Source organism: Pseudoalteromonas piscicida (genome assembly GCF_002744175.1).
GTDB lineage: Bacteria > Pseudomonadota > Gammaproteobacteria > Enterobacterales > Alteromonadaceae > Pseudoalteromonas > Pseudoalteromonas piscicida_B.
On record NZ_NKHF01000009.1, the window covers coordinates 1 to 57,671 of the forward strand.

Genomic DNA, 57,671 nt, shown 5'->3' on the forward strand with positions numbered 1-57,671 from the left:
AAGGCACTGAGTTAAGTCAGCTAGAAATGAATAAATGAAAGGGGCAAAACGCCCCTTAAAAAACTAACAACTATGTAAAACTGTATATTTAACCTGACCCCGCATAACAACTTGCTCTTTAGCAGCTCTTATCCCCTACTACTGCGTTAAATTTGCTTGTAATAGGCCAGCTATTGAGACACAAACTTGCCTTATACTAAGAAACAACTTCTGCTTAGAGTGATAGTACGTTTTTACCTTAGGTACTTTAGTTGATTAACCAACTTCTTATTACCTTAAGTTCAGGTTATTTAGTGAATGACTCACCAAGGCTGAATTGACAATTATCCCTTACCAAAATCACATTTAACACGATAATTGTCTTTAAAGTACTCTTCCATTTCATGTACATAACTAATCCACATTGCATTAACCTTTTGATATGACTCTAGAGTAAAAGCTTCACTCTCATAGGTATACAGTAACGTAACCATTGGGCAATGATAGTAAAGCATTGAACCTTTGAGCATATGAAATAAAAAGCTTAACGCAGTGTCTTTGAAAGCGTATAAGTAGCGTTGCTGTCTACGTAAAATATCCGCCGCCTCGTGACGAGTGGTATATGGCAAACTAGCAAGCTCAATCAGGTGATTGCAAATTTCGGTAAACTTTTCACTGAAGATGACGCTATCATTAACCTCGCTGATAGCAATGCTAGAGAATTGCGCTTTGAACGCTTCAATTACTTTGTTTTTATCTTCTTTATTCGCTATGGGCAGAGAAAGTAAATCTTTTCGATGAACGGGTACGCACCCCTTAATCATAGCACCTGCACCAACGTTGTAGATTGTATTATTTTTATAATGAGAAGTCAGCCTCTCTAGCTGTCCATGAGCAGTTAAGAACAAATCATTCGTTTCAACGACCCCTCCAAAGTTTCCGGGAAGTGTATAACCGTGAAGCGGTATACTTAGATAACCAGCTTCACGCTCATCTTCATTACAACTTTTATAGATGCTATCTTTACTATGATGCCTGCCTTCAGGTGCCCTGCCATTGTCAACACCGAAAAGGTATACGGACTTGAACCCTGCACTTAAAATAAACGAAAGGCCAGTATTGGCAACCACTGGATTACAAAAAGGCAGTAAAGGCAACTCCTTACGATGTAAAGCAATACTCAGGTAATTTAAAAATGCAGTTCCTGCCTCGTTGCCCTTAAGCGCAATTCCCGCCCACTTGTACCTATCTAAGTTATCAGGATATAAAGTGTTAATCCCTAGCAAATTAACGTTTTTATAATAGCCTTCAGGTACAATGTTGCCAAATATCTCGTAGTTTTGATATGGCCGCTCGACTAAAACATGAAAATCCGCCTTTATTCCTTTTTTATGTAAAGATGCTATCGCAGTGCCTGCTGCGACTATGATCGCTCTATCTTGGTTTTCTCTTATAAAATCTTCAGCTTCATCCAGTGATGGACCATTACCGATGAGAAAAACCGGAATATTAGTATCTTTACAAGAGGGCGATAAAGACAATAGAAAATTAGCTTTTTTCTCCAATAAATGCACACTATGAGAAAAGCCAGTTATTGCGTCGTTGAAGAAACCATGACCATACTGAAATTTAAAGTAATCGTGCACCCACTTTGATATTATTTTATTTGTCTCTGCTTGGGGCGTATGTTGGTAGCAGAAACTTCTGACTAAAGAAAACGCGCCGATATCTTGAGAAATGGCTTCCAAATCATCTATTATTGTTGTTTCGTCTGCCCCAAGTAGTAAGAATAAGCAATCTCCAGCTTCATCGATTTTATGAATAATCTCAAACCAGTCTATACAGAATAAACTGGCAAAAAACTGTTCCAAATCCGGCTCGATAATAAATAGATAATTAAATGATTTTTTTTCTAGTAAAATAGGCAGATGATAACCAAGTCCAACACCAAACATAATTGCCGAGGGGAATACATCTGGCAATTCTTTAATTTTCTTTTGCTCTGCCGCTTTTATTAACTTCATCTCCTTTGTCAGCTCAGACATATATCTTATATGTATCCGTCCATCTTCCTGAGCTGGATAGTGAGAGTAGTCTGTTAAAGTTGTATAAGGAGCTTTGAGACGGTCATCAACTTGTCCACGGGCTTGTTGAATGGGGTCTTCTGAATATAAAGGAACAGTAAAACCCTTAGGTATGAAGTTACCATGACCTGATTTTGTCACATGAATACAAAAATCTTCGCGAGTTTCAAAATTGCTAATTAGCTCAAAGATATCTGGGTAAAACTTTTTAAACGCTGCAAGATTTTTTTCAAAGCGTTCGTTTGCTTCATGTGCAAATTTCTGCTCTCTTTCTTCGTGTGCTTTTACATCACTAAGCTTTTGTTCTAATTCGTCAATTTGATTTTCAATATTATTTGGCGGGATGGTCATTTAAAACCTATTTTAACTGAGTATATAAACCGACTTTCTTCTTATTTTTCATCAAAGTTGAAAGTTCTTTCTTAATCTTATCTTGTTTATCTTGCAGTGAATTTGTCAACTCCTCGTAGCGGGTGACAATTGAATCAAGTTGAACATATTGATCAGATTCAATACTCACCGAATCACAAAATATCTTCTCAAGGCTCTGACGAAAAGCGTTTAACTGCGCAGCCAAGACCTCATACTCACCGTTGTGCACCATATGTTCAATTTCTAATAATTGAGATTCAAGTGCATCTAAATCAGCTTGCATGAGCGCTGCTTTCTTTGAATGTCTGATTACGAACATCAACAGGGATTGCGTCCCAGGCCGATTTGATTTCTTTCAATAAGTTCATAACTTCATCAACGATTTGAGGGTCATTTTTAACAGACGAATCGATCAACCGGTCAATCATATATGAATATAATGCATATAGATTTTCAGTTACTTCTCCGCCTACTTCAAAATCCAAACACCCTCTTAACGCCTCTATAATCGCAGACGCGCGAGACAGATGTTCACTTTTTGCTTCTAGCTGCTTCTTTTCAATAGCAACTTTAGCTAAAACCATTTTCTCAACCGCACCAGCCATAAGCATCTGGATTATTTCATAGCGATCAGCACCCGCTACACGCGTTTTTATAGCTTCTTTTTGATAATTTTTTACTCGAGCATTATACATATTACTTGCCTCTCTATTTACTTCGATTTCGTAAAGCCAGGTAGATTAGCTAACTGAGCTCCTAAGTAAGATTGGGTCGATTTCATTTGAGCAATCAAAACATCAAGACCAGCATACTGCTCTCTTAATCGAGACTCTAACGATTCCATACGATAATTATGGTTCTCTTTATCGTCTTCTAAATCACCCAATTGCTCATTTAAGGTATTCTCACGCTGCTTCATGATGCCGCCAGAATTCGTGTAGCCTTCAAGAAGCGACTCTAACTGCTTACCAACACCGTTTTCTCCAGCAAAAGCCTTGCCAATATCATCAAAATTTTCATCCATTGCTTCATTTAAACTACGAACTAGGGTTGATTTTTCCATATAGCCGTCATCGTCAAGCCCGATCCCAATATCAAAAATACTCGTAAACGGCCCAGCATTGGTCAACTCTGTAGAAAGTGCACTCAACAGCTGAGATTCGAAAGTCCTAATCGTAGAGTCTCCATTAAGGGCCTCTTCTTTTCGGGTTTGAAATTTCAACTGTCCAATCATTTTATTGTAATTTGCAATAAACTCATCCACCAGTTTAGACACACTCTCCCTGTCATATTCAACAGAAAGCTTTGCGGTCTCACCGTCAACACTTTGACGCTTAGCAGTTATAGTCATATCCTGTACTGCATCTTTAAAAGTATTGGTGTCACTTGTGATTGATATACCGTCCACTTTGATTTCCGCACTTTGTGCTGCTTCAGATGTAACTATACCAGGGGTCCCTCCTCCAGTAGCTACCGTTGACACGTTATCCAACTCTGCATTATCGTTTTTAATAATTAAATCATTATTATCACCTGAGACAGTAGATGTTAATACCAATTTAGATTCGGAGCCTGTATTGATAATATTAGCGGTCACACCAAAATTATCATCAGAGTCATTGATAGCATCACGTAAATCGGCAAGTGTAGCGCCTGCATCAAGTGTTAAATTAAAACTCTTATCTCCGGCTTCAAAAGTCATCGTTCCACCTGAGGCTGTTACCACATCCTCAGTAGAGGTAAACAAGTTTGGTTCAGAAATTGCTCGGCTTCCTTGAGCAAGCTTAACCACTTCAATATTGAAATTACCTGGAGTTATCTTAGAAGTAGGGGTTACAGACACCAAATCTCCGTCATCGCTGGTAGGCTGTCTAATGTTAGCGATTCGTTTTTCGAAGTTATCCAAATCAGCTAACTTCGCAATAGTGTCCTTAAGTTCTGACATAGCCGACTTAACCGCACCGATAGCAGACAACTCTACTTTGAGAGACTCTTCTTTTATTTTGAATGCTCGTTGCTTTGGTACATTTTCAGCAGCTACAGAGGCTGAGATTATATCCTCAAGGTTTAATCCCGAGCCAACCCCTGCATTTGTAATAAGTGGCATAACAATACTCCTAAGATCAATGGTGAGTTATGCTGAACGGTTGAATAACAACCCTTTGCTAGATAGTTTATCGGCAAATTCTTCTAAAGCTTTAGCTACTTCGCGAAACTCTTCGGTTGGGATCTCGCGAATAACCTCTTCACCTTCTTTATCGAGCACTTTAATCACAGGGGGATCGCCCTCTTCATCGAACTCAAAAACGATATTGGTCGCCGTAACCGGTATGTAACTATTTAGCTTTTCAAGGTTCTCTTTGACCTCAGCAAACATAGCTTCTTTATCTGTTTGCATATCAAGACTAGGTCGCTCAATATTAACTGCCCCTCTACTAGCAAGTTCTGTGCCTTTGTCTACCTTGGATTCATTGAGGTCGGTCTTTGTCACTCCAAAATTTGTCGAAGGTAAGTCATCTCCAAACTTCTTGGTCGCACTAACATCAATCATAACATCTCCCCCATACTAACTTTTAAGTATAAGCCACTTTGCCAAAAAAAACCTATAAGTACAAAGTGGCTTGGTACGGTTACGATTAACCAAGCAGCGACAATGCAACTTGCGGGCGTTGGTTGGCCTGACTAAGTATTGATTGGCTAGCTTGCTGCAGTATTTGCATCTTAGTTAAGTTAGCCGTTTCTTGCGCAAAATCAGTATCTTGAATTCGTGACTTCGCAGCACTTAGGTTTTCAGAGATATTTGATTGGTTCTGGATTGTTGATTGGAAACGGTTTTGAACCGCACCTAATTCTGCACGCTTCTTATCTACGACAGCAATAAGGGAGTCCATACCTGCCATGGTCAACTGGGCATTCGTTTGAGAAGTAACACTGATAGATGACGCTGCGAAGCTTGCTGCAAATGTATCACCAGAGCTTACCGCTGCACCACTCACCGCAGAGATACCTGCTGCTAATGTGGTTAACCCTTTACCACCCACTGCACTAGCAACCGAAGCTAATCCAGACAATGTGAAACCATTATTCCCTGTCAGAGAATTAGCTGTACCACCAACAGATTTCATACTGAAACCAATAGTTTGAATTGCATCAGCACCAACTTGAAAGCTTGCTTCATAGGTGCCATCAAGTAGATTTTGACCACCAAAGGTCGTGTCTTCAGCAATACGGTTAATTTCTTTAGTTAGTGAGTCAACTTCGTCTTGAATAGCAACCCTGTCTTCATCAGTATTCGAACCATTAGAAGACTGCTGTGCCAGCGTTCTCATCCGCTGTAACATCGTAGTTACTTCATCTAGCGCCCCTTCAGCCGTTTGCGCCAGTGAAATTCCATCATTCGCATTTCGGTTACCCTGATTCAAACCATTGACTTGACTAGTAAGACGGTTAGCAATTTGCATACCTGCAGAATCATCTTTCGCGCTATTGATACGCATACCAGAAGATAAGCGCTGGAATGATGTATCAAGTGCGTTGCCAGATTTTGTTAACTGGCGTTGTGCGTTCAAAGAACTCACATTTGTGTTTACGTATAAAGCCATAATAGCCTCCGCTTTATCAATTTACTTCAAAACGTCGGGATACCCCTACCCTTCGGCTTTGAATGGAGTTAGAGTCCTAAAGTGATAGTTCTCTAACTCTACTATCGACAAATAAAGAGAAAGCTTTAGCTTTTTTTTAAATTTAAATTATTTTACCCTTGTAACAAACTTAAAGCGGCTTGAGGCCTTTGATTTGCCTGGCCTAAAATAGTTTGGCTAGCTTGTTGCAATATCTGATTCTTTGTTAGTTTTGCAGTCTCTAGTGCAAAGTCTGCATCCTTGATACGAGATTTTGCAGCTGATAAATTTTCAGAAATATTAGCTTGGTTACGAATAGTTGACTGAAATCGGTTTTGCACAGCACCGAGCTCTGCCCGTTTTTTGTCAACGACTGCGATAAGTGAATCTACACCCGCCATAGTAAGCTGTGCGCTGGTTTGGGATGTAACGCTAATTGTAGAAATCGCAAAATTGCTAGCAAAGTTATCACCTGAACTTACGGCTTGACCACTAACTGCAGATAAACCAGCGGCAAGCGCTGTTAAACCTTTGCCTCCGACAGCACTCGCAATAGAGGCCATACCCGACATCGTAAATCCGTTATTAGCCGCAATTGAATTAGCAGTACCTCCAACGGATTTCATGCTAAAACCTATGGTCTGAATTGCATCTCCACCGACTTGAAAATTAGCCTCATAGGTGCCATCAAGCAAATTTTGGCCACCAAATGTGGTATCTGCTGCTACACGGTTAATCTCTTTTGCGAGCTGTAATACCTCATCTTGAATCGCTACTCGATCCTCATCAGTATTCGAACCATTTGCCGATTGCTGGGCAAGCGTTCTCATTCGCTGCAACATTGATGTCACTTCATCCAGTGCACCTTCAGCAGTCTGCGCAAGTGAAATACCATCATTAGCGTTTCGATTACCTTGCGTCAAACCTAAAATTTGCGACTGTAGACGGTCAGATATTTGTAGACCCGCAGCGTCATCTGCCGCGCTGTTGATGCGCATACCTGATGATAGACGCTTAAATGAAGTATCCAGCTCATTGCCAGAATTCGTCAATTGTCTTTGTGCATTAATCGCACTGACATTAGTGTTAACATATAAAGCCATAACTCACTCTCTTTTTGCCAATCAATTATCTAATTGATAGATAGTTCAATGACAAAGCGGCATGTATGCATCGGGTAAACTTCCAACTAAGGCAACCAATTGCCACTTTGACGCCAAATTTAAAATCTAATTAAAGAAAGCAATTTACGATCCAACTTTTTCTTTTTTATATATCCTATATATAAAAACCATACTGAATCGCTAGATTCTACTAAGTTATGTTGCTCTATAATGGCTTGAGCAAGGCGAGGCTAATATCTACTTGAAAAGAAAAGGGGCCAAATAGCCCCTTTTATATATTTGAGAGTGAGTGTCATTTTTTTGAGCACATAGTTGGCATACTTTGTGCTTTAGTTAACGTGTTCATATATTTTCATGAACGCTATTGGATTTTAAGCTCCTCCGCTTTATCATCCAATTCGGTGCCTAAGCAAATACCCCATTCGGCTTAGGCACCATTTACCTTCCTAATTTATTATCCAAGTAGACTTAAAGCCGCCTGTGGACGTTGGTTAGCCTGACTTAAAATCGTTTGGCTAGCCTGTTGAAGGATTTGCATTTTCGTTAAGTTAGCCGTTTCTTGAGCGAAGTCTGTATCTTTGATACGAGATTTTGCTGCAGATAAGTTCTCAGAGATATTCGATTGGTTACGAATAGTTGACTGAAAACGATTCTGAACCGCACCCAGTTCCGCACGTTTTTTGTCTACCACTGCAATCAATGAATCCATACCAGCCATAGTCAACTGAGCATTTGCTTGTGAAGTCACACTAATAGATGACGCTGCGAAACTTGCTGCAAATGTATCACCAGAGCTAACCGCTGCACCACTTACAGCAGAGATTCCCGCAGCTAAAGTAGTTAACCCTTTACCACCTACCGCACTTGCAACGGAAGCCATACCAGATAGCGTGAAACCACCATTTGCTGCAATAGAGTTAGCTGTATCACCTACGGTTTTCATACTAAAGCCGATAGTTTGAATCGCGTCTGCACCTACTTGGAAATTAGCTTCATAAGTACCATCAAGCAGGTTTTGACCACCGAATGTAGTATCAGCTGCAACACGGTTGATTTCTTTGGTTAGTGAATCAACTTCGTCTTGAATAGCAACCCTGTCTTCATCTGTGTTTGAGCCGTTAGCTGATTGTTGTGCTAGCGTTCTCATACGTTGAAGCATTGAGGTTACTTCGTCCAGTGCACCTTCAGCAGTTTGTGCTAAAGATATACCGTCGTTTGCGTTACGGTTACCCTGATTTAGACCGTTAATTTGCGAAGTTAATCGGTCAGAAATTTGTAGACCAGCCGCATCGTCAGCTGCGCTGTTGATCCGAAAGCCTGAAGATAGACGCTTGAATGAGGTATCTAGTGAGTTACCAGAATTCATTAATTGTCTTTGTGCGTTCAATGAACTTACGTTAGTATTTACATAAAGTGCCATGATGGTTCTCCCACTTTAAATCGAGTCTTTCACTCTCAAACTTAGATTCTTTTCCAGCCTTTAAATGTTTTTCACTCTCCGGCTTGGTTAATTAAGTTATCGGTCGGCAAAAAATTTCCTTTAGTATTTTTTTAAAAAAAAATATAACCGCATGATTTTAATTAACTTATTATAGAAAACTATGATTGCGGTTCGAGGTTTTACATTCTGCCGGTATAAAACTCAATGGAGAAGTAGCCCATTTGTATTTCAAAGAGTTAGAGAGAAAAGTGACGTTATGCCGCTCTAAAAGAAAAGCAGCCTTTGTAGGCTGCTTTTTTAACGAATATAGTCTAGTAAGGAGAGGTTTGTAAGACGACCAAATGTCGCTTGTGATGCTTGCAGGGCTGTTTCATGTTTAGTGAGCTCAGAAATAGCGGAATAAAAATCAACCTCTATAAGAGAAGCTTTATTAGCCTTGTTATCGGCGTCAATATCTGAGTTAGCCGTTGAGACCAGATCTGCTGCATTCATTCTCCCTCCAAGTCCAGCTTGAGACTGCGATACCTGAATCTTGGCATTGTCTAGGCCTGTCATACCGTCAGCGAGTATTTGCTTATAATCTTGTTCAGACAAATTGGGGTCTCTAAGCGTTGTGATCATCGATTCCAGCGTATTTAAAATATTTTCTTTCTGCGGCTTTTCCAAATCAAAGCTAATTTGCCCCGGTGCTGCACCTTCATACTTGAATTCCAATCCAGCTACTTTTACAGAATTGCCCTCAAAGCTACCTGTTGAAATAACGGTGCCGCCTTGCTCTAGCTGGTAGGTATTTGGAGTACCCGCTGCAACGACCAAATCAAAGGTATTTGCCCCGGCTGGCGCGCTTGGGTCCGAGTTGTAATTCGCTTTGTGAAATTTATCGAACACACCTTGCTCATCTACGTAGACAGATGCGGAGGTGACCCCTCCCGATACGGTCCCAGTATTGGAAGTAACATTAAGACGCTTTTCTGCACTTTCAAATACATCAAAGCCATTATCGCTTGAACGCACCTCAACGCCCTCAGAAATTTTGATCTTATGCTGTCCCTGATCTCCATTGTACACATACTTTCCAGAAGCTGAATCAAAACTATATGTTTGTGTATTGTCTTGATAACCAGAAAAAATGTACTTCCCATCTTCACTCTTAGCGTTCATCAAGTCCAAGATGGTATCTTGAATAGCTTCTAACTCATCTGCTATCGCTTCATGATCCACATCCGAAAGTCCACCATTACCTGCCTGTACTGCCTTTGAGTACGCACTATCAATCGCAGTTTTAATATTTTTCAAAACTGACTCTTGTGTATCTAGACGTGACGACAGCATTGTCAAATTTTTGGTGAATTGGTCATTCGCTTGAATTCTATCATCCAGAAGCATTGCCCTTGATGTGGCCGACGCATCATCGGATGCACTCAATACTCTTTTTTGAGAATTTAACTGTTGTGTCGCTTTATTAACATCTTGCTGGTTACGCAAAATTGAATTGAGATTTGTATTAAAAATCTGATTTTGAGATAAACGCATAATTACCTCGCTGCACTTAATAAGGTATCAAACACAGTTCTAGCGGCTGAAATAACTTGTGCCGAAGCCGAGTAAGATTGTTGAAAACGTAAAAGGTTAGCCGCCTCTTCATCTAAGTTAACGCCAGATAAAGACTCGAACCAAGCGCTTGATTGATTTGCCAATGCTTCAAACGCTGCACTATTGGTTTTGGCTTGATTCGTGATAACCCCTACACCCGTAACAATATCTGCATAGGCCTCGTTAAAGGTTTTATGGCTTTCAGTACTGCCCGTAGACTCAACATTTTGTCTTACTAAATCTGAAGACTTAAGGCCATCTAGCACAGCACCGTTACGGTTATCATCAAAACCACCGGTGTTAAAACTAATTTCGAAACTATCTCCAGTGTTCGGTGTGCCCTCTATATCAAAAGTAAATCCAAGATTGTTAAAGGGTGCTGGCGCGCCGCCACCCACACCAGATAGAATATCCTTACCGTTTGCTGGAGCCGTAAACGTATGGGTCACCCCAGAGTTACTGGTGATGGTATATTCATCAGCATTTGCTGTTTTGGTGAGTGTATAGGGGCCATCATTTAAGGTCGGTGGCGTTCCAGCAGTAAAAGCGCTACTACTGGGATCTGTGTCAGTCACTACACCTGCCGAAATTGTGGCAGTTCCGTTATTATCTGCTGACAGCTCTGTTCTAATTGGCGAAGCAAGAGCAAGGGCTTCAGGTCTTTGTGTCGCCAATTCTAAACTGCTAGCTGCTTGCTGGTTTAATTTCACCAAAAACTTATCACCTGTTGCGCCGCTGCCAGTTACATTCATCTGTAAACCAAAGTAGTCGCCTGAGCCAGTAATGACTCCTCCAGCAATACTCCCCGTTGTTGGAGTGCCAATGGGATTCCCTTTAGCATCGACTGCCGTTATCTCAACCGTCGTAGCACTAGTATAAGTTACCTGAAAATCTGTGGCTGGCAACTCATTGCCGCGCCCTGGCTCGAGTGTTGCCGTGAGCGCGGCAGTGCCTGTATTTTCACTATAAGCATAGCCACCCACAGTAGGGATTTTAAATAGATCTCCGCCGATATTACCATCCAAATCCATACCCAGTTTATTCTGCTGATTAAACGCATCAGCCAAGGCTAGGCCGATCTGACCAAGTTGATTTTGTGCTGGGATCAGAACTTCATCCCTAAATGCTAGCAGGCCACCAATTTTGCCTTTTAAACTGTCACTGTCTAACTCTATTGCAACTACATCTTGATCTTTGATATCCAGCACTAATTCTTTGTGGTTAGGATCTGGATTACCACGCATTGCAAATAAATTAAAAGCGCCATCTTGCATAACCAGCGAACTGCCGTTACCTAAAAACACGAGCTTTTCACCATTTTTACCATCAAGTGTTTCGATATCTACAAGCTCAGCTAACTCTTTAATAGCTTGGTCGCGCTCATTTAAAACGCTATGGTCAACATTTTCTTGGCTGAGTCCATGCTTACTTGCGACTTGTTTATTGAGCTCGCTGATTTTTTGAACGAGGTTATTAGCTTCTTCTGAAAAAATATCTAACTGTTCATTCACAATGCTATTTTGGTCAACCACAATACCAGACAGCCTATCCATTTGGTCGATTAAGCCTTCAGCTCCAGTCATAAATAATGAGCGATTGGTTGTGGATGATGGTAAATTCACTGCGCTTTGTAGGTTATTAAACATCGAGTTAATACTCTTACTCAAACTATTTGATTCTTGAGCAAATAGAGTATCAACGCGGCTTGCCTCAGTCACAAATTGCTCATAGTAAGACTGATTTGAAATATCACGATTTAGCTGCTGCTGTGCAAATTGATTAAGCAGCCGAACCGTTTCCCCACGGCCTACCATGCCACCGATCATTGTTCCGTGTTCTGTTCGTTCACGGATGTAACCTTTGGTATTTAGGTTAGCAATGTTTTTACTGGTGGTATTTAGTAATTCTGAGTTCGCTCGAATACCAGCTGCACCAATATTTAATAGATCAAATGACATTTCATCTGACTCCCTTTGTTAACGCACCAGATAAAACATCAGATATATCAATGCGCTTTAAAACTGATTTGATTTTGTTGGCATAATTTGGATCGGTTGCGTAACCTGCCTCTTGCAGCTCATTCAAATATGCATGACTGTCATTCACTTTATCTAGGGCTTGCTCATATCTTGGGTTACCTTTGATAAAACTGACATAGTCTTCAAAACTCTGCTCAATAGAGTTATAAGCTCGAAAATCTGCTTGTTTCTTGACAGGTAAACCTTGTTCAAATTCAAGCGTCGATTTTCTGGCGCTTTCACCATTCCAGCGACTGTCTGCCTTGATATTGAAAAGATTAAAGCTACTGCTGCCATCTTTTTTGTTGATGATGTGCTTGCCCCAACCCGTTTCTAACGCTGCTTGAGCAACCATAACTGCTGGATTTAAACCTAATTTTTTCGCTGCTGATTTTGCATAGTCCCATACGCCCTCGACAAACTCCTCAGGCGAGCCAAAATTTTGCTGTTCTTTATTAGGTTGCGCTGTTTCTATTGATGCGGGCATAGGTGCTGCTTTTTCACGGCTTTCAGGCTGTGACTTTTTCAATGCAACATCACCGTCTGCGCGAAGTACGGATGCTGGCTTGTACTTCTCTGAATTTGGAGAAAGCTGCTGGACGATAAGATCTGCAAGGCCCAAACTTCCCTTTTCGGAGAGGTGCATAGCAAGTTGTTGATCATGCATCTCTTCAAAAAACTTAACGCCGCTAGAGTTGAAAGGACTGTCTTTATCTTCAAGCGCCTCATTAGCTTTACGCATGCTCTGTAGCAGCATTTGGGTAAAAATAGACTCAAACTGTTGTGCAGCCTTTTTCAACGCTTGATCAGAAGCATCTCGATCACCGGCACCCTTAAGCGCCTCTTTACGGATGGAATCGAGGTTACCTAGATCAAAAAAGCTCTGATTTTTCAATTGATCGGTGTTCATACACTAAGCACTGTTTGATAGTAATACTTAAACAAATGCAAAATCCGAGCCAAAAAAAAGCCCCACAAATGTGAGGCTAACTAGTTGATTAATAATAGAACATTAAATGACGACTAATTGACCATTTATTGCACCAGCTTCTTTTAGTGCCTCCAAAATCGCCATTAAGTCGCCAGGAGCAGCCCCCACTTGGTTTATCGCTCTCACTAAGTCGTCTAAACTCACGCCGGGGTCAAATACAAATGCCCGAGAGTCGTCTTGATCCACATCGATAATACTTTGTTGTGTCACCACGGTTTCGCCATTGGCAAGTGCATTTGGTTGTGAAACATTTTGTTGCTCAGCAATGGTCACTGTAAGTCCACCATGGGTAATGGCTGCAGGTTGCAATTTGACATTCTTGCCGATAACGATTGTACCCGTACGCGAATTCACGATGATCTTGGCAGCTGTATCTGCAGGTTTAAACTCTAGATTTTCCAGTGTCGATAAATAAGCGACTCGTTGCGAAGGGTCTCTCGGTGCGATAACTCGAACTGAAGCGGCATCCATCGGCTTAGCACTATTTGGACCAACTAAATCATTAATCGTATCAGCCAACCGTTTTGCAGTAGTGAAGTCAGGACGGTTCAAATTAAAGGTAATATAATCACCTTGCGTAAATGGACTTGGGACAGCACGCTCTACGGTTGCTCCGTTTGCCACACGTCCAACCGTGGGTGTATTGATTACAACTCGGCTGCCATCGGCACCATCAGCACCTAAGCCACCTACAATCAAGCTGCCTTGTGCGATTGCATAGACGTTTCCATCAACCCCTTTTAGGAAGGTTTGTAATAGCGTACCACCTCGTAAACTTCCTGCGCTGCCAATTGAAGAGACCGTAACGTCAATGGTTTGACCTGGCTTTACAAACGGTGGCAGGTCAGCGTGAACCGCAACGGCCGCGACATTTTTAATCTTTGGTTTCAAGTTTGCTGGCATGGTGATCCCAAAACTATTAAGCATCGCCTTAAAGCTCTGCTCGGTAAAACGAGTTTGCTCACCTGTGCCCGGTAGGCCAACAACTAGGCCATAGCCCACCAGTTGGTTAGAGCGCACGCCCTCTACCATGCTAACGTCTTTGACTCGCTCAGCAGAAGCTGCCGAGGAAAAGCACGCCACAGCAGAGAAAGTGCAAATAAATAAAATATCTTTGAAAAAACGAGTCATTGTCCGCCCCCTTAAAATGGCATGATTGCGCTCATAAAGAAGCTTGTTAACCAACCTGCGCTTTGCACTTCTTGCTGGTCACCTTTACCTGAGTATTGAATCCGCGCATTGGCTACGCGGTTTGACTCTACGGTATTGTCCGCTTTAACATCCTGCGGTCTTACTAGCCCCTCAAGGCGTATAAACTCTTCCCCAGTATTAAGGGTCAGCCATTTTTCACCACGGACCACTAAATTACCATTTGGTAGCACCCGGGTAACGTTAACTGAAATATTACCAAATAGACTATTTGATTGGTTGGCCTGCGCATCTCCTGAGAATGAAGAGCTAGAGCTCGCGCCAAACTGTATTGCCTCTTTGCCAATATTAACCGCATTACCACCAAGCCCAATCACGGGATCAAGACTTGAATCACTTGATTTGTCTAACTGAGAATTCGCAGCCTTGGTTGCTTGAGTGGTTTCTCTCAGCACGATGGTAATAATATCGCCGACGCGTACCGCTTTTTTGTCGGCATACAGATCATTAGAAAACTGCGTGTTAAATAACGAGCCCGTTGCCACCATTTGTGCTTGATTATCTTCTGGATAAATGGGCGCATAATACGGATCGTCACGCACCACATTTTTATTCTGTGTTGTACTACATCCAGACAATGCAGCAACGGTTACGATAGCTAAATATAATGCACGCATACTACCCCCTACCCAATTATAACTGCTGGTTAATATAACTCAGCATCTGGTCAACGGATGAAATAACTTTTGAGTTCATCTCGTACACACGCTGGGTTTCAATTAGATTCACGAGCTCTTCGGTTACGTTCACATTTGACGTTTCTAACGCGCCTTGAACAATCTTGCCTAACCCTTCAACGCTTGGGTTACCCTGAACCGGTGCACCGCTTACCGCTGTTTCTGTATAGAGGTTTTGACCGATTGGCTCAAGACCTGATGGATTAATAAAGTCACTAATCGTTAGCTGCCCGATAACCACGTTTTCTGCTTGTCCTGCCACACGGACAGAGACTTCACCATCTTGAGAGATAGTAATTGATTGAGCATCATCAGGTACGTTCATTTCAGGCAAAACGGGGAAGCCAGCACCAGAGGTCACGACTCGACCTTCTTCATCAGTTGTAAATTGACCATTTCTAGAGTAAGCCGTAGTACCATCTGGCATTTGGATTTCAAAGAAACCAGGACCTTGGATCATCCAATCCAGTGAGTTCTCGGTACTTAACATATTGCCTTGAGAAAAGTTTTTCTGGTTGGCAACCACTTTAGCACCGGCACCTAGCATTAACCCTGATGGCAACTCGGTATCTTGAGAGCTACGACCACCCGGCTGATTAATATTTTGATATAACAAATCTTCAAAAATTGCACGGCTCTTTTTATACCCGACAGTACTGGCGTTAGCCAAGTTGTTTGATATGACCGAAATATCGGTTTGCTGTGCATCTAAGCCTGTTTTACTTATCCACAATGCAGGATTCATAATCTCTACCTCACTCTTAAACTATGCGTAGGAGCGAAGTGTGTCGCTCATCTATTTCTTCAGCTGTTTTCATCAGCTTAATTTGCATTTCAAACTGTCGTTGATGGTTGATCATGTCGACCATCTCGTGAACGGGATTAACATTGGACATTTCCAAAAAGCCACTCATTACCTTTGCAGTTGGTGATATTTCACAAAAACCACAAATCCCATCTTCTAACTTTTCTTCTTTAGGTCTATACAGGCCATCATTTCCTTTTTGCAGCTTACTGTTGTCAGCTTCAATAATTTTCAATCGGTCAACGACCTCAAGAAAATTGGCTGGCGCTCCCTGAGGGCGGACTTGGATAGAGCCATCGTCACTGAACACGACTTTTTCGACGGGAATAGGTAATACGATTGGCCCACCTTCGCCAATAAGTTGACGTCCGTGTGCAGTTACCAAAGCACCATCATTGCGAATGTTGAGTGTTCCGACTTTGGTATATGCCTCTTCCCCTGACGCATCAACCACGCTCAGCCAAGATTTGTCATCTACCGCTATATCTAGCTCTCGACCTGTTTCAACGATTGCGCCACCGGTCATATTCGTGCCCGGTCGCTCCTGCATCGCAAATACTCGAGTTGGTAAGCCTTCACCAAACGCCTGCATCGAGCGAGCCTGAGCGAAATCAGCCTTGAAGCCAGTCGTGTTGGCGTTAGCAAGGTTATTCGCTTTCAGCGCCACGCCGCGTAAGCTTTGCTTAGCGCCTGACATTGCGATATACACCATTTTATCCATGACGATGACCTATAAAATTCTAACTTAACTTAGTTAATGCAAGCACAATGCCAAAATGGTGAGAGGTTTTTGACAGATATAAAAAAGGCTGCTTTGAAAGCAGCCTTTGGAGGGCATAATATATTATCGGATCTGTAATATACTCTGTTGTAATGACGAGTTCACTTCAAGTGCCCGCGAGTTAGCTTGGAAGTTACGCTGTGCACTAATTAAGTCGACAAGTTCATTAGTTAGGTTAACGTTCGACTGCTCAAGCGCCGAAGAGTTAATGGAGCCAAGAGTACCTGAACCTGGTTCACCTGCAATCGGCTCACCTGAAGTTAAGCTTTTCTTCCAAGATGTGTTACCAGCTTGCTGAAGACCTTGAGAATTAGGGAAACGAACCATAGCAACTTGACCAAGAAAAGACTGATCACCATTACTGTAAGAGGCTACAATTTTACCATCGCCACCAATATCTATCCCCGACAAACGACCAACTGTTGCGCCATCTTGCTCGAGCGCTTTGGTTTCGTATTTACTAGCATACTGGGTAGGCAATTTTCCTGTGGTATTGGATTCATCGCGCCAGTTCAAAGTAATATCTGTGGGGAAACTAGCACCATTTGACAATAGGTCTGATAAGCCTGTTGCAGCGCCAGCCCCATTCGGTAGCGACAATGGATCAAACGTGTTACCAGAGTTCGCATTGCCATCTGTTGATTGTGGAATACCTGCCGAATCAAACACAAAGGTTGTGATTGGTGTATATGGAGTCGTCGTTTGCTCTACACCCGCGGCGTTAAATGGTTTCTGATCCAAAGTTGCAAAAACTTCCCATTGATTTTCTACATTAGGCGCAACACCATCGGTTTTCTTAAAAAACAACTGCATGGTATGTGGCTGACCAAGAGAGTCGTATACCGTTGTTGAAGTTGAATGGTTATAGGTTGCCCCTTCAGTCGGGTCAAAGGCTAATGGCTTATAACTCTCACGTGAGTCTAAGTTAAATGATGAATAAACATTAGTAGTTGACCGCGGTGAGCCAGATGAATCTGGTATTTGAATAGCACTTGCGGTACTTAAACTGACAGATTCATTATCACCAGTACTTTCATCAACCGGGAAGCCTTGTAAGAAGTTACCCTGCGCATCAACAATAAAGTTGTCTTTGTTTAACTTAAACGCACCGGCACGAGTAAATGAATAGTCTTGTGCACCAAACTCTTCTGCCATAGCAAAATAGCCTTCACCGGTAATAGCAAGATCTAGCGAGTTTTCGGTAAATTTCAACGAACCTTGGTGGAATTGTTGTGCAACCATAGTGGTCTGCGCACCATCGCCGTTTTTGGTTTTACCTGAGCTAAAGACCGACGCTGCGTATACGTCTGCGAACTCAGCGCGTGACTCTTTAAAGCCGGTTGTATTTACGTTTGCGATATTATTCGCCGTCACATCTAAGTCTTTTTGCGCGGCAGCCAAACCTGTTAGTGCAATATTAAAACTCATATTTTCACCTCTGAACTGTAAGGTTAATTCTTAAAACTAAGCTATTTCAGCTATGTCAGTTAAGCGCACCGCGCCTTCTCTGGTGTTAATGACAATACCGTTAGAGCCATTGACATTTACACTATCGATATTTCTATATGTTGCCGATGGGAAGGTACTGTATTGACCATTCATCATCCCCTCAGCCTTAATCTCATATTCACCTTCTGGCATCACATCACCATCTTGGTTTTTACCATCCCATTCAAATCGGACGGCACCTGCGGTTTGTTCACCCATTTCGATTTTTCTGACCAACGCCCCTGCTTCGTCATAAATGCCTATGGTTAAATCTTCCACCGGATTTTCTACAATGACCGACCCTTTTGACAATGAATCCCCACCATGCTCGAGCGTTGTTGACTCCAATAGTGCTTTTTTGCCAATCAGAGTCGAGGCTTGAAGGGCAGAGTTAGATGTCATTGATGCGGTAAGCGACTCAAACTTAGTATTCAAGTTTGAAATACCCTCAGCCATCGTAAAGTTAGTCATCTGAGCTATCATCTGGTCGTTATCCGCAGGCTTACTGGGATCTTGAAAAGATAACTGCTGAGTAAGCAATGAGAAGAAATCTTCCTGCGTCAGTGTGTCTCTATTTTTTTGCTCGTCAGTAACTCGATTCTCTTTGTTCCACCGCATAGAGTCCATGTACGAGGACGTAGCGGAATTTACATCATTGCTCATCAGCTGTTACTCCCAATTAGCGCTGGCCTAGTTGCAGTGTTTTGCTCAGCATTTGTTTAGCGGCGTCTGCAACTTGAACATTGGTTTGGTAGGAACGAGACGCAGAAATCATATTTGCCATCTCTTCCACCACATTCACATTCGGTTTATAAATGTAGCCATTTGCATCAGCACTTGGGTGATTAGGGTTGTATTCAACCTGCAGCGGTTTATCACTCTCAACCACACCTAACACTTTAACTCCAACCGATGAACCCATTACGTTGTTCTGGGAGGCGGAAGCTTTGGATAGTTCAGCGGCAAAAACAGGATGTCTAGCGCGATACACAGTATCTTGGCTAGAGCTCACTGAGTTCGCGTTAGAGATATTACTTGCGGTGGTATTAAGGCGCACATTCTGTGCACTCATTCCTGAACCCGAAATATCGAAAACGTTATATAAACTCATAATTATGCCCCTTGACCACCAAGTGCCTTTTTAAGGCCACTGAACTTACCAGATAAAAATTGCAAACTGGCTTGGTACTCTAATGCATTTTGTACATACAAATTTCGTTCCACTTGTATATCCACTGAGTTACCATCACCGGTATCTGCTTGATTTGGCGTACGATATAGTTCTGAAGAGTTACTCATCTTAGTGCCACCACTGAGGTGTTTGGCATCCGTTCTGACCATATCATTGCCGCTTCGCTGTGATGACTTTGCCGCTTTTAATGCACTCGCAAAGTCGATATCTTTTGCTTTATATCCTGGAGTGTCTGCGTTTGCGATGTTACTCGCTAGCATTTCAGCACGCTGAGAACGGAGCAGCATGGTATGCTGGTGTACACCCAACGCTTTATCGAAACTAATTGCCATTGTCTGACTCCAAAAATTTGACTCACCTAGACAAAAGCAATATTCAGGCCAATTTAAGATTTAATTTTATCTATTTACTTTCAATAAGTTAGAAGTTTAAGTCACTCTATTTTCTAATATCATGGAGTGCGTTTAGAGGAACATGTGAGTCAACTAGCAATTATCTTTAAGATGTAAAGCTTGTTAAAAATAAGGAAGGATGTGACCTGTCAAAGACAATTTGATAAACGAGAATATGGTTTAACCTGAATTCGAGATAGCGCCTTGATGTGAGCCTTAGACTGGCTTAGCGTTGGTTGTGTCAGAATACTTTTGCTCACCCGTTACAACATTACCCTAAAGTAGAAACACCAACTATGCTGTTATATGAGCACTAGAAATGTGTAGCAAGGATATGCCTGACTAATACAAAACAGACTAGCGTGGTAGGTCGCCGTTCAGGTAGCGGATGTCCTTTCCGCTATTCGATATATGCTAAGCTTTTTTCTGGTAGATGATCCCAGGGTTACAACGGATCATATTAAAATCATCACTCAATCCCGCCATCGACTCAGATGCTCCTAAAAACAAGTAGCCATTCGGGTTTAGTGACTGCGCAAATTGAGAAATAATTTTAGACTTCACCTCTGGAGAGAAGTAAATTAATACGTTACGGCAAAATATGACGTCAAACTTACCCATCAGCGCATAGGAGTCCAAAAGGTTTAAGTGCCTGAAGCTCACCATTTTACGAATGGGTTCTACTACTTTCGCCATACCGTTGCCACTGTCGGTAAAAAACTTTTTCCTACGCTCCGGCGATAATCCTCGCGCCAGCGCTAATGCATCGTATTCAGCGTTCTTGCACATGTCTAGCATGGTATTGGAAATATCCGTACCTACAATTTGCACACCCATTTTAAGTGCACCGGGACTTTTACTTACATATTCACTTGCCGACATCGCAATAGAATAAGGTTCTTGACCGGACGAACTGGCAGCCGACCAAATTTTAACGGGCCGCCTTAGATCTTTAAATTCAGGTAAGATTTTAGATTTAATTAGCTCAAACGGATACGTGTCTCTAAACCAGAGTGTCTCATTTGTTGTCATTGCATCAACCACAGCGGCACGCAATTGCCGCTCATGTGGACTAAGCGTTTTAGACACCAAAGACGAGAGAGTTTCTACACCAAAGCGAGCCATCAGAGGAGCTAATCTACTTTTAACCAAATATAACTTATTGTCACCCAGCACGATCCCGCACTGTTGCTCCAAAAAAGTTCTAAATTGATCGTACTCTTTTTGCTCTAAATGCTTATTTTCCAAGTGCTACCACCAGCTTTAATCACAATGAACCCACTTCTTAACCGCTGCGGCTAATTCATCTGGGTTAAACTTAGCAATAAAATCGTCAGCGCCGACTTTTTCAATCATGGCCTGATTAAATACACCACTTAACGAAGTATGGAGTATCACATGCAAAGGCGCTAATTTTGGATCGGCTTTTATTTCTGCAGTCAGCGTATAACCATCCATTTCCGGCATTTCTACATCGGAAATCAACAACCCCACTCTCTCGGTGACATTATTTTGACAGTCCACTTCTGCAATTTCTTTAAGCCTAATTAAAGCCTCTTTACCATTCTTCGCAAGCTCAGTTTGCACACCGAGTGGCTCTAGTGCACGTTTGACCTGGTTACGAGCAACTGCTGAATCATCAGCAATAAAGACGATACGCTCTCCTAGGTCTTTTTGCATTTCACCATCAGATACGATGTCTGCACTTACTTCAGTATTAATTGGGCAAATCTCATTGAGGATTTTCTCAACATCTAAAATCTCAACGAGTTCATTCTCAATTTCGGTCACCGCTGTTAGGTAAGAATAGCGCCCTGCACCCGATGGTGGAGGCATTATTTTTTCCCAATTCATATTGACAATGCGCTCTACAGCACTAACCAAAAAACCCTGAACTGAACGGTTATATTCTGCAATTACAATGAAACAGTTGCGAATATCTTGAATTGGTGGTCCACCAACCGCCAGTGACATATCAATGACAGAAATAGTCTGTCCGCGAATATGTGCAACCCCTCGAATGAGCGGGTTTGACTTTGGCATGCTTGTCAATGCCGGGCATTGCAGCACTTCTCGGACCTTGAAAACGTTTATGCCGAAGCGTTGTCGACCTTGAAGTCGAAAAAGTAATAGCTCGAGACGGTTTTGCCCAACTAGCTGTGTACGCTGGTTAACCGAGTCTAAAATACCTGCCATTTCAATCTCCTACTGTATAAACCGCTAATCGGAACGATCTTTGCTTCGACTCTGATATGGTTTACCACCCTTGATTAGGTGCAGTTATTAAAGCAGAATCTTTATACCTTGTTTCACCCCATAAGCATAGTCGAAACATCATGAGTTTGTTAAAAAAAACCCATTACATTCAGTTTTTTTGTTTGTTCGCTTATTTTATAGGCACTGGGTATGGCTACTGTCAGCAATATGACAACAAAACTTTAGAGCAAAGCGCAATGGACTTTGTTGAACCAAATGTTGCCCAAGACCCAGATAGTCAGCTTGAGCTGAGCGTTTTACCACTGGACTCAAGAATTCCAGCGAGAGAGTGTTACACTCCGCTAAAATATAGCACGGCAACGACCCCTCCTTTTTCGACGCAAGTGACTGTTCAAGTAAAGTGTGAAGATACCCCTGGTTGGACTCAGTACGTGCATGTGAGGATCGATCACCTCTTCCCTATCCTTGTCAGTGCTACTATGCTTGAGAAAGGTCGGGTGATAAGCGAGCAGGATATCAAGGTCGAGCTACAACCCAAACGTTTTCGCAGAGTCTCTTATATTGAAGATAAATCCATATTAATTGGCAGTCGCAGCAAGCGAAATATCAGAGAGGGCCAAGCCTTTACTCAAGCCCATATTTGTATGGTATGTAAAGGCGATACCGTTATTATTTATGCAAAATCCGGTGGTCTTGTTATCAAAACACAAGGCGAAGCGATGCAAGATGGCAATAGAGGCGAATTAATTAATGTCAAAAATACTCGTTCTGGCAAAAGCTTACGTGCTAGAGTAATAGAAGTGGAAACAGTAGAGGTGAATTTATAAAAAATTTGCTAAAGTAATACTTATAAATGCCGATATGATGGCTGAGAGTATAAATTTATTGGGTCTACAATTATGGTAAATCAAGTTAACGGTCAGAATCAGTCTACCTCCGTTGCTAACAATGTTAAGCAGCAAAAGGCCGAACTGCAAAGAAGTGAAGCAAATAACGCAACAGCTAAGGCACCTGCGTCACCAAAAGCCGCTTCAGACTCAGTCAGCCTAACGCCACAGGCGCAACAGCTGAAAACGGTAAATGAAAAGGCACAGCAGTCTTCAGGCTTTGATGATAAAAAAGTTGAAGAACTGAAAAAAGCGATTGCTGAAGGCAAGTATCAAGTTGATGCTGAGAAACTAGCGAAGAATATCGCTGCATTTGAGTTTGAAATATATGGATGATTTGGTTCGGCTTTGCCACCACAAACTTTCAGAACAAATCTCAACGCTAGAAGCGATGACCCAGCTTCTGGCGCGTGAGCTTGATGAGCTCGCATCTCGCCGAGGTGATAATCTAAAAGAAATCGCCCGCGAAAAACTTACTCTCATTTCCAAGCTACAAAAACTCGACAAAGAGTTGTCCAAAACTGAATCACAAATTTTTGAGCGTGAGGAAATCATTCCTTTGGTGTCAAAAGTGCGCACGCTACTTAGCGAATGCCAAACCAAGAATGAAATTAATGCTAAGACAGCTCACCAAGCCAACGTAAGCACACGAGAGTTAAAAAGTATCCTTATCGGTGCACCTACCTCGGTCACTTATGGGCAAGATGGTAACGTAAAAAGCAGTGACGGCGAGCTAGTTAAAAACCTCAAAGCGTAAAATATCTGTAGGCTGCTAATTTATAACAACTCAGACTAAAAATTCCATAAAAATGGCGCACAGCGTGCACCATTTTTAAGCGAATTGGTATTATAGTTAGGCTATTTGAAACTATAGGAAATCTTCTTAATTTTTTGAGGCTTCACTTGCGTGATGTATAAATCGTATACCCGCTTCATATCCAACTCTAGCTCAGTTGCATAGGTATCACCGACCGCATAACTTTTAAGCACCTTTGCGCCTCTTATCAGGCCTGACACTTGACTCTTCAACCCATCATTTTGTGCAATTGCACCTTTAACTGTCGTTGTCGATGTTAGCTTTTGTCCATATAGCTGTTCAGCGAGCTCTCTGTAAGCTTCAAGTTTAGAGACCTTAATAGCCATCAATTGCTTTTCTCCAGCCGAGCTACCAGGTTGAGCGCTCAGCGGAGCATAACCGACAGCACGTAACACAGGAAAGGTATCTGGCTGTACTGTTTCATATTCAATATGCTTATCAATCATACTTGAGCAGCCACCAAGCCAAAACAGTGCACCAGCCACAACAGTGGCACCAGCTAAATTAGTGATACGCATTTTGCTTCTCTCCGCTAAACTAAATACCAGTCTATTCATGGCAACGTGGCTGCTGAGTATCTTGACAAGCTCGGTCACGACGAACGCTGATATAGAAATAAATTCGTTAAATTAGCTTATGCACAAATCCTGCCAAAATTTGGCACAGGTATTGCTGAGTAAATAGGTAGTATTAGATCTGGGCAACTTATTATGAAAAAGCAATTAGCGACAGGCCTATCACTTTTGTGCATAGCCATACAGCCAGCACACGCTGAATGGTTTGAAGTCACAGGTATGGCTGACGTAAAAGATGGTGACCATCAAAAAGCCAAAAGAAAAGCGATAAATGATGCCATCACTCAAGCCTTGCTGTTTTCGGGCGCCACGGTAAGTAGCGTGCAAACTGTCACTGACGGTATCCTCACCCAAGATCAACTGAAGATCCGCTCGAATGCAGAAATTCAAAGTGCCAACGTTGTGGCAGAGTCCAGAGTTGGCGACTCTTGGCAAGTTACTTTGCATATAGACATCACACCGCAAAGCAGCCAATGCCCCACCAGCGCTTATAGCAAACAAGTTGCCGTAACGCAGAGCCAGCTAAAAAATAAGCACCAAGCAACTTTAGGTCAAATTTTTGACATCAACAAGGTAGTGAGTGAGCGCCTCTACCAAACATTGACTGAACAAAAACTAAGTCTAGAGCCTGTCCCGTACTTTGCTCAGACCATAAATGTAAACCGCTTTTTTAGTCAACGTTTTGATTATAACGAACAGCTCATTGAGACAATTACTGCAAATACCAATAGCCAGTATGTGTTGCTGAGCCAAATAACGGATATTTCGAGCGTCGACAAGCTCAATAATGAGCTGGCATTTTGGCAAAGTGATAAATACTTAAGAAGCTTCAAAGTCGACTTTGTACTATTTGATGCATTATCTCATGAAAGAGTTTGGCAAAAGCAATACACTGAACAGGGCGTGTGGCCATTTAAGAAAACGAAGTTGATTGATGTATATAGTGAGCGTTTCTGGCAAACCGATTATGCCGATAGCATTCAAACCACGTTAGATCAGGTCAGCGTTGACCTCAACTCAGCGGTCGCCTGCCTTCCTACCCATGGCAAAATTCTACATCTCGAGGACGAACAAGTGGTGATTAATTTAGGCCGAATGCACGGCTTGGAAAATGGTCAGATCCTCAATGTTGCCCACAGTAGTCCATTAGTTGACGGCGATGGCAAGGTGTTTATGCGTCAGGTTAAAACCCTGAATAAACTACAAGTGATCCAAGTGAATGCGCAGAATGCAATTGCTATTAATGTAAGTAAACGCCCACTTCACAATGTGCAAATAAATGATCTTGTAGAAATTCAAATAGAGAATGAAAATGAGTTTGCTTTGTAGCAGTGCCTAGAGTGGCCTTAGCACACAGCTCCCCAACTTACAGTTGGCGTCCCCAGTAGGAATCGAACCTACATCTAAGCCTTAGGAGGGCCTTGTTTTATCCATTAAACTATGGGGACAACGCTACCAGTTATGTTTAGTATACTGATTTTAATGAGTTTTTAAAGCTTATTATCGCAATTGTGTTGCGTCTGCAAGCTATGTTACAAAACGCAATAGCTGATCTATTTTAAGACAACAAAACCTAATACCAAATGTATTAAGTAAATGCGCTATTTGAAGCGCAGAAAGCCTTAGTAGCTAGGTAAAAAGACACCTTCAAACAGATCATACAATTGCATTGATTCGACTTATGCTAATGCGTTTTTAACGTGACGCGCAGCGCCGATCAGCGACTGCGCAAATAGAGTTATCTTGAAGCCGTAGCTTGGCCGTCTAAGATAAAGTAAGGAATGGTGACTGCCGTGCTCGCAATCACAAAGTTCGTATCGAATTCTAATAACCGTGCATTCACCTCTACCCCCCTTGGGCGATAGATCATTGTCCCCGTCAGTACATGGCTGGGAACCTGCCCACCTTTTAAACGACTGGCATTGCGTGAAAATGTTAGATCACCACTCGAAGTTACTTCAATTTTACCTAGGGCTTTAAAATCTAGAGCTTGATAACCCAGCTTTTGCATTTGATGCATCAGCGACTCGGCCAGTTGATTACCGAGCTGGTTAGTTTCTCTGAGCGATTCATTGAAGTTAACAAAACTGGCAACCGCGATCGAATCAGGCTTCTGCCCTAAAATTGTATCAGACAGCTCAAGGGCAATTTGATTTGCGTAATTAGCAACTTCTTTTCGATGGCGATAACTGATGAATCCCATATCTTGCGTTACCGCGGCCTCAGCATATTCGTTACGCTCTTGCTCTTCCATCATGGCGTACAAAATTTCCATATCATTTTGCTGTGGTGAATCCGTCGAACTCGAAGTGGGTTGCTCTGTCATCTCACAACCACCTAATAAGGCCAGTGTTGTTGCAAAAAGCACTACATTTTTCATTCTGCCCCCTAATTAGCTCGCTCTAGCTGAATACCATCGTATGCGGCGCCATCTTGCAGTGCATTCACTACACTTTGCGGCAAAAAGCCCTGGGCGGTTCCTACGACGCTTTTACTTCTAAGCCCCACAACCCTTGCATTGACCATCACACCACCTTGATGATTCACCAAAGTGCCGCCTAACACGTATAAAAATGGATGGTCATCCGATAACTCTAAAAAGTCACGGCTAAACACAAAGTCCCCCTCAGGCGTTACCCGAATATAGTCGGTGGTTTTAAAATCCACGACCGGGATACCAAAAGCATGCAGTTCATGAATAAAGCTCTCTGCCAGCTGATTCCCCAATAAAGAGCCTTTATCAAAACTCTTGTCTAAAAAGACAAAACTGGTAACAGCTATTGGTGTTTTCTCATTAACGTGTTTAAGATTCGCCACCATGTCTTGCATAATACCTTGTACATAGTGAGTCACATTTTTACCCGCCATCTGCTGCGAAATTGAAAACTGCTTCATACCGTTTGGGTTGCTTTGAAACATTGAGGACTGCTCAAAGCCATTGCGAACGGGCTCAGTCTTTGCGCTATCAACCGCAAAAAAATTACTTTGGGCGCAGCCAACCATCAATGAAAGAGGCAAAACCAAACTGACTATTTTCTTCATTACTCTCATCTCCATTAATATTGGCTTCTTAAGATTTGACCATCACGGTTGGTAACACGCTCAGCTCCCCACAATGCCCCCTTGGGTACACTGATAGAGGCAGCTGAAACAGCTCTGTTATGTAATGTATCTACAAGTCTTGCATTAACTAAGTAGCTGTCTCGACTCTCTACGATAGTGCCAACCACTACCAGGTCAATTTTCTGGCGTTGGTTAATCGCACTTAACTCTCTACTTAACATACTATCGGCAGTATCACTCAAAGATAAAGCGCTGCTAAGACGATATTCAACTACATTGGCCCCCATTTGACTTAAATGCGTGATCAGCGACTCTTGTAAGGCAACACTTAACCCAGAGCCTTGACCGTCAATGCTCGCTGTTAGTTGGTTTGCTTTAAAGAAGCTGGTCACTGCGATCGTTGAGTTTGGCTTAAACGGACGAACATACTGACCAAGTTCTGTCGCTAATTGCGCTGCAAAGTCGTCAAAATGAGGCAGCACCTCATGCTGTTGCGTTGCCTCTCGCTTACTTACCGGCTGACTACTGGAACAACCTGCCAACCAAATTACCAAAATGAGTGATAAATATTTCATGTCACCAAGCCCATAATACACTTAGTGCTGAAAATGCAAAAAATACGCCAGTTTTTATAGGCGGTGGCTAGTATAATGGCTGACTAAACAATTAAGACCAATACGTTTAAGCACCTTACAACCCTCAAACGCAGACGCTTTATCAAGAAAAGCTCCTAATTTCAGGCGATAGTATTTGGTGTCTTGGATGTTGACCTGCTCAATATTCACTTCACTTTTAGCAAACTCAGCTGGTAGTTTTTGTTTTATTTGCTCATAGGTTTGACGTACCTTTACATAGTCAGTGGTAGAAGCGAGTTGAATGGCAAATTCTGGAGTTTGCTCTGGCTCCTTGGGCTGTTTTACAGTTTGTTTTTCATGTGTATTTGTCGCATGTGGTTTTACTGCTTGCGCCGACTTTTGCTCAGTAAGCTCGTCTGATAACTGCATCGCGATGATATCAAGATCTTCTTGAACCGCCTCAAATTTTGCAACTTGCTGTTTTAACGAACGGAGCTGTTCGACCTCTTGCTGTAACGTGCTCACTTGTTGAGACAATAAAGATAACTGCTTTTTTACTTCTAATGCATCCAGTTGCGTATTATTGGGCGAAGTTTTACAGCCGCTTAGTAGCAGCCCAGTTAACAGCAAGCAAAGTTGATTAGTTTTTCGCATTTTGCTCTCTTTCATAAATAATTAAATCTTCTACGGTACATGTAACTTTATAGGGCTGTAACGCTTGGCAAATTCTTGCCGCACTATGACCTTGATTAGCTCTCAATACCAGTAAATACATTTGCTCTCCCTGCTTTTGCGCATAACCAAAACCACTGTCGAGTATACTCGGGTAGCGCTTAGCTAAAATAGCGGCGTACACTTTTAGGATCGACAAGGTATTGAACCGACCAGCAATCGCAACTTCTTTTGATTTGGATTGTAGCCGTTGCAGTTCTAGGTTTACATCTAGCAATACGTCCCCTTTTGGACTCAGCTCTACCTCAACCTGTTCATTCGCCGCCATAGCTAGACGCTTGGCATCACTAATTTGTGTGCGATATGTTCCTGGTTTTAGTCCGGTAAAGACATAATATCCATCATAAGCTGTCTGAGTTTGCGCTACTGTTTTGCCACTTTTGTCGACCAAATTGACCGTCGTAAAGCCCGCGGGTTGCTTTTGCTTGCCTTCTTTAACTTCAACAAATCCTTCAATTTCTGAAGAATTCACAAATGGGATCTCAATATACTCGACAAATCCAGGCCTAGGCGTAAATGAGAAGCCATCATTGGCGGGGATCAAAAAAGGGTCTGGAATGCTGTCTTGGTCAACGACAATATCTGTCTTTTTATAGTTTGCCATGGCGGGTAAGAGGGCAATACCTTCATCATCCGTTTTACCTTGTGCATAGTTTTGTAACGCCCTAACCGTTACACCAGGGAGTGAGCGCTCTCCTTCATCGCGGTGGCCATTATTGTTCTGATCAATAAATGCGTGGATCATCAATGACCCAGACTGCGATAGTCGCTTAGCACTCATGAATACGTGCTCTGGAGTCTTTCCAGCACCAATGCTGAACTGTCCAGAAAGACCAACTTGCCAATCATCATTACTATCTAATTGCACATCACTCAGTAATCTAAACTTATCGTGGTTCCAACTAAGCCCCAGTTCACTTTTGTGGTAATCTTCAGCAAAATCTTTATAAAAGGTGATCCCTAAGTCAAAGTCTTCACCGACATCTTTGCTAAACTCAATTTCTGCGGCAGTAATTTCATTCTCTGGTTTAATATCATACCAAGCAGTAAAGCGACTATAGACACCAAAAATTCTACGCTGCCAGCGAGCGTAGCCGCTTATATCGGCAGCATCTGCAGCACTATCTTGCCAGACAAACTGATTGCTAAAAGTGCCCCAATAGTTACCAGAGCTAAATAAAAGTGATGCCTGCTCTGCACGTTTATCATCAAAGTTATCCAAATACAGGTATTCAGCTCGATAATAGAGTTGGGGCAATTGAAAAAATGACCAAGCTCCAGCAGCTGTTAACTTTACTTCCGTAGCGTTTTTATTTAGATCTGCATCTCGTTGCATCTCAATATTAGCAGCAACTTGTTGACCAAATAACCGGGTACGCGTGTTCATCGCCAAAGCCTGAATGGCATCCTCTTTTCTGTAATCAACATCGAGTAACACAAGCTTATTAATATTGGTGTTAAACCCAAGCGAATAAACCTGTTTGGCGGGATTCTCACTAGTACCTTGTTTGTGTTGCACACCAGCATATACTGCCAAATCTGCTGACAGTCCATAATCAAAACGGCCATTGACCTGCCAACTTGAGCTCCCCTGCTGGGCTAGTTTATCCCCCAATACACTTTTCCCCGCCTCAGTAACTGATACCGCAAAGAAGCTTTCCCCTTTTTTTGCTAACCCCTGCTCTACATAATAAGTTTGTATCTCTTTTGAAACTTGCCCTTGTCCACCATACATCACTAATTCGAAGGTATTCTCTCCAGATAGCAGGTCAACATTTTCAAATTCGTAGCGCCCGACTTGAACATTGTTTTGCTGACCAATCAATAAGCCATTGCGATATAGCTCAACGTCCCAGCCTGCTTGCACTGGACCAGATATCACAATGCGTTGACGATTGAGCGTTTTGTAGAGCGGTGCATTGCTAAATCTAATTCCCCTTCCTTCCTCAATTAATGCATCGGCACCAATTTGAACACTTTGAACGTCGCCCACAGCAACACTAGTAAAGTCACCAAAAGGCAGGGCTTTAGCATCCGCAGAAGCACGGTTAAGTGAAATTCTCGAGCGACTGATTAAGTCTTCTTCTCTTCCTGAAATAAAATATTTAGCTTGCCAATAAGCGATGTCTTGAGCACCAATAACTGAATAGGAAGTGCGGTCTTCTCCTTTTGTTATTTGTGTATTTACTTGCGCGTCTAAAACGGGTTTACCCAAATTTTGGTAGGGGCTCGGTCGCCAAGGTAAGGTCGCGCTTGCATTGCGATCATAACGTGCAACCTCTCGGGACATACGCTGATGTTTAGCTTCAATAGGGAGCACTTCCTCGCTGGTCACCGTTAATGAAAGCTCTCGCGTGTTGGGATACACACTAACATCAAAGAGTGTTGCAATAACGTAGTCCGCTAAAAACACTTCGCCATTGATTACTTGCAGTTCGGTCTGATCTAATTTAATTTTCCGGCCTCGCGATTCAACCTGCTGTGTCATGGGGTCGAGATGAAACGTCTGCTCCGGAGCAAAAAACCAACCGTCAAAATGGCCAGAATCATTTTCAGTAACAACAAACCCTAAGGCAGAGAATAAACTCAGCAGCTCTATGTTGACGCCCTGCTCTGAGGTGAGCGCAATCACTTCTCCTAAATATAGATTACCTTTGTAGGTAGACAGGAATAACTCTGTACCTACTTTTATCCTGGCGACCTTTCGCTCACTTTGCTGACTCGCAAGCTTTGCTTTCACCCTTTCAACTCGTTCCAATAATCGTTGCAACGGTTCTAGCTGAGCAGCAACGGCTGGCTGACGACCGACAAAAGTGATGAGCAGCACCAAGCAAAAAATACGTAGCATCACCTAAGCGCTCAAGACTAAAAAGAGACGGCGTCTTCTACGAACGTTCGATTGGTAAACTCCTCTTCGCCTTCATACTTGACCACTACTTTTCCTGGTGGCTTTAGCTCGATGGCTTTGTCTACCAAAAAGTTAACCGTTCGTTGATTTAATTCTGGATAAATTGCAAACTTATTGAGCACCCCTATTTGCTGCGGTTGGGCATCATGCTGACCTTGCCAATACGCCGACAACACACCAAAGCTACTGTACTTACCCGAGCGACTCAGTATCACCTCAAAAGATTGTCTCCCATCTTTTAATTCGTGCCAATTAACCGCTTCAAGCCCTATCTGCGGCTGAGGATTACCGACTCTGAGGATTACCGGGATACTGTAGCTCATCAGTACGTCAATATTGATGCCTGCTTGCAATTCACCTTGTTCATCCGGTAACTCTCTAAACAGTAAATGGGAGCGATACTCTCCCTGTGTCATATTTGATTTTCTTCTCACCGCTAATTTAATAACTTGGCGCTCACCCGGCCCTAAGGTTATTTGACGAGGAGAAACGCGAATAAATGAGCTGGCTGCCATAGGATTTATTTCTGGCTGTGCAAAGTTGGCATAACCACCTTCCCTAAGCGCCAGCTTTTCTTGAAATTCAAGGCGGTAAGATTTGGTTTCTTCACCATTGTTAATTATCGTGACCCTTTCTATGCGCTGACGCTCTTCAAATGCAACCCGTGTAGGTGTGATCAAAAGGTTTGCGCTAACCTTGAAACTGAATAGAACAAGTAAGATAAATAATATTTTTTTCATAATTAGTAAGATAAAGTTATTTCAACGTTTAAGGTTTGCGTGCCATCCGTGGGGGCCTTTCCATTACCAGCAAAACGCAATTGCCCACCCACTTTAAACCCGCCAGATCCGACACTATCGGTGGTAATGACGTTTTCATGATAAAGCGTCATCAACTGAAAGGTATCTGATGCCCCAAGATTCCAGTATCCTAGCCAGTCGTTGTAAATATTTGATTGCACGCTAATTTGACGGTTATTGGGAAAGCCTGTTAATACAATTTCTGCGGCATGACCAAATTTAACAAAAAGAAGGTTACTAGACGTTTGGGGTCTAGTGTTTGGCACTATCGTCACTGTCCCTGCGCTATTCGGATCAATAATGGCAATTGTGCCAAAGCTAAGATCTGAAGTTATCGACACATCTTGCGCTTTGGCGCAGAGGCTAGCGCATAAGAGCGCTAGTACAACAAGCCGCAACATTATTAGTAAGCGATTTCTATTTCTACTTTACCATCGTAGCTGCCACTGCCATATGTCGCCGTACCACTGCCTAGCGCTTGAGTACTCAATGTTGCGCCAACAGAAAGCTTAGCGACACCCGTTTCATCCACTCTAAACTTGTTGTTAGTTACTTCACTGTTAGGCTGAGCGCCATTTACGACGTAAAACTCAAAGTCTTTCAGATCGAACGATGCGTTGCCAACACTATTAACTGTTGTCGAGGCCGGTGCGGTAATAGTCAGTTCTGTATTCGGTGCAGCGTCTGAAATCTCTATCACGCCGGGGCCACCTGGTGCGATAAGGTTAATTACAGCATTGCCTGGATTCGCAATTTCTGGATCAACTAATGCTGGGTCGGCTTCAATTTTCATCGTAGCAATATCGGTTGCATCACCTTGTACCCTTAACGTTCCAAAATCAAGCGCTTCGGTAGCATCAGCTGAAAATAAGTTTTTTACTTCAACTTTAACTTCCAGTCTGGCGGTTTTTGCAATTGCAGAAGAGGCGAGTAGAGTAGTAGAGATTGCACTTAAGATAAGCGCAGATTTAACGATTGTTTTCATCTTTAAATTCCTTTAGAGGTAGTTTTTATCGCCACCGAAATACCGTTTTTTGATGGCTAATTCTTTATCGTTCCTAAATAGGAAAACTTTAGTAAAAATTAAAGCATTAATCTTCTACAATCAACACTTTGCACAGAAAGTAAGCGACAATACACTTTTGCTTCCTGCGTTGATTGCAATCCTGAGATAGTTGCCCAGCTTCTATCGTTAAACTCCTGTATAGCGACTTCAGCCTCAGCAAATAGACTTGGAAACCGACTCTTGATGGCCGATAAAAATGCTTGATGCCTTTGTAGTTGCGATGTGGAGTTCTTAAAAATAGGAAAGAGCCTAAGTTTTATGCTATCTACTGACAATGATTGCTCGTGTTGCTTTGCCACGTAGCGCTTAACTTTTTGTCCAGGACGGGTTGAGCTTTGAACGTCAACAACATCAGCCTGTTGCTCTAATAAACTCAACAAAGTGGATAAGTCTTGTTCTAAAAGACTGAGGCGCTCGACACTCTCTAACTGTTGCTCGTTAAGCTGCGGAACCGAGTGCTGACCACTGCTACAACCCGATAGCACTGTAGATAATGTGAGCGAGATCAAAATAAAAAAGTAAGTATTCACAGCAAGTTACAACAAAAATCCATTTAGTACCCAATACTACCTAAGCTAAGTTAAATAGCCAAATGCTTTTATCGCAAATATTCACCTTTTTGACTAAAGGTAATTCATTTAGTTTTTTCTGTAATATAAAATAATTACTGTCTTCTTTACCCCTGCAATGGCAGCTGGTATCCAGCAAACGCCTACTACAGGAGTAATGACCTTCATATTTACCGCATCAAATTAAATAGCCACTGGCGCCTTAATATGGGGATGAGATTGATAGTCTACCAACTCAAAGTCTTCATATTTGAAATCGAATATATCCTTTACTTCAGGGTTAATTCGCATTGTAGGTTTTGCATACGGCTCACGGCTTAATTGTTCTTCAACCTGCTCCATATGATTTAAATATAGATGAGCATCACCAAAAGTGTGAACAAAATCACCAACTTCTAAGTCGCAAACTTGGGCAATCATCATAGTAAGCAAGGCGTAGCTGGCTATATTAAATGGAACTCCAAGGAAAATATCTGCACTGCGTTGATATAACTGACATGAGAGTTTGCCATCTAGCACATAGAATTGAAACAGAGTATGACAGGGCGGAAGCGCCTGTTTGCCCATAGCCGCATTTTCCTTCGGCGAATAGTTGGTGTCTGGTAACAACGCCGGATTCCACGCACTAACAATCAGTCGGCGCGAATCTGGGTTAGTTTTGATTTGCTCAACAACCTCTTTGATTTGATCAACTACCTCACCATTCGGGCCAACCCAAGAACGCCATTGACTGCCATAAACAGGGCCTAAATCGCCCTCATCAGTCGCCCAGCCATCCCATATACTGACCCCATTTTCCTTGAGGTAAGTGATATTAGTATCACCTTTTAAAAACCACAGTAGCTCATGAATAATTGAACGAAGATGGCATTTTTTGGTTGTTACGAGTGGAAAGCCTTCTTGCAGGTTGAAGCGCATTTGATAGCCAAATACGCTGACCGTACCGGTACCTGTGCGGTCCTCTTTTTTTGTGCCGTTATCACGTACGTGACGCATAAGTTCTAAATATTGCTTCATTATTCGCTACTCTTTAACTCTTCACTTGTTTTGCTGAGGTATGCTTGTCTTCACGTTTGTATGCCCAAATCATTAACACGGCACCGGCGATCACCATAGGTAAAGATAAGATCTGACCCTGAGAGATGATACCGCCATATAAACCAATGTGGGCATCTGGTTCACGGAAATACTCAATTGCAAAACGGAATACACCATAACCTGCTAAAAATAGTCCTGCCACACTGCCTGCTGGACGAGGTTTTTTCCTAAACCAGAGCAACATAACAAACAGCACTAGACCTTCAAAAAATGCTTCATATAATTGCGATGGATGGCGTGGTTGAGGCCCGCCTGTTGGGAAAACAAAAGCCCATGGTACATCGGTTACACGACCCCATAATTCTCCATTTATGAAATTACCTATTCGCCCTGCAAACAGTCCCACAGGAACCATAGGTACAACAAAATCTCCCACCGACAAAATAGACCGTTTATTCTTGAGAGCATACACCACAATTGCAGTGATCACCCCAAGTGCCCCACCGTGGAATGACATTCCTCCTTGGTCCACTCTAAATAGATAAATCGGATTTTCAATAAAGTGACTAAATTGATAGAACAGTACATAACCGATACGACCGCCGAGGATCACCCCGAGCATTGAGTAAAATACTAAGTCACCCACTTGGTCTTTATTCCAACCTGAATTCGGTTTTTTAGCCTCTTTACCTGCCCACCACATTGCGAACATAAAACCGATTAGATACATCAAGCCATACCAACGAACACTGAGCGGTCCGATGGAGAAAATCACAGGGTCTATCTGTGGAAACTGCAAAGCCATAGCCTTTCCTTAATTCATTAACATATTGCCAGCGATAATAATCAGTAACGCCGCAAACACTTTTTTAATTGTGGTAACTGGTAAGTGGTGAGTCGCCTTAGCACCTACTGGCGCCATAAACCAAGAGGTCGCCACGATACCAACCAAAGCCGGTAAATAGACAAAACCTAAAAATCCATGCTCAATATCCACATGTTTAGTCCCTGAAGCAATATAACCAAAGGAACCAAATATTGCGATAACAATGCCACTTGCAGAGGCACATCCGATCGCTTTTTTCATATCAAGTGAGAAAAAGGTGAGTAATGGTACGATTAACGCACCGCCTCCTATCCCAATCATTGCCGATAGTGCTCCTGTCACTGACGTTAACACGGACAGTATTGGGCCGGTTGGCATCACCCTTGTTGATTGTGGCGGCCTTCGAGAACTCCATGCCATCTTCATGGCGATACCAATAACACTCACGACAAAAATAACCCTTACCATTTTTTCTGGCAACAGTACCGCGGCAAAGCCACTCCCCAAAGCACCAATTGCGACGCCTAACATTACCCAAGGAGCAATGTGCCATGGAACATTGTCATTTTTATGATGGGCTTTGGCGGACGACGTCGAGGTGAATATAATCGATGCAAGCGATGTGGCAATGGCGACTAACACCACCTGCTCTTTTGGGATTATCTCAAACTTAGTGAGTATGACTGATAAAATCGGAACTATTAACAACCCGCCCCCAATTCCGAGCAGGCCGGCCAAAAAGCCAACCGCACAGCCGAGCAAAGCGCATAGTACAACGATGAGTAAAATAGTTTCCATCAACAAGCTCTTATTCTTTTAGCGCGCTAATGGTAGCGTAAATAGCGTTAAGAAGCACCCTTTGCTTGATGGCTTGTGTAGAGTAATTCAGCAAAGTTATGCTCAATCATGAATTCTTTGATGATCCGACGGACCTGCTTGGAGGAAGGTTGTGAGAGGCAGCTTTCAAGTAATATTTCCATGTCAGTTACTTTAAGCCGCCGTAGTACCCATTTAACTTTATTAAGTGAAGAAATGTTCATACTTAAGCGCCGATACCCCATTGCAATTAAAAGAATGGCACCTTCGGGGTCTCCACCTAGTTCACCGCATAAGCTAAAAGGTAATTCATGTAACTCACACTGCTGAGCAATGTGATTTAACACTCTCAACACACTTGGGTGATAGGGGTCAAACAGATCGGCAACCTGGGCATTGGTTCTATCAACAGCCAAGAGATATTGGGTTAAGTCGTTACTTCCAACCGAGCAAAAGTCTATTTTCTTTGCCCAGTCAGGTAGCAAGTAGATACTCGAGGGCACCTCCAGCATCACACCGACTTCGGGTCTATCTATCGTGTAGAAAGGATCAGCCCACTCATCTTGAAGTTCAAAGCAAGCTTGTTCGATTAGCGCCATCGCCTCTTCAATTTCTTCGCTGTGCCCTACCATGGGCAACATGATCTGAAGATTACCAAGACCGGCATTGGCTTTGATCATTGCTTTTATTTGATCTAGAAACAGCTCCGGATGATCAAGAGAAACCCGAATGCCTCGCCACCCAAGGAATGGATTATCTTCTTGAATATCAAAGTAGTCGAGAATCTTATCGCCACCAATATCTAACGTTCTCATCACCACAGGCTCAGGGTGGTATCGTGTTAACACTTCCCGATACCACACCTCTTGCTCAGCTTGAGACGGAAACTGACCTTTTTGCATAAACCATGACTCAGTTCGATACAAACCTACACCATCACAATAACTTGCACTTAAGGTTTCGGTGGAAAGGTCCAGTCCGGCATTTAGCAGCAAATTTATACGCTCTCCATCGAGGGTAATGGGAGGTAAATCGTGCTCAGCTTCAAACTTATCATGCAGTATGTTGTCTTTGCGTTTGATTTCAACATATTCATTAACGAGCATTTGTGACGGTGAAATATAAAGCCGTCCAGAATATGCATCCATGATCATAGACTTGCCATCAAACTGCAGCAATGGAATATCTTCTATCCCCCAGATAGCGGGAACCCCCATCGCTCGGGTCAAGATAGAAGCGTGTGAATTTGCAGATCCATGCACACTCACCACCCCTTTGAGTTTTTCCTTTGGCACTTGTGCCAGCATTGTGGGGGTAAGGGTATGCGCAATAAGAATTGTGTTGTCTGGATAATGTTTAACGGCCTGCTCTGTTGATACTAGGTGCTGAAGCACTCGAAGGCCAATATCCTGCACATCAATGGCGCGCTCCTTAATGTAAGGGTCGCTCATCATATCAAACTGCGCCACCAGTTTTTCAATGACGATTTTTAATGCTGTTTTTGCGTTCCAACCTTGCTGAATTTCGGATTCAACCTGCTTGCCTAAACTCTTAGCATCGAGCAATTGTTGATAAACCTCAAATACCGCCACGGCTTCTTTTGGAATATCATCACTGAGTGTGCTGGCTAAAATATGAAACTCTTGCCGAGTAGCAGCCACAGCCTGATGAAAAAGGTGCAGTTGCTGCTGACTATTTTGATGTTGCTGCGGTTCGATGCTGGCAAAGTCAATATGAGGTAGCACCACATACCCGTCACCCAACGCAATGCCTGGCGCACTGGACACCCCTTTGAGTACGGATGTACGATGACTACTGGCGTCCTGTTGCAGTAACGTTTGGATTTCGGTGTTAGCCAACTGCGACGCAAGCTGAGCCGACAAGGTGATCAGAAATGATTCTTCATCATGGCTAAAGACGCGTGCAATTTTTTGCTGCACCACGATAACCCCAAGGACTTTGCGTTGGTGGACCACTGGCACTGACAAAAAAGCGTTGTAGCCTTCTTCGTTGACTTCTGGGGAGAGTTTAAATCTTGGGTGAGACTGAGCATGCGCCACGTTAATGGGTTCTTCTCTTTGCGCGACGAGGCCAACAAGTCCCTCAGTAAAACCCATACGGAATTGCCCAATCGCATTGGGGTTAAGTCCGTCCGTTGCCATTAGAATGAAATTATCTTGGCTGTAATCGGCAAAATAAACAGAGCAGCATTCTGTGCGCATCGCTTCTTTAACCATAGTGACAAAGCAATTTAATGCACTTTGTAAGTCACTTTGCTGTGCCACTGACTCAGCAATCGATCTCAACGTTGCTAACACTTGCCGCTCCTTTACTTTATCGTTTGTTGCGCCAAAAATCCTTCTGCCCTTGTTGCTCGCGCTTGCCAAATGGCATCGCAAATGGGGCGAACTCTTTCATTACACGTCGATAGACATCACGCTTAAACGACACGACCTGGCGTACCGGATACCAATAACTCACCCAACGCCAATCATCAAACTCAGGATGATGAGTACGCAATAAGTCTACGTCTTCATCTTTACACCTAAGTTTCAACAAAAACCATTTTTGTTTCTGTCCAATACAAACTGGACTGGAATCTCGTCTAATTAACCTTTTCGGTAGTTTGTAACGTAACCAATGTTTAGAACTTGCTACTATTTCAACATCTTCTGGCCTAAGTCCCACTTCTTCATGAAGTTCACGATACATCGTTTGCTCAGGCGTTTCCCCTTGATCTATCCCACCTTGAGGAAATTGCCAAGAGTGTTGTCCGTAACGACGGGCCCAAAAAACCTGCCCCTGATTATTACAAATCACTATTCCGACATTGGCACGAAACCCTTCGGCATCAATCACCTTAGTGCCTCATTTATAAGTCGATTTTTAATGATTGTTCCACAACTCCCGCGTCACGGCAAATTTAATTCCACGCTATACCTAAATTTTCGCAACATACTCTCAAGTTACCCACAACTTGTGCATAACTTCAAATCAAACCGTTTAAATTACGAACAAATCCACAATTTAAGATTTAAAAACTCAGGTTTTCCACATATTCTGTGGATAATTATGTTTATAGTCTTGTATTTATCCAAAGAGGACATTTTTACAGTTCGGCTCAAGTTCAAAAACTAAAAAATAATTGTATATTTATCATTAAGATAAGCTTCATATTCGATCTACCTACTCGCTCTAAATAAACCACATACTTAGGTTGAACACAAATCAACCAACTTACTTCAACAACTAAATTCATTTATAATTTCCGTTTTGATGTATTCACTTGGAGGGCGCATTGCAAACAACCACACCGCCACATTCAGTCGGAGAATTAATGCAACGTGTTGATAGCATTGCAGGCTTAACCTTAGGTGAGCTTGCTCAGCAACTATCATTCAAGACTCCACAAGACCTGCTCAGAGAAAAAGGCTGGGTGGGACAATTAATTGAGGCAGCCTTAGGGGCCACAGCAGGCTCCAAACCTGTCCCCGACTTTGAACATATCGGTGTAGAGCTAAAAACACTCCCGATCAGCTATCAAGGGAAGCCGCTAGAAACAACCTATGTGTCGGTCGTGCCCCTCACCCAACTAACAGGATTAACGTGGGAAGACTCAAGCGTCAAAAAGAAGCTCACCCATGTACTTTGGTTACCTATCCTTGCCGAACGTGAAATCCCACTAGTAGAGCGGGTAATTGGTCACGGATTCTTGTGGCAACCTAACTCTAGCCAAGAGCAGCAACTGCGTAGAGACTGGGAAGAGCAAATCGAGTTGATCGCCACTGGGCAAGTAGAGCAGATCTCCGGACACCTTGGAGAAGTTATGCAAATAAGGCCAAAAGCAGCCAATGCCAAAGCACTCACAGACGCCATCGGGCCTAACGGTAAAATTATTCAAACTTTACCAAGGGGGTTCTATTTAAAAATCAATTTTACTCAGTCAATATTGGCGCAAGAGTTTGGCTGCTAACAATTGCCAGTTACTAGGGCCTGTTGACCTTTACTGTTTGATTTTTGTACCTCTGAGTGGGTTTTGGTCGCGGCGCTCGACTTGCCGCCTAGTAATCTAAGCAAAAGTTGAGCAACAATGAACAGAGCGCACTCAGGGGAACTCAAAGAGCTGCACTTGATTAGCATTTCTTCTGTGTTGCCCCACAAGGATGTGGGATAAGGTGACTTTGCAGGAGCATAAAGTCTTTATCGCCTGACTCACATAGAATAACTATGCGACACAGGCTTTGCCTTGTATAAATGGCAATCAAACTGCTGCAAAAACAAACTTGAAAGATCAACAGGTCCTAGAGTGAGCTCAAGCGCTTCCCTGGCGACGACGAAACACAAACCCCATAGCATAGGCCTGCTCATCGCTGATCACTTGTTGCTTTCTTAGTAACCCGATAATTGAGTTTGGCTTTCTTGCAAAGCGCTCTGCAATGTCTGCTACTGCGGTTTGGCTGTTAAATAATGCAATCACTTGCTCAATCGCTTCTTGCGACCAAGGCAAGCCATGATTTTTTGGTAATCGCTTCGCTATGTTTTCGGTTTGACGTTGCTCCAGCGTTTTCTTGATATGCTTTTTAGGCTGAGTATTCAGTATGAGAAAGAGTGCTCTAATAATATCTGGGTGATTATATGGGGAGCTGGCGTCCATCACTTCTCCTGTGATGGGATCTACACCATTAGCGAGTGCTTCAACAATTGAAAATGCTTTTACTTTATCCATAATGTTAGTCACGTCCTGTGATGTGAATTGAATTAACTCTCCTGTCAATTTGAAGAGTGAAATACTATATTAGCTTCTTTAAAAACTTCTTATTCGAACCTCTGTTTTTTTAATTGTAGACAAGCCTTGTTAATTGGGCAAAGCAAGTTTAATGAAGGTTGTAGGCATAAAAAAACGCCAGTCTAAACTGGCGCTTTTTTCATCTCGAGTCGTAATCTAATTACTGACCTTTGATTTCGCTGCGACCTTTATAAATCGCCTTTTCACCTAGCGCTTCTTCAATACGTAGCAACTGGTTATATTTAGCTACACGGTCTGAACGACAAAGTGAACCCGTCTTAATTTGACCAGCCGCGGTAGCCACAGCTAAATCAGCAATGGTTGCGTCTTCAGTCTCACCAGAGCGGTGCGAAATAACGGCAGTGAAGCCTGCATCTTGCGCCATTTTGATAGCATCAAGCGTTTCAGACAGTGAACCAATTTGGTTAAACTTGATCAAGATTGAGTTACCGATGCTTTCTTCGATACCACGCTTTAGGATCTTAGTATTTGTTACAAATAGGTCATCACCCACTAACTGAACTTTATCGCCAATTTTGTCGGTTAGGATTTTCCAGCCAGCCCAATCGCTTTCGTCTAGACCATCTTCAATTGATACAATTGGGTAACGTGCAGCAAGATCAGCTAAGAAGCCAGCAAAACCCTCAGAATCGAATGTTTTACCTTCGCCTTTTAGGTCGTATTTGCCATCAACGTAAAACTCAGACGCTGCACAGTCAAGTGCTAGCGTTACGTCTTTGTTCATTTCGTAGCCAGCTGCAGCAACTGCTTCTACGATCACTTCTAACGCTTCTTCGTTTGACTTAAGATCAGGAGCAAAACCACCTTCGTCACCTACCGCAGTGTTTAGGCCGCGTGACTTCAGTACTTTTTTCAGGCTGTGGAAGATTTCAGCACCCATACGTAGTGCTTCACGGAAGCTTGTTGCACCAACAGGCTGAACCATGAACTCTTGAATATCAACGTTGTTATCCGCGTGCTCACCACCATTGATAATGTTCATCATCGGAACAGGCATTGAATACTGCCCTGCTGTACCGTTGATATCTGCAATATGCTCGTATAGCGCCACGCCTTTGTCTTGTGCTGCTGCTTTGGCTGTTGCTAGAGATACCGCAAGAATTGCGTTTGCACCTAGTTTTTCTTTATTTTCAGTGCCGTCTAAATCCAACATGATTTGGTCGATTGCACGTTGCTCTAGTGCATTTTGACCTTCAAGTGCTGCCGCGATTTCGTTATTGACGTAGTTTACCGCAGTTAATACACCTTTACCTAAGTAACGAGACTTATCACCGTCACGTAGTTCTAGTGCTTCACGAGTACCCGTAGACGCACCTGATGGTGCACATGCACGGCCCCATGCACCTGATTCTAGGTGTACGTCCGCTTCTACTGTTGGGTTACCGCGTGAGTCCATAACTTCACGGCCAATCACTTTAACGATTTTTGACATCTTGATTCCTCTTATTCCCAAAGTGGTGTGTGTTGCGCTGCTCAGTGGCAGGCGAATTTTGGGTTCATCAAACCCGCATTAAAGTTTGCCCTATCTCTGATGCTTGGCAAAGTGAAGATTTTACACGTATCGCATTGCCTGCGATTAGAGATAGAAAAAAGCTTGGCGATAAACACTATACTTAGCGCCTATTGCAAAACCTTTTGCAACAAAAAAGCCGTGCAAGAGCACGGCTTTTTCTTATTATGAAGAGGCTTTTTGGTGGCTGTATGCCGCCGCAACAAACCCTTCAAATAATGGGTGACCATCACGAGGCGTTGACGTGAACTCAGGGTGGAATTGAGCCGCGATAAACCAAGGGTGATCTTTGTTTTCAATGATCTCAACTAGCTTCTTATCTTCAGAGAGGCCTGTGAATTGTAGACCTGCTTTTTCAAGCTCACCTACATAGTTGTTGTTTACTTCGTAGCGATGACGGTGGCGCTCAACTACTTCAGCATTACCGTAAACTTCACGCACTTTAGAACCTTCTTTCAGGTGACAAAGTTGCGCACCAAGACGCATTGTACCGCCAAGATCTGAGTCTTCATCACGAACTTCAATCTTGCCATCTGCATCTAACCACTCTGTGATCAAACCAACTACAGGGTGTGGACTTTCAAGATCGAATTCAGTTGAGTTAGCACCGGCTAAACCCGCCACGTTACGAGCATACTCGATAAGTGCTACCTGCATGCCTAAACAAATACCTAAATAGGGTATTTTATTTTCACGTGCGTATTTAGCGGCTAAAATTTTCCCCTCAACACCACGGTTACCAAACCCGCCTGGTACTAAGATAGCATCAAGATGCTCAAGCAGCTCAGTGCCTTTGCTTTCAATATCTTGAGAATCCACATACTCAATGTTTACCGTTAGGCGATTTTTCAACCCGGCGTGCTTCAATGCTTCGTTTACAGACTTGTATGCATCTGGCAGCTCAATGTATTTACCCACCATACCAATTGTCACTTCACCTGTAGGGTTTGACTCTTGATAAAGTACCTGTTCCCACTCAGCTAAATCTGCTTCTGGACATTCTAGGTAAAAACGACGGCAAATGATGTTATCAAGCTCTTGCGACTTTAATAGCGCAGGGATCTTATAAATGCTGTCTACGTCTTGTAGTGAGATAACCGCTTTTTCTTCAACATTGGTGAAAAGTGCGATTTTCGCACGCTCGTTCGCTGGTAGTTTACGATCTGAACGACAGATCAAAATATCAGGTTGAATACCAATTGAGCGAAGCTCTTTTACAGAATGCTGTGTCGGCTTTGTTTTCACTTCACCTGCAGGGCCCAAGAAAGGAACAAGCGTTAAATGCATAAATAATGCACTTTCACGGCCAAGCTCCGTGCCAAGCTGACGAATGGCTTCTAGGAAAGGTTGTGACTCGATATCACCTACCGTACCACCGATCTCTACGATAGCAACATCATGACCTTCTGCGCCTTCAAGAACGCGACGTTTGATGTCGTTGGTGATATGCGGAATAACTTGAATAGTCGCACCTAAGTACTCACCTCTACGCTCTTTGCGCAGTACGTCTTCAAATACACGGCCTTGCGTGAAGTTGTTACGTTTGGTCATTTTGGTACGAATAAAACGCTCATAGTGACCAAGGTCAAGGTCCGTTTCCGCACCATCTTCGGTTACGAATACTTCACCGTGTTGGATAGGGCTCATTGTCCCAGGGTCAACATTGATGTAAGGATCCAGCTTTAGAATCGTTACTTTCAAACCTCGTGCTTCTAATATAGCGGCTAAAGAAGCAGCTGCAATACCTTTACCCAAGGAGGATACTACTCCGCCCGTTACGAAGATAAATTTTGTACTCATGCGAACCCTAGAAATTTCAGGAAAATTGGAATTTAAATAAGAATCAAGACGGGGCGATAGTATAGCAAAAGCCCCTAAGTCATTCCAGCTAAAAATGACTTAGGCAGGTAATATATTTTCATACACCCAGATTAAAAATCAGTAAACGTTTAAGTCAGGCTTTCAATTTTCCTTCTGCTGCCTTCGTTTAACCGTTTCCCATGCCGCATCCATAGTAGCTAAATCAGCCTCCTCCAACGAAAGGGATGACTCATGCAACACCGCTTCGATTTGCACAAATCGACGTTTGAACTTTTCACTGGCTTGTCGTAGCAATTGCTCAGGGTCACGCTTAATATGACGACTCACATTCACGGTAGCAAATAGCAAGTCGCCGACTTCTTCCGCTGTGTGCTCAGATAAGGGATCTGCTTGCAGCGCTTCTGCTACCTCGTCGACTTCCTCTTTTACTTTATCCCAAGCACCATGGTAACTCGGCCAATCAAAACCTAATTTAGCGGCCTTTTTTTGTATCTTGTAGGCCTTTGATAACGCAGGCAAACTCGCTGGAATGTCAGCGGCAAACGCAATATCGTGGTGAGCTGGCTTTTCTTGTTGCTTAATCGCGTGCCATTGCTGCTCAAGCTCTGCCTCCGAGAGCGTTTGCGGTTCTTCAAACACATGGGGATGGCGTCTGACCAGCTTTTCATTCAGCGTTTGTACTATGTCCTCAAAGTCAAACAATCCTTGCTCTTTGCCAAGTTGAGCATAAAAGATCACTTGAAATAGCAAATCCCCCAGCTCTTCTTTTAAGTGCGCCAAGTCGCCTCGCTCAATTGCATCGGCGACTTCATGCGCTTCTTCAAGCGTGTGCGGTACTATGGTGGCAAAGGTTTGCTTTTTGTCCCAATCACATCCGGTGTTTGGGTCACGAAGCTGCGACATAATAGTAAGTAACCGCTCCATAGCGTCATTGTTTGCAGATTTAGAGTCGTTTGGCATCAAACACACCTTCAATTTGCATCAATTTGGTTACTAAACGGTGCATAGCAGACAGGTCGTCCACTTCTACTTTCATCAAAAATACAGCGACATTTTTATCGTCTTGTGTTTGTACATTCATATTGAGCACATTGACTTTTTCGTTCGCTAACACCGAGCTGATATCGCGAATGAGCCCTTGACGGTCGTGAGCTTCAATTTTTAAGGTAATGGCATATGAGGCTTTAACATCATCAGACCAACTCACCTCGATCTCTCGCTCTGGGTGTTTGTCTGTAATATGAGCGAACGATTCACAATCATGACGATGTACCGCTATGCCTCGCCCTTGGGTAATATAGCCAACAATTTCGTCCCCCGGTACAGGTTGACAACATTTGGCCATATGACTCATCAAACTGCCAACACCGTCAACAATCACTGCATTTTTTTCGCCTTTATTGCGCTTCGGCGATGATATTTTCAGCTTAGGAGGGTCTTCAGGCTTGTCCTGCACATAATTTAGAAACTGATTGATACGAATATCACCAGCGCCAATTGCGACCATTAAATCATCCAAAACCTTAAAGTTAAAACGCTCAATAGCAGGATCTAAATCTTTGTAAGTAAGGTCTAGCTTTTGCAAATGATTATCTAAAATCTCTTTGCCTGCTTGCAGGTTTTTATCGCGATCTTGTTGTTTAAACCAATGATGTATCTTACTTCGCGCTCTGGATGAGTGGATATAGCCGAGTGACGGATTTAACCAGTCCCGACTTGGTGAGGCATTTTTCTGTGTCAGTATTTCTACCTGATCACCTGTGCGTAAGGTATAAGTAAATGGCACGATTTTGCCAAATACTTTGGCACCAATGCAGCGATGACCAACATTGGAGTGAATATAGTAGGCAAAATCGAGCGGTGTAGAACCCAGTGGTAAGTCGAAAATATCGCCTTTTGGGGTAAACACGTAAACGCGATCCTCAACAACCTGATTTTTGAGCTCGTCGGCAATTTCACTACCATCAACCACTTCTTCTTGCCACTGTAATAATTTACGTAGCCAACTGATTTTTTGTTCATAACCAGAGTTTCTGCCAGGTAGTGCGCCTTCTTTGTACATCCAATGGGCTGCGACACCCAGCTCAGCATCTCGGTGCATGGCTTCGGTGCGGATTTGAATTTCCACTGTTTTGCCCTCGGGGCCAAATACCACCGTATGGATAGACTGATAACCGTTTTGCTTTGGTGTGGCAATGTAATCGTCAAACTCTTTATTTAGGTGGCGCCAGCTCGTATGGACAATACCCAATGCGGCGTAACAGTCTTGGATCTCGTCCACAACCACACGCATCGCTCGGATGTCGAATAGTTGTTCGAACTCATATCCCTTTTGCATCATCTTTTTATAGATGCTGTAAATATGCTTAGGGCGACCGTATACCTGAGCTTTAATCCCTGCATCCGCGAGCCTTTGAGCAACCGAACTGACCATATTCTCCATGTAAGCTTCACGGTCTAAACGTTTGTCCGACAACTTTTTAGCAATTGATTTATAAGTATCCGGGTGCAGATACCTAAAAGATAAATCTTCCAACTCCCACTTTAATTGCCCAATTCCTAAGCGATTGGCCAGTGGAGCAAAAATATTAGCGGCGGCTTTAGCTGCAACCACGCGCTCCTCTTCTGAGGCTTTTTTTACCGCACGGAGATGGCAAATTTGCTCAGCAAGCTTAATCACCACTGCTCTCACATCCTCAACCATGGCAAGTAACATGCGACGAATATTATCCACTTGTACTTTACCTGAGCTTTGGTGGGCCAGCGTGCTGATAGTATCCATGTTCTCTACGCCTTTTAGGAGCAAAGAAATATTGTCGCCCAGCTGTTCTTGCACTTGCTCTAGAGACAAGCGATTAGCAACAAAATAAGGAGTTAAAAACGCAGTTGCTAAAGACTCACTATCAAAATTTAGATCAGCCAATATCTCCACCATTTCAATCGCCTGGTTAAGATAGTTTGATGACTCATCTGCAGGGCAGAGTTCATAGGCCTTTTGCAGCCATTCACGTTGATCTTCTGATAAGTTCAGGATAGTGAGTCGCGCATCAAACTCTAATGGCAAAGTAGTTTGATGCGACTGCCGAGTAGCAACCATGTTGTGATACCTCCTTCAAAATTGCTTACCAGTATCATTAAACGCTGTTGGCTGATCTGGTATCGTTTTACCCGCCTCATTCTCGGATAAATGATGTAACTGCTTAGGAACCGAATTACGTTATCTAAAGCTTTGGTTACTTGTGCTGCTTTGTAAACAGCGCCATGGTTTCAATATGTCCGGTGTGGACAAACATGTTCATTAAACCAAGTTTTTCTAGTTCAAACCCAGCTTGACAGATCACTTGTGTATCGCGAGCCAGCGTCACAGGGTCACATGACACGTATAAGACACGTTTGAACTGAGTTAGCGGTAGTCGCTGCAATACTTCAAGCGCACCCGGTCTCGAAGGATCGAGCACCAACACATCCAAACTCTCATCAAACCATGCAGCTTGGGTGATCGGTTGGGTTAAATCAAAGCAATAAAATTGCACATTATCGATTTGATTAGTTTGCGCATTTTGTTCGGCCATTGCAACCGATTGCACCTCACCTTCAACACCAATTACACTTTTTGCTTGTTTTGCAAGCACTAAAGAGAAGTTGCCTACTCCACAAAAAAGATCCAGTACCTTTTCACTGCTTGTTGGCTGAAGCCACGCCATCGCTTGGTGCAACATGGCTTCGTTCACAGCTTGATTAACCTGAATAAAGTTACTTAACTTAAATTCAAGTGTTAGGTCAAACTCGCTTAAACGATACTGTGGCAGCTGTGGATATAGCACTGGGTTTTCACCATCGTCAAATAACACCTGATACTGCTCAAGGCCCGCCTTTAAGGCATCTCGGGTAGTATCCGACAGTGCTTTAGTATGCCGAAAGAGCACAAAATTATGATTATCCGCTTGGCACAGTTGAATATGACTGATCAACTTAAATTCACTTAATGAGCCCGCTAGGTTGTTCAGTGCAGCGAAAATACGATCAAACGGAGAAACCAACACATCACATTGTTCAATATCAATGATGTTTTTTGATTGCTGTGCTCTAAACCCTAATCTCACTTTTTTGGTTTGTTTGTCATAGATACACGCGATGCGCGCAGCACGACGATAATGAAGCGGGGAAAAAGTAATAGGCGGATACCAAGGAACCTGAGCTATATTTGCAAAGCGTGCAAATAGCTTCTCAACTGCGTGCTGCTTTTCACTAAGCTGACCCTCAACAGCTTGATGCTGCAAACTACAGCCACCACACTGTGTATAGTGCGGACAAAATGCTTGCGTCCGCTCAGGTGAAGCCTCAATTACCTTAGTGACTTTGGCTTCTAATAATTTCGCTTTAGCCTGCGTAACTTGTGCCCTTACTCGCTCACTGGTCAATGCGCCGGTAATAAAACACACTTTACCATCGTGACGAGCAACACCCCTGCCCTGATGATCCATTGACGCTACTGTTAGCTCTATTTGCTTTGACGGCTTAACGGCTTTCTTAGCACGAAAAATCTGTGCCATTGGGTTCCTCATTTGTTTGCTTATCACGTCGGTAAAAGATACTCTTAGTTACAGATTTCTCTGCACTTTTTTGACCCTATGACAAAATTAAACCTGCGTGACAGTATTTTATTACTCACACTCTTGCCAACCCTATTAGTTGGCTTGCTACTTGGTGGCTATTTTACTATAAATCGCTACGTAGAGCTTGAGGAAATTCTGATAAGTCAGGGAAATCGCATTGCAGAGTCGCTGGCAATGTCGGTGGAGTACCCAATCGAAAAACAAGACAAAGCCCATCTCCATCGTATTTTAAGCCAAGCCCATAATAAACATGCTCCACTGGTAAAGAGTATTGCACTATTTGATAAACAAAATCAGTTGATCCTCACCAGTAACTATCATAGCAACTTTGATAAACTGCATTACTTTGGTGAGGTAGAAAAATTACAAACCACAGAAGTATCAACGCTAAAAAATACCTTTGTTTTTTATTCTCCTGTCAAAAACCATTTAGCCAAAAAAACGGATTGGCATAGCGCAGAGCCTGCAACTCTCGCAATACTGGTCGTCGAAATAAGCAAAGATCAAGCGCTTATCTCGCAACAACGCGCATTGATCTTAAGTGCCATCGTGATCATTTTTTCATTTTTACTGAGCATTATGTTGGCGATGCGACTGTCACGTATGTTGACTAAACCCATTGCGAACTTGATTTTAGCCACCGATAAACTCAATGAGGGTAAACAAGACATTGCTATTAATGAACCGATGCGCGGTGAATTCGAGTTACTGCGCCAAGGCTTGATTGTGATCGGTAAAAAAATGGCGAATCAAAAAGATGAAATGCAAAAACACATTGATCAGGCCACCAGTGATTACCGCGAAACACTCGAACAGTATGAAACACAAAACATCCAGCTCAACATCGCTAAAAAAGAAGCGCAAGACGCCAACCGAGTGAAGTCTGATTTCTTGGCCAAGATGAGTCATGAATTAAGAACACCACTCAATGGCGTTATCGGCTTCACACGCCAGCTCTATAAAACGCCACTAAATAAACATCAAAAGGACTATTTAGACACCATCGAGCTATCGGCCAATAGCCTACTCACTATTATCAGTGACATTCTCGACTTCTCAAAGCTAGAAGCGGGTGCGATGGAGCTAGAAAATATCCAGTTTGAATTACGTGATGCCGTGAATGAAGTGATGACGCTGCTAGCCCCAAGTGCGCACGATAAACAACTAGAATTCTCTATTTCGGTGAACCGCCAAGTACCAGACAACTTGATTGGTGACCCAACCCGCTTTAAACAAGTACTGACCAATCTTATCAGTAACGCCATTAAATTTACTGAAAAAGGCTCAGTCAAGGTGGATATCAACCACCGCTTGATGGACGAATCCCAATCTTCACTGCTAGTTTCGGTCAGTGATACTGGGGTAGGTATTGCCCAAGACAAGCAAGACGCCTTGTTTACGCCATTTGCTCAAGCAGATACCAGTATCACTCGTAAGTTTGGTGGCACGGGCCTTGGCCTTATCATCACTAAACATATAGTCGAAGCCATGGATGGGCGGATCACCTTGAATTCCGCACCCGGCAACGGCACTTGTTTCTCATTTAATGCTGTCTTTGCCTTACCAAATCGTTTATATAATGATGATTTGCCGAGTAAACCATTAGAAAATAAACGCGTGCTTTACTTTGAACCGCAAGAACATACCCATTATGCAGTAGTGTCGCAGCTGCAAGGGTGGGACATGCAGATCACCCGCTGCTTAACCGAAGAAGCGTTTGAACAAGCACTAGCACAAGACTTTAACTATGATATTTGCCTAATTGGCTCAATGGCAAGTGTTGACCAAATGCAAGCCGTAAAAGGCTATATAAAGCAAGCTAGAGACTCTACTGATTATCTCTATTTGATGGTTAATACCGTCTCTCATAATATGCGTGAAGCGCTCATCGGTAGCGGTGCGGACGCCTGCTTAAGCAAACCTCTCAATCATAGAAAATTATGTGAAATGCTTGCAGCGCCCTATCGCTTAGATCACCCAGATATGAGTGCAAATGAGATTGAAGCTAACAGCCTGCCTTTAAAAGTATTGGTTGCCGACGACAATGACGCAAATTTAAAGCTGATCTGCACATTATTAGACGAGCAAGTTGAGGCTATTGATACGGCACATAATGGCTCTCAGGCAGTCGCCCTTTGTAAGTCTAGGAAATACGATCTGATCTTTATGGATATACAGATGCCAATTATGGACGGGATTAGCGCCTGTAAAAGTATTAGAGAATCGTCGTTAAACGAAGATACCCCAATCATTGCAGTAACAGCTCATGCGCTAGCAGGAGAAAAGGAGCAGCTGCTCAAAGATGGTTTCAGTAATTATATGACCAAGCCTATTGATGAGGATATGCTCAAACAAATCATTTGCGATCATAGCACTTCATCACCGCTTGCCAGACAAAAGCATGTGGCAAATCAGCAGCACAGCGTGCCTCCTTTCGAGAGCCAAATGTTGGATTGGGGATTGGCGCTGCAACGCGCAGGGAACAAGCCTGATCTTGCGCTTGAAATGCTGAATATGCTGCTCTCTAGCGTCCCTGAAACATTGCAACAACTTGAATCAGCGCAGGATGCTGAGGATTTGAGTACGCTACTCAAAGTAGTGCATAAATTTCATGGTGCCTGTTGCTACACCGGCGTACCAACACTCAAGAAGTTAGCAGAAACCATAGAGACGAGCCTCAAACAGGAAAGGCCGTTGAGCGATATTGAGCCTGAACTATTTGAATTAGTAGATGGCTTAACCCTGTTACTTAATGATGCTCAGCCAAAACTTAAAGGGTAAGACTAATTAACCTGAGCTTCGGATAATCAATCAAGTGCGAGTGAGCTTCCCATACAGGTAGTCTCAACACCATACGCTTAGTCGCACAATAACACCTACCTATGCGCGGCAACCGCTTTACTTTTTACAAAACGGTTGCCGACAATTTATTACATTTTCTCACAGTACTTACCGCTCCCTTGTAACAAACTTATTACATTCTAAATCTTGCTACTTTTTTAACCCACGAAAGGAATTCAGTATGTCTACTTGCAAGTCAACACTCATCATAACTACAACATTAACCTTATTTGCTTCTGCTTTTTGTCATGCGATTGAGCCACAGTCAGATGAATGGCAAGTTCGTTTAGGAGGGGGTGCCGCCGCTGCCGATTTACCATGGAAAGGTGTTGATAGTGAACTTATTTCAATTCCTATCATAGATATCCAAAAAGGAAACTGGTTTATCAACAAAGATAGCCTAATTGGATATCGCTTTCCTATCACGGAGGACATATCTGTGTATTCGGGACTTGGCTACCGTGAAGACGGCTATGATGGCGTATTTAGAGATGCAAAATCAGAAGATGAAATCTTTACCGGTTATGATTCACCTGATGGTGATGTGACTGTCAATTACGGGATCACGTATTTATGGTTTACTCTTTCTGGTCGTAGTGATGTTTCAAATAACTCAGACTCAACCACCGCAGCGCTCTCTGTATCCATTCCGTTTTATAATAATGGCCGGGGATTCAAAGTCTCCATTGTAGGTAGTGCTGAGTGGCAACAATCTGACTACGTCAATTACATTTATGGGATCAGTGGTGATAATGTTGATGTTAGCCGTGGCCGGGTCGGCTATCTCACGTCAGATGACGCCATTAATATTTCTGCTGGCATTACAGCACATTACCAATTAAAAACCCAACTTAGTCTTGTTGGCGGGATAACCCGTACTAAGCTTGATGATGTGATTGCAGACAGTCCACTCCTTGACCGTGATACAAGCGATGTAGCCTACGCTGGACTCGTTTACCAGTTTTAATATCAATTGAATTAATTCTCTAATCAATTTGAAGAGTGAAATAGCATATTAGCGTCGTTAAAAATTTCTCATTTAGAGCAAAAAACACAAAAAAACCCAAGGCAAGCTTGGGTTTTTCTATTCAACAGCAAGGTGCTTTAATCGCCCTCACCGTTTTCTGTTTCTTGGTTATGCAATTCAAGGCTTGCTGACATTGCGGCTTCGCGTGTCGATTTAGCCGAGTCATTACGCATTTCATCAATATGGTTGAGATAATTTTGGTCGACATCACCGGTGATATACTGACCATCAAATACTGATGTTTCGAAGCGAGAGATCTCTGGGTTCTCTTGTCCAACCGCAGCAATCAAGTCACTTAGAGACTGATAAATCAAGCCGTCAGAGCCAATGCTCGCATTGATATCTTCTACTTCTCTGCCATGAGCAATTAACTCAGATGCCGAAGGCATATCTATTCCATAAACGTTCGGGAATCTAACTTCAGGTGCAGCAGATGCAAAGTATACATTCTTAGCACCGGCCTCTCTGGCCATTTCAACAATTTGCGCCGAAGTCGTGCCACGCACGATTGAGTCGTCTACAAGCAGTACATTTTTGCCTACAAATTCGCGGTCAATAGCATTGAGCTTACGACGCACTGACTTTTTACGCATTTCTTGACCAGGCATGATAAATGTGCGGCCAATATAACGGTTCTTTACAAAACCTTGACGATATGGAAGCCCCAGAACAGATGCAATCTCTAGAGCGATATCACATGATGTTTCAGGAATTGGGATCACTACATCGATGTCTTTATCGCCCCACTCGCTGGCAATTTTCTCACCGAGTTTAGTTCCCATATTCACGCGCGTTGCATATACCGACATTTTATCGATATTTGAATCCGGACGGGCAAAGTAAACAAACTCAAAAATACACGGCGCAAGGGTCGTTTTTGCAGCGCAGATCTGTGAGAAAAACTCGCCATTTTCAGTCACATAAATTGCTTCTCCTGGCGCAACATCACGCACAAACTCAAAGCCATCAGTTGCTAGCGCTACACTTTCTGAGGCAAACATATATTCCGTGCCGCGCTCTGTTTCCTTTTTACCAAACACAAGCGGTCGAATACCATGCGGGTCTCTAAATGCCAAAATACCGTGCCCGATGATCATCGCAATACTTGCATAACCACCAGATACAATCGACACAACTTCAGTCACTGCGGTAAACATATCTTCAGCATCTAGCTTCATCTTATCCGTTTTACCAAGCTCATGGGCTAGGATGTTAAGTAGGATCTCTGAATCTGATGTTGTATTAACGTGACGGCGAGCTTGAGTAAATAAGCGCTCTTTGAGCTTTTCTGCATTGGTTAAGTTGCCATTGTGCGCAAGCGCAATACCAAATGGAGAGTTTACGTAGAAAGGTTGCGCTTCTGCCGAGCTTGAAGAGCCTGCGGTAGGATAACGCACATGGCCGATACCAATGTTGCCCTGAAGGCGTTTCATGTGCCTAGTATGAAATACATCTTTTACTAGGCCGTTTGCTTTTCTTAAGCTAAACGTATTGTTGTCAATGGTAATAATGCCAGCCGCATCTTGGCCTCGGTGTTGCAAAACAGTTAAGCCATCATAAATCGCCTGATTAACAGGAGATGTTCCGACTATCCCAACGATACCACACATTAAAAATTTCCTCGCCGATTAACGGTTTACTGAATTTAAAAAGCTGGAGTTATGCTCGAGGTAAGAAAAAAACCACTCGATCACAAAACCAAATTCAGGAATTAAGTTTGATGACTTCCACCATTGCGTACTTGGCGCGCTGGTAAATGCATCAAGGAAAAAGAGTAAGGCGCTAACGACCAACACACCTCTAAGTCCACCGAATACTATCCCAAAGATCCTATCGGTGCCTGAGAGACCCGTTCTTTGAACAAGCTCACTCAAGACATAGTTAACAAGCCCACCTAACATTAAGGTCGCAATAAAGAGTATGGCTATCGCGGCTGCATTTCTTAAAAGGGGTTCTGAAATGAATGTAAGGAAGGTTGCGAGATATTGATAAAAGATACTAGAGATGAAAAAGGCGCCGATCCATACGACAAGTGACATCGCTTCTTTGACAAAGCCTCGAAGCAAGCCAAAGATAGTCGACAAACCAACAATACCAGCAATGGTGTAATCAACCCAGATCATAGTAACCAATAAGTCGTTAATGTGGGGCGCATTCTAAAAGGTTTGGCAACTAAATGCCAGATCATTTTGTCACTTCAAATTGTGTCAAACGACCATTTAACTTAGTTAATTTCTTTAATTCTGGTAACTTAGCTTCAAGTTCTGCTTTATTTAAATCTGGACCAACAAACACTTTTGTTAAGGTTCCATTCGGGGTTTTCACCGGCTTTGTAAAGGTTTTAAAGCCGTTGTCTGCCAACTTTTTTGTCAAGGCATCAACATTAGATTTATGCGAGAAGCTTCCTAACTGAATAACATACGCCATCTGCGAAAAATTAGAAGTTTCTGGACGAGTAAGCTTAGACACTTCTACCTTTGCGGTTTGTGTAACTGGCTCAGCTTGAGTTTGGGTAGACGGCTGAGATTGCTCCGTCGTGGCCACTTGCGACTCAGGTTCCTGTAGTTTTTCATCATCCGCACTAATATCTTCTGTCGTCTCCTTGGGGAGTTCTGGCGCAAGATTCGCCTGTGCATCGACTTTCTCTTGTAAATCTATAGTTTTAAACTCAGGCCGCTCAGGTATCGCTTTAAACCCTTCTTTATAGTGGACTTTTTCACCATCGAGAATATTTGGAATAAAGATCACTGCTGCTACTACAACAATACTAGTTCCAACAAGGCGGTTTATAAATACTGAGTTCACAACTTTACTCTCTACTAAAGGGTTAATCTCTACACTTTGGTACTTGCACCTAGTGGCCAATTGTATCTAAGCGAGCTCCCACGCAACAACGTTAACCGTTCCTATCTTATCCTAAATAAAAACGAGCATAGCCGCTTGAGATTTACTCGCTTCAACTTCTAAAACTGTGAGCGCGATTGGCTCTAGGCTTGGACCGACTTTTGCCAATATTCCATTGTTTCTGCGACAGTTAAAAAAGAGCCAAATACAATGAGTATATGCCCCTTACTAAGCTCACTGAGCTTTACCTCAAGCGCGTTGGAAACACTATCAAACAAGGTTACATCACTCTTAACACTTAGCAATGGCTGCAGATTTTCAGCACGCTCTCCTCGCGGTCCGTAAAGAGAAGCCAGACTCCAACTATCAACAAATGGTGCTACGGCATTTAACACATTGGCTTTGTCTTTATCCGCAAGCATAGCGGCTAAGGCATGAATTTTAAACCCTTTTTGCTTGAGTTCTTGCAACTTAGTAGCCAAATATCTTGCTGATTCAGGATTATGTGCAACGTCGAGATAGACCAAAGGGTTATCGCTTAGCTTTTGAAAGCGGCCTTCCACTTGAATAGTTGCAAGGCATTTTTTTACCACTTCATAGTCAGGAAGTAAGCCCAATTTAGCCAACACAGTTAATGCCGTTGCTGCGTTCTGTGCTGGGATATTAGGATTGTCAAAATACCAGTCATAATCCTGATACTGCCATCTAAATTGTGACGCCAGCGGTGTAAACCAAAACTCACGTTTTGCTAATACCATATCAGCCGCAACTTCTTGACCATAGTTGGTAACGCTATGAGGAATATCTAGATCGCCAACAATAGCTGGAGTATGGGGGCGGAAAATACCGGCTTTGTGCTCCCCGACAGAGTCTCGAGTATCTCCCAGAAATGCCTTATGATCTAAATCAATCGTGGTAATCACAGATGCGATGGGCGTGACAATATTTGTGGCGTCGTTACGTCCACCTAGACCAACTTCTAAGAGAATATAGTCGACTTTACAGCGCTTAAAAATACTCAATGCGCCAAGTGTATCAAACTCAAACTGGGTAAGTGAGATATTTTTACGTTGATCGTCAATCTGCTTAAACGCGTCAATATGATACTGTTCATCCAGCTCAGCACCGTTCACTCTGACACATTCTGTATATCGAATTAAGTGGGGAGAGGCATAAGTGCCAACAGAGAAGCCCTGTTTAAGCAATAGCGTTTCAAGGCAACGTGCAGTAGTACCTTTTCCGTTTGTACCACCAATTAAAATGATTTTACTAAATGGCTCAAGTAGCCCTACTTGATCAGCGACTTGCCTAATACGCTCAAGCCCCATATCAATCGTTTCGGGATGAATAGCTTCTAAATAACAAAGCCAATCATCAAGGCTTGATGATTGGCTAGGCTGTTTAACTGTCATAGTTTAAGTAGCTCAACTCAAAAAATTTACGCTACTCTATGCTCTTGTTCAGTGGAAGGCAAGTCCATAAATTTAGCCAAGATACGCGCTAACGTATCACGCATCTCACGGCGGTCAACAATCATGTCGATGGCACCG

55 protein-coding genes and 1 tRNA gene (1 of these 56 running past the window's edge) are annotated in these 57,671 nt (G+C 42.9%); 8 read left to right on the top strand and 48 right to left on the bottom strand.

The window, feature by feature from the left end; all coding sequences use genetic code 11:
- Positions 1-323: 323 nt before the first annotated feature.
- From CEX98_RS02665 to CEX98_RS02765, 21 genes are all read right to left on the bottom strand, one after another.
- The gene (locus CEX98_RS02665) at positions 324-2,414 is read right to left on the bottom strand and encodes a motility associated factor glycosyltransferase family protein (protein ID WP_099640588.1); all 2,091 of its coding nucleotides are present in this window, start codon (positions 2,412-2,414) and stop codon (positions 324-326) included.
- Between the two features lie 7 nt (positions 2,415-2,421).
- Positions 2,422-2,718 (bottom strand): hypothetical protein, encoded by a 297-nt coding sequence (locus CEX98_RS02670; protein WP_099640589.1) that lies wholly within the window; start codon positions 2,716-2,718, stop codon positions 2,422-2,424.
- Positions 2,708-3,130, bottom strand: a complete 423-nt coding sequence (fliS, locus tag CEX98_RS02675) for a flagellar export chaperone FliS (protein ID WP_099640590.1) — start codon at positions 3,128-3,130, stop codon at positions 2,708-2,710. Before fliS ends, CEX98_RS02670 begins: the two co-directional genes overlap by 11 nt.
- A 17-nt stretch (positions 3,131-3,147) precedes the next feature.
- Positions 3,148-4,542, bottom strand: a complete 1,395-nt coding sequence (gene fliD, locus CEX98_RS02680) for a flagellar filament capping protein FliD (RefSeq protein WP_099640591.1) — start codon at positions 4,540-4,542, stop codon at positions 3,148-3,150.
- 27 nt (positions 4,543-4,569) lie between these two features.
- On the bottom strand, positions 4,570-4,986 hold the full coding sequence (locus tag CEX98_RS22820; RefSeq protein ID WP_172439712.1) for a flagellar protein FlaG: 417 nt from the start codon (positions 4,984-4,986) through the stop codon (positions 4,570-4,572).
- Between the two features lie 85 nt (positions 4,987-5,071).
- Complete coding sequence (locus tag CEX98_RS02690; protein ID WP_099640592.1) at positions 5,072-6,037, bottom strand: flagellin; 966 nt, start codon at positions 6,035-6,037, stop codon at positions 5,072-5,074.
- A gap of 152 nt (positions 6,038-6,189) precedes the next feature.
- A complete protein-coding gene (locus CEX98_RS02695; RefSeq protein WP_099640593.1) occupies positions 6,190-7,158 on the bottom strand; it encodes a flagellin in 969 nt (322 codons plus the stop codon).
- A 475-nt stretch (positions 7,159-7,633) separates the two neighbouring features.
- Positions 7,634-8,599: a flagellin gene (locus CEX98_RS02700; RefSeq protein ID WP_099640594.1), complete on the bottom strand. Its 966-nt coding sequence runs from the start codon at positions 8,597-8,599 to the stop codon at positions 7,634-7,636.
- Positions 8,600-8,917: 318 nt separating this feature from the next.
- Positions 8,918-10,153 (bottom strand): flagellar hook-associated protein FlgL, encoded by a 1,236-nt coding sequence (gene flgL / locus CEX98_RS02705; RefSeq protein ID WP_099640595.1) that lies wholly within the window; start codon positions 10,151-10,153, stop codon positions 8,918-8,920.
- A gap of 2 nt (positions 10,154-10,155) precedes the next feature.
- Entirely contained in the window at positions 10,156-12,171 is a 2,016-nt protein-coding gene (flgK, locus tag CEX98_RS02710) for a flagellar hook-associated protein FlgK (protein ID WP_099640596.1), read from the bottom strand.
- Between the two features lies 1 nt (position 12,172).
- Positions 12,173-13,141 carry a flagellar assembly peptidoglycan hydrolase FlgJ gene (gene flgJ, locus CEX98_RS02715; RefSeq protein WP_099640597.1) on the bottom strand — a complete coding sequence of 323 codons (969 nt, stop codon included), beginning with the start codon at positions 13,139-13,141 and terminating at the stop codon, positions 12,173-12,175.
- A 102-nt stretch (positions 13,142-13,243) separates the two neighbouring features.
- Complete coding sequence (locus tag CEX98_RS02720) at positions 13,244-14,353, bottom strand: flagellar basal body P-ring protein FlgI (protein WP_242441599.1); 1,110 nt, start codon at positions 14,351-14,353, stop codon at positions 13,244-13,246.
- A gap of 11 nt (positions 14,354-14,364) precedes the next feature.
- The gene (gene flgH, locus CEX98_RS02725; RefSeq protein ID WP_099640598.1) at positions 14,365-15,048 is read right to left on the bottom strand and encodes a flagellar basal body L-ring protein FlgH; all 684 of its coding nucleotides are present in this window, start codon (positions 15,046-15,048) and stop codon (positions 14,365-14,367) included.
- Positions 15,049-15,064: 16 nt separating this feature from the next.
- Positions 15,065-15,853 carry a flagellar basal-body rod protein FlgG gene (gene flgG / locus CEX98_RS02730; RefSeq protein WP_099640599.1) on the bottom strand — a complete coding sequence of 263 codons (789 nt, stop codon included), beginning with the start codon at positions 15,851-15,853 and terminating at the stop codon, positions 15,065-15,067.
- A 16-nt stretch (positions 15,854-15,869) separates the two neighbouring features.
- On the bottom strand, positions 15,870-16,634 hold the full coding sequence (locus tag CEX98_RS02735) for a flagellar basal body rod protein FlgF (protein ID WP_099640600.1): 765 nt from the start codon (positions 16,632-16,634) through the stop codon (positions 15,870-15,872).
- A gap of 123 nt (positions 16,635-16,757) precedes the next feature.
- Entirely contained in the window at positions 16,758-18,122 is a 1,365-nt protein-coding gene (flgE, locus tag CEX98_RS02740) for a flagellar hook protein FlgE (protein ID WP_099640601.1), read from the bottom strand.
- Positions 18,123-18,158: 36 nt separating this feature from the next.
- Positions 18,159-18,845, bottom strand: a complete 687-nt coding sequence (locus CEX98_RS02745) for a flagellar hook assembly protein FlgD (protein ID WP_099640602.1) — start codon at positions 18,843-18,845, stop codon at positions 18,159-18,161.
- Positions 18,846-18,861: 16 nt separating this feature from the next.
- Complete coding sequence (flgC, locus tag CEX98_RS02750) at positions 18,862-19,293, bottom strand: flagellar basal body rod protein FlgC (protein ID WP_099640603.1); 432 nt, start codon at positions 19,291-19,293, stop codon at positions 18,862-18,864.
- 2 nt (positions 19,294-19,295) lie between these two features.
- The gene (gene flgB, locus CEX98_RS02755; RefSeq protein ID WP_099640604.1) at positions 19,296-19,706 is read right to left on the bottom strand and encodes a flagellar basal body rod protein FlgB; all 411 of its coding nucleotides are present in this window, start codon (positions 19,704-19,706) and stop codon (positions 19,296-19,298) included.
- Between the two features lie 474 nt (positions 19,707-20,180).
- Positions 20,181-21,014: a CheR family methyltransferase gene (locus CEX98_RS02760; RefSeq protein ID WP_099640605.1), complete on the bottom strand. Its 834-nt coding sequence runs from the start codon at positions 21,012-21,014 to the stop codon at positions 20,181-20,183.
- A 15-nt stretch (positions 21,015-21,029) separates the two neighbouring features.
- Positions 21,030-21,962, bottom strand: a complete 933-nt coding sequence (locus CEX98_RS02765) for a chemotaxis protein CheV (protein WP_099640606.1) — start codon at positions 21,960-21,962, stop codon at positions 21,030-21,032.
- A 140-nt stretch (positions 21,963-22,102) separates the two neighbouring features.
- On the opposite strand from CEX98_RS02765, the gene flgA reads away from it, so the two are divergent.
- The 3 genes from flgA to flgN all read left to right on the top strand — a co-directional run bounded on the left by flgA (position 22,103) and on the right by flgN (position 23,627).
- A complete protein-coding gene (gene flgA / locus CEX98_RS02770; protein WP_099640607.1) occupies positions 22,103-22,810 on the top strand; it encodes a flagellar basal body P-ring formation chaperone FlgA in 708 nt (235 codons plus the stop codon).
- A gap of 72 nt (positions 22,811-22,882) precedes the next feature.
- Positions 22,883-23,206 carry a flagellar biosynthesis anti-sigma factor FlgM gene (flgM, locus tag CEX98_RS02775; RefSeq protein WP_099640608.1) on the top strand — a complete coding sequence of 108 codons (324 nt, stop codon included), beginning with the start codon at positions 22,883-22,885 and terminating at the stop codon, positions 23,204-23,206.
- Complete coding sequence (gene flgN, locus CEX98_RS02780) at positions 23,199-23,627, top strand: flagellar protein FlgN (RefSeq protein WP_099640609.1); 429 nt, start codon at positions 23,199-23,201, stop codon at positions 23,625-23,627. Before flgM ends, flgN begins: the two co-directional genes overlap by 8 nt.
- 101 nt (positions 23,628-23,728) lie before the next feature.
- On the opposite strand, the gene CEX98_RS02785 is transcribed toward flgN, so the two are convergent.
- A complete protein-coding gene (locus tag CEX98_RS02785; protein ID WP_099640610.1) occupies positions 23,729-24,205 on the bottom strand; it encodes an LPP20 family lipoprotein in 477 nt (158 codons plus the stop codon).
- Positions 24,206-24,397: 192 nt separating this feature from the next.
- Between CEX98_RS02785 and CEX98_RS02790 the strand changes: the two genes are divergently transcribed.
- Entirely contained in the window at positions 24,398-25,591 is a 1,194-nt protein-coding gene (locus tag CEX98_RS02790) for a flagellar assembly protein T N-terminal domain-containing protein (protein WP_099640611.1), read from the top strand.
- A 44-nt stretch (positions 25,592-25,635) separates the two neighbouring features.
- Here the strand turns inward: CEX98_RS02790 and CEX98_RS02795 are convergent.
- From CEX98_RS02795 to rppH, 15 genes are all read right to left on the bottom strand, one after another.
- Positions 25,636-25,710: transfer RNA gene (locus CEX98_RS02795), tRNA-Arg, on the bottom strand.
- Between the two features lie 290 nt (positions 25,711-26,000).
- The gene (locus tag CEX98_RS02800; protein WP_099640612.1) at positions 26,001-26,642 is read right to left on the bottom strand and encodes a FlgO family outer membrane protein; all 642 of its coding nucleotides are present in this window, start codon (positions 26,640-26,642) and stop codon (positions 26,001-26,003) included.
- A gap of 8 nt (positions 26,643-26,650) precedes the next feature.
- Complete coding sequence (locus CEX98_RS02805) at positions 26,651-27,304, bottom strand: FlgO family outer membrane protein (RefSeq protein WP_099640613.1); 654 nt, start codon at positions 27,302-27,304, stop codon at positions 26,651-26,653.
- Positions 27,305-27,318: 14 nt separating this feature from the next.
- Positions 27,319-27,900, bottom strand: a complete 582-nt coding sequence (locus tag CEX98_RS02810) for a FlgO family outer membrane protein (protein WP_099640614.1) — start codon at positions 27,898-27,900, stop codon at positions 27,319-27,321.
- 54 nt (positions 27,901-27,954) lie between these two features.
- Positions 27,955-28,554 carry an SPOR domain-containing protein gene (locus CEX98_RS02815; protein ID WP_099640615.1) on the bottom strand — a complete coding sequence of 200 codons (600 nt, stop codon included), beginning with the start codon at positions 28,552-28,554 and terminating at the stop codon, positions 27,955-27,957.
- Positions 28,541-31,480, bottom strand: a complete 2,940-nt coding sequence (locus CEX98_RS02820) for an SdrD B-like domain-containing protein (RefSeq protein ID WP_099640616.1) — start codon at positions 31,478-31,480, stop codon at positions 28,541-28,543. The genes CEX98_RS02815 and CEX98_RS02820 overlap by 14 nt, the downstream gene beginning before the upstream one ends.
- A 17-nt stretch (positions 31,481-31,497) precedes the next feature.
- Positions 31,498-32,220, bottom strand: a complete 723-nt coding sequence (locus tag CEX98_RS02825; protein ID WP_099640642.1) for a fimbria/pilus periplasmic chaperone — start codon at positions 32,218-32,220, stop codon at positions 31,498-31,500.
- A gap of 62 nt (positions 32,221-32,282) precedes the next feature.
- The gene (locus tag CEX98_RS02830; protein ID WP_242441600.1) at positions 32,283-32,681 is read right to left on the bottom strand and encodes a DUF4402 domain-containing protein; all 399 of its coding nucleotides are present in this window, start codon (positions 32,679-32,681) and stop codon (positions 32,283-32,285) included.
- 62 nt (positions 32,682-32,743) lie between these two features.
- Positions 32,744-33,325, bottom strand: a complete 582-nt coding sequence (locus CEX98_RS02835; RefSeq protein WP_099640618.1) for a DUF4402 domain-containing protein — start codon at positions 33,323-33,325, stop codon at positions 32,744-32,746.
- A 98-nt stretch (positions 33,326-33,423) separates the two neighbouring features.
- A complete protein-coding gene (locus CEX98_RS02840; RefSeq protein WP_099640619.1) occupies positions 33,424-33,936 on the bottom strand; it encodes a hypothetical protein in 513 nt (170 codons plus the stop codon).
- Positions 33,937-34,158: 222 nt separating this feature from the next.
- The gene (locus CEX98_RS02845) at positions 34,159-34,992 is read right to left on the bottom strand and encodes a thymidylate synthase (protein ID WP_099640620.1); all 834 of its coding nucleotides are present in this window, start codon (positions 34,990-34,992) and stop codon (positions 34,159-34,161) included.
- 13 nt (positions 34,993-35,005) lie between these two features.
- Positions 35,006-35,818 carry a prolipoprotein diacylglyceryl transferase gene (gene lgt, locus CEX98_RS02850; RefSeq protein WP_099640621.1) on the bottom strand — a complete coding sequence of 271 codons (813 nt, stop codon included), beginning with the start codon at positions 35,816-35,818 and terminating at the stop codon, positions 35,006-35,008.
- 9 nt (positions 35,819-35,827) lie between these two features.
- Entirely contained in the window at positions 35,828-36,637 is an 810-nt protein-coding gene (locus CEX98_RS02855; protein ID WP_099640622.1) for a sulfite exporter TauE/SafE family protein, read from the bottom strand.
- A gap of 47 nt (positions 36,638-36,684) precedes the next feature.
- The gene (ptsP, locus tag CEX98_RS02860) at positions 36,685-38,973 is read right to left on the bottom strand and encodes a phosphoenolpyruvate--protein phosphotransferase (protein ID WP_099640623.1); all 2,289 of its coding nucleotides are present in this window, start codon (positions 38,971-38,973) and stop codon (positions 36,685-36,687) included.
- A gap of 16 nt (positions 38,974-38,989) precedes the next feature.
- Positions 38,990-39,514, bottom strand: coding sequence for an RNA pyrophosphohydrolase (gene rppH / locus CEX98_RS02865; RefSeq protein ID WP_099640624.1), 525 nt, complete (start codon positions 39,512-39,514; stop codon positions 38,990-38,992).
- Between the two features lie 439 nt (positions 39,515-39,953).
- Here rppH and mutH point away from each other — a divergent pair, with 439 nt between their 5' ends.
- The gene (mutH, locus tag CEX98_RS02870; RefSeq protein ID WP_099640625.1) at positions 39,954-40,628 is read left to right on the top strand and encodes a DNA mismatch repair endonuclease MutH; all 675 of its coding nucleotides are present in this window, start codon (positions 39,954-39,956) and stop codon (positions 40,626-40,628) included.
- 339 nt (positions 40,629-40,967) lie between these two features.
- On the opposite strand, the gene CEX98_RS02875 is transcribed toward mutH, so the two are convergent.
- A complete protein-coding gene (locus CEX98_RS02875) occupies positions 40,968-41,381 on the bottom strand; it encodes a hypothetical protein (protein ID WP_143484311.1) in 414 nt (137 codons plus the stop codon).
- A 220-nt stretch (positions 41,382-41,601) separates the two neighbouring features.
- Positions 41,602-42,894: a phosphopyruvate hydratase gene (gene eno, locus CEX98_RS02880; RefSeq protein ID WP_099640627.1), complete on the bottom strand. Its 1,293-nt coding sequence runs from the start codon at positions 42,892-42,894 to the stop codon at positions 41,602-41,604.
- A 44-nt stretch (positions 42,895-42,938) separates the two neighbouring features.
- On the opposite strand from eno, the gene CEX98_RS22825 reads away from it, so the two are divergent.
- A complete protein-coding gene (locus tag CEX98_RS22825) occupies positions 42,939-43,079 on the top strand; it encodes a hypothetical protein (RefSeq protein ID WP_172439714.1) in 141 nt (46 codons plus the stop codon).
- 58 nt (positions 43,080-43,137) lie between these two features.
- Here the strand turns inward: CEX98_RS22825 and CEX98_RS02890 are convergent, their stop codons facing one another.
- The 4 genes from CEX98_RS02890 to rlmD all read right to left on the bottom strand — a co-directional run bounded on the left by CEX98_RS02890 (position 43,138) and on the right by rlmD (position 49,346).
- Positions 43,138-44,772: a CTP synthase gene (locus CEX98_RS02890; protein WP_099640628.1), complete on the bottom strand. Its 1,635-nt coding sequence runs from the start codon at positions 44,770-44,772 to the stop codon at positions 43,138-43,140.
- 162 nt (positions 44,773-44,934) lie between these two features.
- Positions 44,935-45,753 (bottom strand): nucleoside triphosphate pyrophosphohydrolase, encoded by an 819-nt coding sequence (gene mazG / locus CEX98_RS02895; protein WP_099640629.1) that lies wholly within the window; start codon positions 45,751-45,753, stop codon positions 44,935-44,937.
- Positions 45,737-47,890 (bottom strand): GTP diphosphokinase, encoded by a 2,154-nt coding sequence (gene relA, locus CEX98_RS02900; protein WP_099640630.1) that lies wholly within the window; start codon positions 47,888-47,890, stop codon positions 45,737-45,739. Before relA ends, mazG begins: the two co-directional genes overlap by 17 nt.
- 136 nt (positions 47,891-48,026) lie before the next feature.
- Positions 48,027-49,346, bottom strand: a complete 1,320-nt coding sequence (rlmD, locus tag CEX98_RS02905) for a 23S rRNA (uracil(1939)-C(5))-methyltransferase RlmD (protein ID WP_099640631.1) — start codon at positions 49,344-49,346, stop codon at positions 48,027-48,029.
- A gap of 78 nt (positions 49,347-49,424) precedes the next feature.
- On the opposite strand from rlmD, the gene barA reads away from it, so the two are divergent.
- Together barA and CEX98_RS02915 are read left to right on the top strand one after the other, a co-directional pair.
- The gene (gene barA, locus CEX98_RS02910; RefSeq protein ID WP_099640632.1) at positions 49,425-52,190 is read left to right on the top strand and encodes a two-component sensor histidine kinase BarA; all 2,766 of its coding nucleotides are present in this window, start codon (positions 49,425-49,427) and stop codon (positions 52,188-52,190) included.
- A 241-nt stretch (positions 52,191-52,431) separates the two neighbouring features.
- Positions 52,432-53,217 (top strand): MipA/OmpV family protein, encoded by a 786-nt coding sequence (locus CEX98_RS02915; RefSeq protein ID WP_099640633.1) that lies wholly within the window; start codon positions 52,432-52,434, stop codon positions 53,215-53,217.
- Positions 53,218-53,354: 137 nt separating this feature from the next.
- Here CEX98_RS02915 and purF read toward each other — a convergent pair whose 3' ends face one another.
- The 5 genes from purF to accD all read right to left on the bottom strand — a co-directional run.
- A complete protein-coding gene (gene purF, locus CEX98_RS02920) occupies positions 53,355-54,887 on the bottom strand; it encodes an amidophosphoribosyltransferase (RefSeq protein ID WP_099640634.1) in 1,533 nt (510 codons plus the stop codon).
- A gap of 18 nt (positions 54,888-54,905) precedes the next feature.
- Positions 54,906-55,400: a CvpA family protein gene (locus CEX98_RS02925; RefSeq protein ID WP_099640635.1), complete on the bottom strand. Its 495-nt coding sequence runs from the start codon at positions 55,398-55,400 to the stop codon at positions 54,906-54,908.
- A gap of 61 nt (positions 55,401-55,461) precedes the next feature.
- Positions 55,462-56,082, bottom strand: a complete 621-nt coding sequence (locus tag CEX98_RS02930) for an SPOR domain-containing protein (protein ID WP_099640636.1) — start codon at positions 56,080-56,082, stop codon at positions 55,462-55,464.
- A gap of 182 nt (positions 56,083-56,264) precedes the next feature.
- Positions 56,265-57,533 (bottom strand): bifunctional tetrahydrofolate synthase/dihydrofolate synthase, encoded by a 1,269-nt coding sequence (folC, locus tag CEX98_RS02935; RefSeq protein ID WP_099640637.1) that lies wholly within the window; start codon positions 57,531-57,533, stop codon positions 56,265-56,267.
- Positions 57,534-57,559: 26 nt separating this feature from the next.
- Positions 57,560-57,671: the 3' portion of an acetyl-CoA carboxylase, carboxyltransferase subunit beta gene (gene accD, locus CEX98_RS02940; protein ID WP_099640638.1), read on the bottom strand. Its footprint extends 764 nt past the window's final position; the window shows 112 of its 876 coding nt (coding positions 765-876); its start codon lies beyond the right edge, outside the window; the stop codon is at positions 57,560-57,562.

Bases quoted from the DNA above. Each gene is read 5' to 3' on its own strand.
- CEX98_RS02665 (WP_099640588.1), bottom strand. From the start codon at position 2,414: ATGACCATCCCGCCAAATAATATTGAAAATCAAATTGACGAATTAGAA.
- CEX98_RS02670 (WP_099640589.1), bottom strand. From the start codon at position 2,718: ATGCAAGCTGATTTAGATGCACTTGAATCTCAATTATTAGAAATTGAA.
- fliS (WP_099640590.1), bottom strand. From the start codon at position 3,130: ATGTATAATGCTCGAGTAAAAAATTATCAAAAAGAAGCTATAAAAACG.
- fliD (WP_099640591.1), bottom strand. From the start codon at position 4,542: ATGCCACTTATTACAAATGCAGGGGTTGGCTCGGGATTAAACCTTGAG.
- CEX98_RS22820 (WP_172439712.1), bottom strand. From the start codon at position 4,986: ATGATTGATGTTAGTGCGACCAAGAAGTTTGGAGATGACTTACCTTCG.
- CEX98_RS02690 (WP_099640592.1), bottom strand. From the start codon at position 6,037: ATGGCTTTATACGTAAACACAAATGTGAGTTCTTTGAACGCACAACGC.
- CEX98_RS02695 (WP_099640593.1), bottom strand. From the start codon at position 7,158: ATGGCTTTATATGTTAACACTAATGTCAGTGCGATTAATGCACAAAGA.
- CEX98_RS02700 (WP_099640594.1), bottom strand. From the start codon at position 8,599: ATGGCACTTTATGTAAATACTAACGTAAGTTCATTGAACGCACAAAGA.
- flgL (WP_099640595.1), bottom strand. From the start codon at position 10,153: ATGCGTTTATCTCAAAATCAGATTTTTAATACAAATCTCAATTCAATT.
- flgK (WP_099640596.1), bottom strand. From the start codon at position 12,171: ATGTCATTTGATCTATTAAATATTGGTGCAGCTGGTATTCGAGCGAAC.
- flgJ (WP_099640597.1), bottom strand. From the start codon at position 13,141: ATGAACACCGATCAATTGAAAAATCAGAGCTTTTTTGATCTAGGTAAC.
- CEX98_RS02720 (WP_242441599.1), bottom strand. From the start codon at position 14,353: ATGACTCGTTTTTTCAAAGATATTTTATTTATTTGCACTTTCTCTGCT.
- flgH (WP_099640598.1), bottom strand. From the start codon at position 15,048: ATGCGTGCATTATATTTAGCTATCGTAACCGTTGCTGCATTGTCTGGA.
- flgG (WP_099640599.1), bottom strand. From the start codon at position 15,853: ATGAATCCTGCATTGTGGATAAGTAAAACAGGCTTAGATGCACAGCAA.
- CEX98_RS02735 (WP_099640600.1), bottom strand. From the start codon at position 16,634: ATGGATAAAATGGTGTATATCGCAATGTCAGGCGCTAAGCAAAGCTTA.
- flgE (WP_099640601.1), bottom strand. From the start codon at position 18,122: ATGAGTTTTAATATTGCACTAACAGGTTTGGCTGCCGCGCAAAAAGAC.
- CEX98_RS02745 (WP_099640602.1), bottom strand. From the start codon at position 18,845: ATGAGCAATGATGTAAATTCCGCTACGTCCTCGTACATGGACTCTATG.
- flgC (WP_099640603.1), bottom strand. From the start codon at position 19,293: ATGAGTTTATATAACGTTTTCGATATTTCGGGTTCAGGAATGAGTGCA.
- flgB (WP_099640604.1), bottom strand. From the start codon at position 19,706: ATGGCAATTAGTTTCGATAAAGCGTTGGGTGTACACCAGCATACCATG.
- CEX98_RS02765 (WP_099640606.1), bottom strand. From the start codon at position 21,962: ATGGCAGGTATTTTAGACTCGGTTAACCAGCGTACACAGCTAGTTGGG.
- flgA (WP_099640607.1), top strand. From the start codon at position 22,103: ATGAGTTTGTTAAAAAAAACCCATTACATTCAGTTTTTTTGTTTGTTC.
- flgM (WP_099640608.1), top strand. From the start codon at position 22,883: ATGGTAAATCAAGTTAACGGTCAGAATCAGTCTACCTCCGTTGCTAAC.
- flgN (WP_099640609.1), top strand. From the start codon at position 23,199: ATGGATGATTTGGTTCGGCTTTGCCACCACAAACTTTCAGAACAAATC.
- CEX98_RS02785 (WP_099640610.1), bottom strand. From the start codon at position 24,205: ATGCGTATCACTAATTTAGCTGGTGCCACTGTTGTGGCTGGTGCACTG.
- CEX98_RS02790 (WP_099640611.1), top strand. From the start codon at position 24,398: ATGAAAAAGCAATTAGCGACAGGCCTATCACTTTTGTGCATAGCCATA.
- CEX98_RS02800 (WP_099640612.1), bottom strand. From the start codon at position 26,642: ATGAAAAATGTAGTGCTTTTTGCAACAACACTGGCCTTATTAGGTGGT.
- CEX98_RS02805 (WP_099640613.1), bottom strand. From the start codon at position 27,304: ATGAAGAAAATAGTCAGTTTGGTTTTGCCTCTTTCATTGATGGTTGGC.
- CEX98_RS02810 (WP_099640614.1), bottom strand. From the start codon at position 27,900: ATGAAATATTTATCACTCATTTTGGTAATTTGGTTGGCAGGTTGTTCC.
- CEX98_RS02815 (WP_099640615.1), bottom strand. From the start codon at position 28,554: ATGCGAAAAACTAATCAACTTTGCTTGCTGTTAACTGGGCTGCTACTA.
- CEX98_RS02820 (WP_099640616.1), bottom strand. From the start codon at position 31,480: ATGCTACGTATTTTTTGCTTGGTGCTGCTCATCACTTTTGTCGGTCGT.
- CEX98_RS02835 (WP_099640618.1), bottom strand. From the start codon at position 33,325: ATGAAAACAATCGTTAAATCTGCGCTTATCTTAAGTGCAATCTCTACT.
- CEX98_RS02845 (WP_099640620.1), bottom strand. From the start codon at position 34,992: ATGAAGCAATATTTAGAACTTATGCGTCACGTACGTGATAACGGCACA.
- lgt (WP_099640621.1), bottom strand. From the start codon at position 35,818: ATGGCTTTGCAGTTTCCACAGATAGACCCTGTGATTTTCTCCATCGGA.
- CEX98_RS02855 (WP_099640622.1), bottom strand. From the start codon at position 36,637: ATGGAAACTATTTTACTCATCGTTGTACTATGCGCTTTGCTCGGCTGT.
- CEX98_RS02875 (WP_143484311.1), bottom strand. From the start codon at position 41,381: ATGGATAAAGTAAAAGCATTTTCAATTGTTGAAGCACTCGCTAATGGT.
- eno (WP_099640627.1), bottom strand. From the start codon at position 42,894: ATGTCAAAAATCGTTAAAGTGATTGGCCGTGAAGTTATGGACTCACGC.
- CEX98_RS02890 (WP_099640628.1), bottom strand. From the start codon at position 44,772: ATGAGTACAAAATTTATCTTCGTAACGGGCGGAGTAGTATCCTCCTTG.
- mazG (WP_099640629.1), bottom strand. From the start codon at position 45,753: ATGCCAAACGACTCTAAATCTGCAAACAATGACGCTATGGAGCGGTTA.
- relA (WP_099640630.1), bottom strand. From the start codon at position 47,890: ATGGTTGCTACTCGGCAGTCGCATCAAACTACTTTGCCATTAGAGTTT.
- rlmD (WP_099640631.1), bottom strand. From the start codon at position 49,346: ATGGCACAGATTTTTCGTGCTAAGAAAGCCGTTAAGCCGTCAAAGCAA.
- barA (WP_099640632.1), top strand. From the start codon at position 49,425: ATGACAAAATTAAACCTGCGTGACAGTATTTTATTACTCACACTCTTG.
- CEX98_RS02915 (WP_099640633.1), top strand. From the start codon at position 52,432: ATGTCTACTTGCAAGTCAACACTCATCATAACTACAACATTAACCTTA.
- purF (WP_099640634.1), bottom strand. From the start codon at position 54,887: ATGTGTGGTATCGTTGGGATAGTCGGAACATCTCCTGTTAATCAGGCG.
- CEX98_RS02925 (WP_099640635.1), bottom strand. From the start codon at position 55,400: ATGATCTGGGTTGATTACACCATTGCTGGTATTGTTGGTTTGTCGACT.
- folC (WP_099640637.1), bottom strand. From the start codon at position 57,533: ATGACAGTTAAACAGCCTAGCCAATCATCAAGCCTTGATGATTGGCTT.